The organism is Sinanaerobacter chloroacetimidivorans (genome assembly GCF_018128545.1).
GTDB classification, from domain to species: domain Bacteria; phylum Bacillota; class Clostridia; order Peptostreptococcales; family Anaerovoracaceae; genus Sinanaerobacter; species Sinanaerobacter chloroacetimidivorans.
On record NZ_JAGSND010000002.1, the window covers coordinates 115,344 to 173,014 of the forward strand.

The following is a 57,671-nucleotide window of genomic DNA, read 5'->3' on the forward strand; positions in this document are numbered from 1 at the left end:
TATTGATTGTACGGTTTTTTGACTGTACGGTTCGTCATACAACTGTACGGTTACAAGTATACAGTCCAGAAATTTCCAATCTGGTTTGGCGAAATAATAAATCACCCTATTGATCAAACAAAAAATCACCCTACTAACCGAATTGAACAGTCAACAGGGCGATCATTACAACGATATTATTCTACCACTTTTTACCAATAACGATTTCATGGTTTCTAACTAATGATTCAGCCGTTTTGAAATAATGATTTTGCAGTTTTTTCAATATTATTTGCGGCGCCAGATTTTCAGTTCTTTCGCCTCTGCGATAAGTGCTTCCTGGAAATCCGGATGAGCGATAGAAATCAAAGCTTCCGCTCTCTGCCAGGAGGACATGCCTTTCAGATTTACTTTTCCGTATTCAGTCACAACAAATTGAACACCTGCACGTGTATCTGTAATCACCGAACCTAATGTCATCATCGCCTTGATACGGGAATGTACCTTTCCTGCTTTATCCGTAAAAGTGGAGGGTAGACAGATAAAGCTCTTTCCTCCTTTGGAATTATAGGCTCCTTCTACAAAATCCAGCTGTCCGCCGGATCCGCTGATAATATTGGGCCCTGCCGACTCGGAGCAGACCTGCCCAGCCAAGTCGATTTCGACGGCACTGTTGATAGAAATTAACTGGTCAATCTTCGAAGAAATAAAAGGATGGTTTGTATAATCTACAGGGTAAGCAGCCACTGCAGGATTATCCTGCATAAAGTCATAGAGTTTCTGAGTTCCAGCCGCAAAAGAGTAGGCCATTCTGCCCCGGTCTAAATTCTTGCACATTCCGGTTACTCTCCCGGCTTCCACCATGTCAACAAATCCGTCGACCAACATCTCTGTATGGACTCCAAGATCTTTCAGATCCGATTCCGCAATCATCTTCCCCAAGGCATTGGGCATACCGCCGATCCCCAGTTGAATACAGGATCCATCCCGGATCTCTGACAGAACATGATCTGCAATTTTCTTATCAATTTCCGACGGGGCTGCGGAAGGAAGGACCGGAAGCCCCCGATGACCGCCTTCTACTATATAATCCACCTTTGAAATGTGAACGGTATGTTCATACCCGCCGTGGACCTTTGGCATATCTTCATTGACTTCAACGATCACAGTGTGTGCTTTTTCAATTGCCGCAGCATAGTGGGAGATGGTCACTCCAAAGTTGAAATAGCCATAAGCATCCATTGGTGCAACCTGAATCGCCACAACATCTGTCCTGCAATTTTCTCTCATATAGCGGGGAACTTCGGAGTATTTAATGGGAATATAATAAGCGAAACCTTTCTGGGCCAATTTACGTTCATAGCCGCCCATGTGCATGCTGTTCCAGGTAAAATGTTCACCTGCGGGATCATTCTCTATGAAGGGCAGCGGTTTTAAAATCACGCCTCCCCGCATATTCACATCATGAAGCTCTTCTTTGCGCCGGTCAATTGCTTCACCCAATAAGCCGGGGAAACTTGCCCCCCAGGCAAACTCCACCCAATCACCGCTTTTTATAGCTTTCACTGCTTCATCTGCTGAAACGCACTTTTTTCGGTATTCATCCATGATCTTCATACAATCACCTCGACTTTAAAATATTAATTTCACGTTTTACTTGTAGTTTGCCCGGATTGTTTTCTTACCGGCGTTAACTGAAATTAAAATATTACTGCGCAAAAACCATGCCAGTTAGTGACTGCATTCGTAATAATCGATTCTTACACTTACATTTGACTCTTAATCTTCATAGAAATGCTTCTTTAAGCCGTTAAGTCTGTCAGTGTACTGGTCCTGGGTCAAATAGCCCAGCACTTTCAATTCATTGAATACTTTTTCTCCATTTTGATACTGTTCGTATTTCGCATTTGCTGCATTTCTGCTTTCATATAGTTCAATAACTTCTTCCAATTCAATGTCACTCAATAGCTCCATATCCCGTAACTTAATGAGTTCTTCAATCTCTTTTTTGTCAATCATTACTTCATTTGCGCAATCATCCAATTTATTGTACAATACAGTTCCAACCCCTACAATTGTGCCGATGAGAATCGGCGGTAATCCGAGGTAAAGGAACATTTCACCCATTATGCTCACGCCTGCGAAAGAAACAATCAATGTGATAATTGCTGCGATGATAGCTTCGAACATTTTTAATCCCCCTTCTAACTTTTTTCTTTTACAAATCGGTTATATCTCTCAACTTTCCTGATTCCACCTCTGTCTGACGGTAACTTTTCTCCAATTTTATTTCTTTCATGCCAGTATCATGGTACCATAATCAATTCCCAATTAGTACCAAAAACTTAAAAATCTCCGAATCATGTTCCTGAAAACATGTCCTGAAAGCATGTTTCCACAAGATCCGGGGATTTTAGTGTTATGGACAAGACCGCTGGTTTTGGGCTGGTTAATTTGACCATCAGTTTTCACACATTTAATCTATTTTACTGCTTAAAAGGTTTATTTTTTTGGTATTTATTTGTAATATTGTTGTACTAGTTGAAATTTGTTTATAATCATATAATAATATTATTATCCCATCAATAAAATTAATTAAATACTTTATTATTAAATTAATCATGAAAGGAGATTTATTATGTTTATGAGCAAAGATAGCAATTCCACACATGTAAGTAAGACCAGTCTAAAACAGATAAAGGTTCCTCAAGATGGTCAATTGAGTAAGAAAGGTACCGTCACAAAAGATACAAGAACTGCAAATGAAATCGATTATTCAATTGCTGAAATTGTAGAAAAAATCAACCATGCAGGTTTTATCTCAAAGTTTTCCTGTTCCGGTTTAAAAAAGGATCATCCCTATAACGATGTCAAACATGACGGGGCATATATCAGTTTTTTACGTCAGGATAATGATACGGAAGCATTGGCTTTCATTAAAAAAGCAGCCATTAGCCTGCACATGACGGTAGAGCACTGCATCATAAGCCGGCGCCCGGCTTTAGTGGTGAGAATCGACAAGGACAAAGCCGGAAATTCGCTGTCCGACAGGATAAAAATGGCGAACGAGACGATGGATCATATTTACGGCTATCATTCCAAACGACCCTATGGAGCCTATACCAAGGACCTTGAAGCGATTATCAGCAGAAGCGGCGGTCTGATCTATGATTCTGATGAAAAAATAGAGACGGTTTGGAAAAAGTTCGGTGATTTGCTGCTGAAATCTAGATATCAGAATGCAAGTTAAGGTTAATAGATATGAGATTATGGGAAACAGCAGCCGATGGCTGCTGTTTTTGTTTAGAAAGTTTATAAGAAAAACTGGTATTCATTATGGATTACATCTACTGCAAGGGGTATACCCTACATTAACGGCATCCGATTTCGATATGGAAATTTTACTTTGTCTTAAGTATTGACACCCATCTCTGTGATATTTTTCTCCGGTCTTTGTTATATAAACAGTATAGTTGTTTTGGCTCTGCGCAGATTCCAACTCTGCTTTTGTTTGTGCTTCAGCAGCTGCCCGGGCTGCTGCTTCTTGGTCAGCAATGGCTTTAGCCTGGGCGGCAGCTTCTTGATCTGCAATGGCTTTAGCCTGGGCGGCAGCTTCCTTATCCGCTTCCTCTTGAAGAAACAGAAGCTTATCTTCTGCCTGAATTAAAATCTCAAGTTTTGTAACATAGCGTTTCTGTTCGGAATTTAAAGAATCAAAATTTGTTCTTACTACCTCCACATCATTCGATTTCTCTAATGTAATAGAATCGATATCTCCTAAAGACTCTATTTTGGAGTCAACCTCAATTGCTGCACGCTTGTCGGCATTTACCGTTTCTTCAATAGAAGTTTCCGATATATTGGGATTCTCTTTTTCCCGTTCTAAATCGGTATTTTCAGCGAATACCCCTGTCAGGACAAAAAATAATAGGATTCCTATACCGTAATATTTAAAAACGCTCGTTCTGTTTCTTCTTTCTTGTGCACCCCACCTGACTACCAATTTGGGATTAAAAAGTCCTATAACTAAAGCGACCAAGCAAATAAGAAAGAGTAAAAAGAATAATATATCCATCTATGATCCCTCCTATGACTTATCATCTATTATTGCGAAATCAGTAAGCTTTTTTACAATATCATAAAATGATGTCGCAATTTATCAAATTATGTAGCCTGCCATCTATTTTTATATCTCCATTTAACCGCTTTCTTTTTGAACAATAAAAAATTTCACTTAAAAAAATAATGAAAGCATTATTCAAAATATGTTGCAAATAATAAGGTCAGGAGGTGAAAATAAATGGACAATATCAGGAATAACTCAGAGAACACTAATAACCAGAAACTTGGAAGTGCCCAAAAAAATGATACAGAAGTTATACAGGGTAATTATATTAAATTAAAAGTTTATCCTGGAATTTATACAAATTAAAAAAGATCTGTAAACTTCAAACGCTTATTTCAAGAAATAAAAGAGCCTAGAACATTGAAATTCTAGGCTTTGATTTTGAGGCGGCAAATGGTGGGTTTTCCTTTGAAATTAATGTAATTATCTAATTAATAGATAAATACTCATTCAGTCCTTCCGCCATATAGTCTCCAATTTTAAGGGCCTGATCTTCTAGTCCTTCATATAAAGCGATGGCATCTTCATATCTTCCGGCAAGAACGGTTACCATTTCCAGTATTGTAATTCTGTAATAACTATAAAGCAAGTCTTTCCATTTTTCCTCATCCCAGAATGGATTGATTTCTGCTAAAAAATTTGCTAATTCATCTGCATTTTGATACATCCTTATAGTGGCATCGTCTATCGCAGCGATGTCCCCTGCTTTTTGTGCATCCATGATTTCAGCCCCGATTAATATTTGGTTAGAAAGAGAAGACTGGAACTGTTCAGCGATTTCTTCTCCGAAGAAAATTTCAAATAGGACTTTAAAGTCAGAGGGAATACGATATAGCCTTTGCCACACGATATCTAAATTGGCAAGATCCGTTGCCGCACTAATAAGAAACGCCCTTCTCCACATGGCAAGCTGCATCATAAGCCTTCTGATGCGATTAATTAAATTCATTTGAGCAGGGGTTATCATATTTGCAACTTGATTCTCCTTTACCATTTTCGATCTCCTTAATATTATTCTCAACATAATATATTCATAATAATTAGTCGCATGATGATTTTCGCTTTAAACCCTCTTCAAATATAAAGCCGAGCATGATGATAGCCTTCAACCATTACATGCATAGTAAAAATTATAACTACAAATACTTACATTGGGAGGTGATAAAAATGGACAAAAATAATTTTGACAATAAAGAAAATCTTGGACACGGCATTAAAGGCGATGTAAGCAATGCTAAGAATTTAAAAGATGAGAAGAATAACAAGAACAATAAAGTCAATAATTTACGCAGTGATAAGAATTTTGAGAATTAAAACAGTAGAAAAGGATGCCTCAACTTTGGGACATCCTTTTACTATACTTGAATCCAAATTGAATAACATCCCACAGTTTTCCTCTTTGAATCGAATTTTTCTAAAGAATATTTATAATCCCACGGCATTTCGGATAGTTAGAGCAACCCCAAAACTCGTTACCAATATTATCTCCTTTGGATGCTTTACGCTTTGTCATCAATGCCCCGCATCTAGGACATATAGGTACTGCATCGTTTTCTGTAGTATTTATAAAACTAGATTGAGTTTGTTCTTTTTCTTGCTCTTCCTTTATTAAAGTGCGATATTTTTCAGTGTAATCTATTTTACTATTGCAATGCTTGGATAGAAAATATTTTGCTAACTGCTCCATGGAGCTCTCACTGCTGTCAATGGCATCTCGTTCCTTATTAACTTTAATCAAATATTTGATCAATTGATCAGCGCGAATTACTTGATTCTTTATTTCTTTTGGGGCATACTTTTCATTTAATATTGTTTTAGGATTCGCCAGTACCACAACAGAACGGTAGTTATCATAAAAGTACTGTTCGAGAAGAGATCTAGTCAAAACATTCCCACGCTCTGCACTACGAATCTGCTTAATCAGTTCCAAATGCCGCTTGCTCTGGGTAACAGGAGAATAAATTCCTTCTTTTCTATTTCCTATTGTTCGAATAAAATCCCCTGCTTCGTTAATAGTGATGTTCCCGTATAGATTTTTACATTCAACTACAAAATGGCGCCTTCTTGTGATAATCAGGAAATCAATTTGAGCTGAGAGACCTTCATATTCTAGATATAAGTCGTGTAATATAAACATTGGAATGTGACTGTTCTTTAGTTCAAATAGGATTGTGTCCTCCCCCAAAATACCGGCCTTAACAGCTGCTATGTCATTTTCCAGCGCAGATTTAATTTTTAGATTTTTTGTTTCCATAAGTAATTTCTCGAGAGCATCTAATTGCTCCTTTGCACTGCTATCTTCTTTCAAAATTACAGGTTCTTTGATTCTATCAAAAATTCCCATTCTATTCCCCCATAGATAATTTCTGTTTGCCCTTCGTCACTTCCAGATCATACCATATATTAAGCAATATTTCACTATATATCTATCTGGATTAGCGTTTTCTCCTGCGCATTTTATTCTATAGAGATATCAGAACTTAGGTTTTCATTCAACCTTATAACCCGTTATACATGCAAAATAATCTCAAAACAAAAACTCCAAACCCATTAGATCCAATAAGTTGGAGTTTCAGCCTTCGTGGCGTTACCCAGATTTGAACTGGGATTTCCCTACAAAATCTCTTTATTAAAATGTCCTCTTGTGTCTGTTTCCTGGCGAAAGACAGCTTTATCCATTGAGCCGTTTAATTTACTTAAGGCCTTATGAATGGTTTTCACAACCTCCTCTTTTGATTCAACTGTGAAGTTTAATCTGAATGCCTCAATTCCTTTTATGCTTGGCAGCTCATCTAAAAGATTCAGTGTCTTCCCATTCAGGATCGTCGTTGTACAATCATCATGAGAAATGATAGGGAACGTTCCGTGCTCATCTTTTAACTCATAACTCTTCGTTCTGCAAGTAGCGCATTGATTCATTTTTTTCAGCGGACAATATTTTGTAAACATCAAAGGAGCCTTGCCATATACAATCATTTCCAGTGCAGGATAGCCGTCATTTTCTTCATAATAGGCATTGATTAAATCTTCAATTTGTCTCTTATTCAATTCATAAGATAACGTTACTCGTTTCGCACCTAATCGATATAATTCATAGCAACTGGCAGAATTAACTACATTTAGAGAATAGTCCGCAACAAAAGGATTCGTTTTTCTGTAGTGATAAATTCCGCCATATCCTCCGATCAGCAGCTGCCCTTCTTTTTCCTTGTAATCGTTCTGATTTCTCCTAACAACGTTTTCAAAATAGATTTCCTTAATTCCACAGCTCACGCAAGCCTCATACTGTTCCTGAGTCGTTACAGAGGCCGTAAGGTATGGTTTTTTAGAGGCAAAGCTTATTTTTTCTTTCGCTTCCAAAGCCTTGGTTCTTTTCTTTTGGCTGTTAAGCTTTAAGTCGTATAAACCCTGTACAATATCTCTTCTTGCTGCATTTAACAGTTTCGCTGGTATAAATGCATTGCATTCCTCAAAATCCACACGATTCAGTTCGAATATCGTATCATTTAATCTCGAAAATTGTTTTATTACCTGCTCTTTTGTTGTTGGATTATTAATTGCGACCCCTAGTATTTCCTCGCTTTCGTATACATAATGAAAGCCTAAGCCCGACCCATCTATGATAAGCTTTGAATCCGGATATGCATACACTCTAATATCCAGGTTAAAACGCTTAAATTCTTTCTCCAGTGATGATTCTAACTCTTTATAATAGAAATATTCCTTCGTTATATATACGAAATCACCCTTAGACAGTTTTTCTTTGATTTTGATATAGCAGACAGCATCTGCTTTGTTGATTAAATTGCCATCTTTATCGTACAGTTTTACAACAGTTAAATTAACATCTTCATTGTTATGACTTATTCTGATGATATCGTTTTGATTTAAAGTACGTGTCAGTGTTATTTCATACATGTCTTTCACAATCTTGCTAATTCTGCCGATTTCATAACCAAAGTTGTTAGGTCTTAAAATGTTTGTAATATCTTTCTTATCTTCGTGAAACAAATATCCTTTCGTAAATGTTCTATTGAATGTTTTGTTCAGATTTTCTTTATCTTCTTCGGTTATTTTATTGTCTATGGCCATGCGATATTTTGATACAGCATTCGCAACATACGCAGGCTCTTTCATTCGACCTTCTATTTTTAAAGAATCAATTTCTTTTAAATCATCGATATAATCGATTGTGTTTAAGTCCTTCGTAGATAGAATATAGTTTTTCCCTAAAGATGTATCCGTTGTCTTATCAATTAGTTCATACTCCTTACGACAGGAGCCAACACATCTTCCGCGATTTCCGCTTCGATAGCCGATTAATCCGGACATGAGACAGTTTCCGGAATAAGATACACATAAGGCACCGTGAACAAAAATTTCTAAAGGTATTTTCGCGATTCTTTTTATCTCTTTTACTTTTTCAATCTCAATCTCACGGGCCAGAACAACTCTGTTAGCACCAAGTTCTTTCAATAATAAAGTTCCGTCTAAATCGTCTATTCCCATTTGAGTTGAACAATGTACTTCCATATCAAGAAAGTTATTCACCATGTAATCGAAAGCAGCCAGGTCCTGGACGATAATTCCGTCAACACCGATTTCATTTAATTGGTGCATCTGCTCTTTCATCTCGAAAGCTTCGTTTTCGAAAACGATGGTATTCATTGTAACATAGATTTTAACATTCCTCAGGTGCGCATACGTAACAGCCTCTTTTAACGAGTCTAAATCAAAATTAGATGAATATGCACGCGCACCAAATTTTTGCATTCCTAAGTATATTGCATCACAACCATTAGAAATTGCAGCTTTTAAAGCTTCCATATTTCCAGCTGGAGCTAATAATTCAGTCATTTTTTTCCTCCATACTACTACTCGCTATTCAGCGCTAAGTGCTTCTAACTGGTTGCAAAGTTTTTCTACAGTTATCAGCTCATTCTTTTTAAAAGCTAATGTAATATTGGCTTCTAATTCTTGTTTTTTCTTGTCTATTTCTAAATACTTCTGATCGAAATATTTATCATATACCATTTTACGGAAAGAACGGGTACGCATACGTCTAATCGTATTGTCTTCTACAAGTAAAACGTAATCCGCACAATTCGCTACAAGGTAGAAATCGTGGCTTACCATGAGTACAGCACCTTTATATTCGGAAATGGCTTTTTCGAGAGCCATTTGTGCATAAAGATCCAAATGGCTAGTCGGTTCATCAAGAATAAGAAGTTCTGCATTTGTATTAGCGATCATCGCAATTTGGAGCAAATTCTTTTCTCCGCCGGATAACTGGCCTACCTTCTGCTTTAAGGTATCACCTTCCAAACAATAGTTCCCGAGATACTCACGGATACTTTCCCTTGTTTCAAAACCTAAGCTTTCCATAACTTCGTATACCGTTTTTGTTTCATCCATATTCTCGCCCTGAAGCTGAGATAAACATGCATAGCTTGTATTCTCATCGATATGGATGGAAGGATGGTTATTCTTTAAGATATCGCGCATTAGAGTAGTTTTTCCGGTACCATTTGCACCAACGATGGCTGCTTTTTCGCCGGCTAGTAATTCAAAATTAATATGTTCCAATAAACTTTCATCAAATGAAACATGATAATCTGTAATGCTTAAAACAGGTTGCTCTGTTTCAGCTTCTATCGCCGGAAGTTCAATCTTTGGCTCACGAATTTCAATAAAAGGTGCCTTGATTTGTCTTGCACGTAACCGGTCAAGCTGTGTTTGCTTTGCATTGACAGCACTTCCAATAACAGGATTGACAAGTATTGTAGCTCTTTTGCGAAGAATATCAACCATTTTCTCAGTACGCTCAATTTCTTCCTGTTCGGAAGTACTCTGCAGTTTAAGTTTTAATTTTTCCTTTAGCTGGGAACAACGATATTCTGTATAATTACCATCATACTCCTGGATATCACCATTCTCTAAATGTAAAATCTTGTTAAAACAATGATTCAATAAATATCTGTTATGTGTAATAACTAATAATGTGCCATTATAACTATTAATCAACTGACTAAGTCTATTTAAGTTGCCAAAATCAAGAAATACATCCGGTTCGTCCAAAACAAGAAGATTTGGAGATAATAACATTTCTCTCATAATCTGAAGTAATTTATACTCTCCGCCACTCAGTTGTGATAACTTTGCTTCTTCTAATTCACGCATACCAGCTACATATAGCTGCTTACGGATATTGTTTGCATAATGATCTCCGTCCATGGCCTCAAAGGCATCTAAAAGAGCCTGATATTTCTCAAATAACGGCTCCGCATCCTCAGCCACTGCCATTTCTTCGCACACAGCAGCTGTCACTTGCTGATTTTCCACGAATCTCTCACTTAGATATTCAAAAACAGTGCATTCCTGCTCTTTATCTCTCACAGCAAACTGGCTGGCATAACCAATACGGCAACTTTCATCTTTGATTATCTTTCCATCATACAAATACTTATCCGGATGAATAATCATATCAACAAGAGTTGATTTTCCAGCGCCATTGCTTCCGATAAAAGCGCAATGCTGCCCCATTTTCAATGTAAACGAAACCTCTTTATATAAATCTTTTGCAGGAAAACCAAAAGATAGTTTTTCTACTTGAATCATTTTTGTTATCCTCTATTCTAAAAAATTTTGTCTTAGGAACGCCGCCAAGCGAAAAATTAACCGATCAGATGTGCGCACGGAATTAATCAGCGCTTCCCTAAGTTTGTCACAGTAGAATTATAACAATTCACACTGGGCAACACAAGAAAAGCTGCCAAAACAATGACATCTGTAGTGCATATAGTTGCATAAACCAAAAACAAATTAAAAACTCTAAACCCATAAAATTCAATGTGTTTAGAGTTTTAACTTTGGAGGCGACACCCAGATTTGAACTGGGGAATAAAGGTTTTGCAGACCTCTGCCTTACCACTTGGCTATGTCGCCGCATACTTGCCAACTTATCATTGGCGTATGTTTCCATTGTATGCACAGAAATGACTTTCATGTGCATGTTAGAAAAAATTGGCTAGGGTAGAAGGATTCGAACCTTCGGATGATGGAGTCAGAGTCCATTGCCTTACCGCTTGGCGATACCCCAATGTCATTGGTTATTTAATTTTTAATAAGGGTTTTTGGGGTGGGCGATGGGATTCGAACCCACGAATGCAGGAGCCACAACCCTGTGTCTTAACCGCTTGACTACGCCCACCACAGATTTAATTTTCCATTTTTTGAAGCATATGCAATTTTTAAAATGGCGATCCGGATCGGGCTCGAACCGACGACCTCCAGCGTGACAGGCTGGCATTCTAACCAACTGAACTACCGGACCGCGAATTAAATTTGGAGTATCCTCCATGCATCTGCATCTTGAAAAAATGGTGGGCGCAATAGGGCTCGAACCTATGACCCCCTGCTTGTAAGGCAGGTGCTCTCCCAGCTGAGCTATGCGCCCATTTATACTGCAGTGTGATTACTTATTGTGAAAAATGGTAGCGGCGAGTGGAGTCGAACCACCGACCTTCCGGGTATGAACCGGACGCTCTAGCCAACTAAGCTACACCGCCATATCCACACAACGTTCAACACGTCGCAAAAAAGATATTACCATTTCAGAGCACCTATGTCAAGCCGTTTTTCTGTTTAATTTTTTTAATTTATTTTTTTTGTCATAATTTGCCGTTCAGGTCTCTTTTTTATTGAATTGAGAATAAACCACATAGGTATTTTTACCCATGTCCTTTGCCTTATACATTGCGTTGTCACTTCGTTTGATCAGCTTCTTTTTATCCATTCTGTCTTCGGACAAATATTCGACCCCGATGCTCACGCTGATATGGACACGAACGTCATCAATAAAACGAATGCCTTTAATATCTTTGATCAAGCGTTCCGCAATTTTTTCCGGGTATCGCTTTTCATCCCAGTCGGTAACAAAAACGAGAAACTTATCGCCGCCGATTCTTGAAGGATAACAAATATGCTGAGGAAGAGACCGTAAAACTTCTCCGACCTCCGCTAATACCCGATCTCCCATATCATGGCCCAGATTATCATTGATCTGTTTTAAGCCATCTATGTCAAGCATCAGGATTGCCTGATTCTTATGTTTGTAAAGAAGCGTATCCAGAACCTCGTAAATAGCATAGCGATTGGGAATACGAGCCAGGCTGTCGATTCTGGCGGACATCCGCAATTCCTTTTCACTTCGCTGCAAATTATCAGCAAGATGATTTACATTTTCAAACAGCTCCTTAAACTCATCCTTTCCTTCTACATTGCACCGGGTGGTTAGGTCCCCTGCAGCAATCCGCTTCAGGTGCAAATTCAAAGCAGTAAGTGGATGTATCATGACACGGCTCATCAAATAACCAACAATTGCACCTAAAAATCCGATCAGCACACAGACGTCAAAAATGATATCCCGAACCTTTTCCACTTCTGCATAAACTTCTTTCTGTTCCATAGCAGTTACCACCAGCCAGTCTGTATTTTCCGCTTTTTCATAGGCACCGATGGTCTGCACCCCATTGCTTCTGTATTTTATGATTCCCGACGTATCTTTTAATTGACCGGCACTAAAATCATTGATTAATTGATCCAGGTCGCTCATACTTTCAAATTCGCTGTAAATAGTAGACAAGCCTTGATCTTTTTTGCCGTTGTAAATAAGGGTCCCATTTTTTGACAATACGAAAACATACCCCGTTTTTCCGATCTTGGCATTTTGGATATATTCCCTCATATAATCAAGATGAATTCGCTGTTTCAGAATACCGACCAATTTCCCCTGCTGATTTTTCACAGGAACGGCAAGGTCGATTCTCTGGGAACCGTCACCGAATATAACCGGACCTTTGTAATATTCTGCTCCGGATAAAATGGTTTTATATAGCTCTGTCTTATTCAGCATAATCCCTACTTCCCTGGAATCGTAGGCCATGATGATTTTTCCGTCCAAATCAATCAGAGATGCTTCCCCGATTAATAAGCAGCTGTCGGCAATGAGCTTTTTTGCCTGTGCTTCCCATTGCATCACAGCTGTATTGTCCTTCGTGGCTGCTGATTCCAGGATTTTAATATAAGGCTCCTGCGCTGCAGCAGATTGTACCGCCATATACTGCTCGTTGTAAAAGCGGCTTACCGTCAAGGTAATCACACCGGCCGTATCGGAAAGGGCATTCTCCTGAAAAACTTCCAAAGATTTCAACATATAATTATTTGTAATAATTCCGATCAGAAAGGTTGGAACCAATGCCAAAAGCATCATAATGATCATCATCTTACGTTTCATTGAAATGTTTCCCTTCTTTGATTTTATTTAAAATTTCATCAATTCCCTGATCTTTTACAGCAACAGCTGAAAGTACAGAAACATAGGATTCGCTGTCATAGTCTTCTGAAAGCCTGACTGAATTCTCTAAATATCTCAGTGCATGATCCGCATCCTCTCGATCCGCCTTATTCAATACGATAAGATCAGCAATTTCCAGGACTCCTGCCTTTTCCGCCTGGATATCATCTCCCAAGCCAGGTACCGTAACAAAAATCACAAAATCGGCAAGATTTCTGATTTCCACCTCAGACTGTCCCACCCCAACCGTCTCAATTAAAATATAATCCATTTTGCAGTGTTTTAATACCTCTACGGCTCCGTAGACGGCTTCTGAAATCCCTCCAAGGGAGCCTCTGGATGCCATGCTTCTGATAAACACATTATTTTCTCCGCTTAACTCAGACATTCGGATTCGGTCCCCAAGCAACGCACCGCCTGAAAGAGGGCTGCTGGGATCTACCGCAATAATTCCAACGGTGCTGCCCTGGGAAATCATTTTTTTAGTAAGCTGGTAAATCAAAGTACTTTTCCCGGCACCAGGAGGTCCTGTAATACCTACCACTACCGACTTCTCCGGCAAATCACCCAATTGCTTCATGATCTGCAAACCTATCTCTGTTTTATTTTCCACTTCGGAAATAAGCCTGCCGATGGCACGTTTGCTGCCCTTTTTAAATTCATCCAGTAGATTCAATGATCAACACCTCAATTTTCTCTCAATGGTTGATACAATGATCAACACTAAGATCAACGCTAAAATTCATACTAAAGTAGATTCAATGAGCCTTGCCCCAATTATTACGATCTTTGTATACTGTTCTGAATAAAGGCGATAACGTCCTTTGTGCTGGTTCCAGGAGTGAAAATTTCTTTGACCCCCTGACGCTTCAGAAATACGATATCCTCCTCCGGAATGACTCCGCCGCCAAAGACCAGAATATCCTCTGCGTCCTTTGCCCGGAGCAGTTCCACAACCTTCGGAAACAAATGGTTATGTGCGCCCGACAAGCTGCTGATACCGATACAATCCGCATCCTCTTGAATGGCCATTTCCACAAGATGATCCGGTGTTAGCCTTAAACCCGTATAAATAACCTCCATACCGGCATCTCTTAACGCTCTGGCGATGACCTTAGCCCCTCTGTCATGGCCATCCAGACCCAATTTTGCTATGATTACTCTAATTGGTCGCATCTTGCTTTTCCTCCTACAAATTCACGGTCTGTACATATTCGCCAAAGGCCTGACGAAGTGTTCCGCAGATTTCTCCCAGGGTTGCTTCCTTTTCAACGGCCTTGATAATGTATTCCATTAAATTATGATCCTTGCCGCAAGCTTCCCGCAAAGCTTCCAGTGCAAGTTTTACATTTTCCTGATTCCTGTTTTTCTTATAAACAGCGAGTCTCTTCTTTTGATTTTCTTCAACCTCAGGGTTTACACGCAGCAGATTGCCGCTCTTTTTTTCTTCCGTTTCGAAGCTGTTAACGCCTACCACAATTCTCCGTTTTTCCTCAACCTCCCGCTGATATCGATAGGCACTATCCTGAATTTCCTTTTGCAGATATCCTTTTTCAATGGCTTTGGCTACCCCTCCCATTTTTTCTATTTTTTCCATGTAGTCCAAAGCTTTCACTTCGATTTCATCGGTCAGGCTCTCTACAAAGTAGGACCCGCCCAGAGGATCTGCCGTTTCAGCTGCTCCGCTTTCATAGGCGAGAATTTGCTGGGTTCTCAAAGCAATGGTTACGGAATCTTCGTTGGGCAATGCCAATGCCTCATCTCTGGAATTGGTGTGGAGCGACTGCGTACCGCCAAGAATGGCCGCCAGGGCCTGTATTGTGACACGTACCACATTATTTTCATGCTGCTGTGCGGTAAGGGCCGATCCAGCGGTCTGGGTGTGGAACCGGAGCATCATAGACTTTTCATTCTTTGCCCCGAAGCGTTCCTTCATAAGCTTAGCCCAAATCCGTCTTGCCGCCCGGAATTTTGCCACCTCTTCAAACAGATGATTGTGCGCATTAAAGAAAAAAGATAACCGGGGTGCAAAGTCATCTACTTGCAGCCCTGCATCCACTGCAGCCTGTACATAAGTAATACCGTTTGCCAGAGTAAATGCAATTTCCTGCACTGCATTGGCTCCGGCCTCCCGGATATGATAACCGCTTATAGAGATAGAATTCCATTTTGGGATATGCCCGGAGCAGTATTGAAAGATATCGGTAATCAGCCGCATGGACGGCTCTACCGGGAAAATATAAGTTCCCCGGGCTATATATTCTTTTAATATATCATTTTGTATGGTGCCTCTGAGTTTTTCCAGGGGAATCCCCTGTTTTTTCGCCATAACAATATACATGGCCAGCAGAATTGCCGCAGAAGAATTGATTGTCATAGAAATGCTGACCTGATCCAAAGGGATGTCTTTCAATAGCAGTTCCATGTCATCCAGAGTGTCAATAGCAACTCCTACCTTTCCAACTTCGCCTTGGGATATTTCGTGATCGGAATCATAACCGATCTGGGTTGGAAGATCAAAGGCAACGCTCAGGCCCGTCTGCCCCTGCTCCAGAAGGTAACGATATCTGGCATTGGACTCCTCCGGAGTGCCAAAACCTGCATACTGTCTCATGGTCCACAGCTTTGTCCGGTACATTTCCGACTGGATCCCTCTTGTATAAGGGAATTCTCCTGGCAGGGAGCCGTCCTCGCCGCAATGATTTGTTTCCTTGTTCGGTACATACACCCTTTTAATTTCAATGCCTGATGTAGTATAAAACTTTTTCTCTTTGTCCATATACAACCTGCCGATCTATAAATTAGTGATTTATGTTTACGATTTATACGAGTGATTTATAATTGCGAATACAATTTTATTTTATAAGTGATTGAATATCAGGAATAAACTTTTTCAAACTGGTTTGTACAGCTTACCATACATTATAGCACAATATTTCTTTCATGTTCATATATTACCATAGAGAAGTTTTCTTGTCCTAGATCTTTATAGGAATCGGAGATTGAACTATGAATGCAAACATATCATTGAACACCCTGCCCCTTGGTAAAAAGGCCGTGGTCTCGGATCTTACCGCTGTCGGTACCGAGAGACGAAGAATGCTGGACCTTGGTCTGGTGAGAGGCGCTTCCGTAGAAGCACTTCACAAGAGTCCCACAGGAGACCCAACGGCCTACTTTATTATGGGGGCAGTCATAGCACTGCGAGGCGAGGATGCCCAAAAAGTGCTCATACAAGATTTAAGCTGAAAGGTATAGCATTATGGAACTAAAAGTCATTGCCCTTGCAGGCAACCCAAATGTTGGCAAAAGCACTGTCTTTAACGGCCTGACAGGATTGAACCAGCATACCGGTAACTGGCCGGGCAAAACCGTAACAAATGCGCAGGGAAAGTTTACATACAAAGATAAATCCTTTGTATTGGTAGACATTCCCGGGACTTATTCACTTATGGCGACCTCTGTAGAGGAGGAAATTGCCAGAGACTATATTTGTTCCGGTGAAGCAGATGTAATAGTAGTGGTAACAGATGCCACTTGTCTCGAGCGCAATTTAAATTTGGTTCTCCAGATTCTTGAGATTACTACAAATGTAGTCGTTTGCGTAAATCTTTTAGATGAAGCGAAAAAGAAAAAAATTCATATTGACTTAGGTTCCCTTTCAAATCTATTGGGAGTTCCTGTGGTGGGTACTGTGGCAAGGTCGAAAAAAAGCCTGGAAAAGCTAAAGGAACAGATTTACTTTGCCACATTAATTGAAAATGCGGGATCCGGGAACTCCCGCCATCATTTTACAGAGGAAGAAGCCGAGAATATTATTCGAAAGGCTTCTTTCATTTATCGTCAATGTGTTTCTACAGAAAACAGGAATTACAATTATTTTGACAGAAAAATCGACCGGATCGTCACATCCAGAACCTTTGGAATTCCTTTGATGATATTACTATTGGGAATGATTTTTTGGATCACCATTGTTGGTGCCAATTATCCTTCCGGCATTCTGTCGGATTTTTTTCTGCACCTTGAAGGGAAACTCCTCACAATGTCCGAAGCTTTGGAGCTTCCAACCTGGCTGGAAGGCTCTCTTATTTTAGGGGTCTATAAAACCTTAACCTGGGTCATCTCCGTAATGCTCCCGCCTATGGCGATTTTCTTTCCGCTGTTTACGCTTCTGGAGGATTTTGGGTATCTTCCCAGGGTAGCATTCAATATGGATCAATTTTTCCGGAAAGCTTCCGCACATGGCAAACAGTCATTAACTATGTGTATGGGCTTTGGGTGCAACGCCTGCGGAGTCATCGGCTGCAGAATCATCGATTCTCCCAGAGAACGGCTCATTGCAATTCTGACGAATAATTTCGTTCCCTGCAACGGAAGATTTCCGACGCTCATTGCCATTATCACCATGTTTTTTATTACTTCCGATGCCGGTCCGACACAGACCGTATTATCAACCCTGCTCTTACTGGGAGTGATTCTTTTGGGAATCTTTCTGACGCTGATGATGTCAAAGATTTTGTCCGGAACGATCCTCAAGGGAATACCGTCATCCTTTGCTTTAGAGCTTCCTCCCTACCGGCGCCCTCAATTCGGCAAGGTGATACTGCGTTCCATTTTAGACAGAACGCTATTTGTATTAGGTCGGGCTGTAATCATTGCCGCACCGGCAGGTCTTATCATTTGGGCGCTGGCAAATACCTTTGTAGGCGAAGCAAGTTTGCTTGCTCACTGTACCGATTTTCTGGATCCCTTTGCACGGCTTCTGGGCATCGACGGTGTCATACTAATGGCCTTCATATTAGGGTTTCCTGCAAATGAGATCGTGGTTCCCATTATGATTATGTGTTATATGGCAACCGGAAATATTACAGAACTGGATAGTTTAGATCAGTTAAAGGCACTTTTTGTGGATAACGGCTGGACTTGGCTTACCGCTCTTTGCACCATGCTCCTTTGCCTCCTGCATTTCCCCTGCGGTACCACCTGCCTGACGATCAAAAAAGAAACCCAGAGCCTTAAGTGGACCCTGCTTGCCTTCCTGATTCCAACAGCTGCCGGATTTACTCTTTGCTTTATTGTGGCGTCCATTGGAAGGTTATTTATTTAAAAGATGATTTATTGAAATAAGAATAAGAGAAAGGGAATTACCGTTATATAAGAACGTCTGATTTAACAGCAATTCTCTTTCTTTTCTTTTACTCTACATGATCCTTTTCTATATAAGCTAAAAACTCTCCATGCTCGTCCGTCTTATCTATTTTTACAGTAAAATGTGCATTGGCTATCGTATCGGTTTCATAAATTCTTCCGGTCATTCCTTTGAATCTGCCTTTTACTATTTTTACCACGTCCCCGCATATCGGTTCATATTCAGACCTTGGGAAAGTTTTCTTTTTACTTTTTCTTTTAACATTGCTCATGATCTCACCCTCGTCTTTTTTATTTACCTGTTGCTGTGGTAAGATTTTGCGATAACCAGTAATGGCAGCAGGGTTTCATAAACGGTTTCATCCCAGAGCGTCGTTATTGCTTTATGTACTTTATATTCCGACAGCGGATTGCTTTGATACGTTTCATAGGAACACTTGTCACAGCTGACTCTTATTGGGCAGTAGTCACAGTTATTAAAGTCTTCATTTATAATACCGCATAGCAAACTGGCTACCATAATTGAAAATGCTTGTTTTGTATTCATTTGTATACTCCTTTTTATAATTTGGAAATAAGTTATAAGGCAATTTTTAACTTTTCTATTTTGGGTTCTCCTTTTCCTGTACTAACTTCGAAATTGAGAAAGCGTAAATTAATTTGGAAATAAGTTATAGTCAGAATTGAAAGGGCCTTTGCCCTTAGGTGATTCCTCATTCATAGCTCCATGCTTTTTTCCAGGCGGAATAATCATCTCTGAGGTTAATTAGTTGATTCTGATAGGAAATATCGTTTTTATATTTCGAACGGTCCATCGAAAAGGCCTCGTTCATCATAAGCTCCGTCAGCGCACCCTCTATCAGTTCTTTTTGCAAAAGCCGGTAATAAATACCTGACTCAAAGATCCTTCTTACCGATAATTTTATTGACTTACCCGTTTCTGCAGCATAGCTTCTATTCAATTTTGATAATACATTCCTAAAATTTGATATTCTGCCTTCCAGATTATAGACAGCACCGATCAGCTGATTTCCCCCTATCAATTTTTTATAGCATACCACACCCTTTCCTTTGATCCAAACGATTTCATCATAATCTAAAATCTTATCCAAATATTTTTTCAAAACAGGATGTAACGGAATTATTTTATTCCCATAATGCAAACTCCCATTCAGCCATTTTTCAGCCTCCTGTTTTGTCATCGACACAATTTCCTGTTCCGAAAATCCGAAAAATAATAATAATGAATAGGCTTTATAAATGGTGTTCATTGACAAATCCTCATTGATTTCCGGCAGGCCTTCCTCCAATATACGAATCAAATATTCGATATTGGGAACCGTTTCCTGTTTTAAAGCCATGCTGTTATCCACTTGGGAAATTCTGACCCTATCAAGTACATTTTCATTGAGAGGAGTTTTACTATTTAAAATACACCAGTTTATATAGTCTCTCAGCGCTGTGATGCTCCATGCGTTAGTTGCCTTTTTTCTGCTGCTGATGGAAGCCAGCGCTTTTTTTGCCTCCGCCTGTGTAAACTCGCAGAAATCCTTACCGGTACTTTCTTCAATTTCCTGGAGACTCTGAAATAGAGAACGCATATTGGAGATATATTTTTCACCGTTGTCAAGAATATGATTCAAATATTCATTTTTTTGATGTTCACGATACATGACATCTTCCCCTTTATATCTTCAGAAATAATTTGGTTATATTTTATTAATCTTACCATGTTTCTGGAAAATGTCAATATATTTAAGATCTATGATATTTGGAAATAAGTTATATTATACATATAATTTCAACTGGATCCGGGCAACCCGATATCTGAATAACCGCCTTGCTTCCCCCGCCGTCAGTTTGAAACCAGTCAGCTTTTATGATATCAGCATTTATAAACATATAATGATATGTATTTTTTTCATCTCCATCCCAAAATTTTATGTATGTTTTTCCCCATACCAGAGCAACATGGTCATAAATGGCTGTTTGAAACACGAATTTCTTTTCGTAATCCTCTGCGCAAACCAGATTCACCACCTTAAATTCTCTGAAATGCTTCAGTTGTACTAATAATTCATCTCGCAAATCCACAGTAACACCCCTCATCTAGCACCCTCCCCTGCAAGGTTTTTCTTTTCTTTTTTTTGTCAACAGCCTTGACAATCTTGGAATATTAACTTATACTGTACCTGTAAACCGGAAAACTTTCCGTCGTCACATTACCCATATTAACAGCATATTTTCAGATAGTCAATATATAATTTGAAAATTTTCCAAATTCTTGAGGTGTAATATGAAATACAATTCCGTCGATTTTACCAAAATAAAAAAACTATGTGAACAGAAATCCTTATCCATTGCGCAGCTTGAAAGAGAGCTGGATTTCGGTGAAGGCACTATATCCAAATGGAGAATCAGCAGCCCTTCTACCGACCGCCTTCTGGCCGTAGCAGAATTTTTCGACGTATCTCTTGATTATCTTACAGGACGCTCGGAAAGTACAAAAACTTCCGACGATATCCTGCAGGATTCAGATATCATCAGCATCCAGCGTGCAAGAGAGTCTATGGATGATCAAAATAAAAAAGAGATGATGACCTTCTTAAAAATTGCTTTTAAGGATCATTTCAAGGAGGACTGAGCATGCAGATTCCACAGAAGATAAGATATCGATATATCGAAAACCAAGTACTCAAGATATTTACCAAATTGCCGGCGGAAAAACGCAGACTGCCTGTAAACATGAACGACATTGTCGGTTTAAGAAACGATTGTGTAATCACTACCTATCAGGAGTTTTCCGTTCAATTTAAAATTCCCGTCAGTAAAGTCATCAAATTAAACGAAAGTGTCAGCGGCTGTTTGCATTATGATCCCGAATCCAGACATTATATCATCATGTATAATAAAAGGGCCTGTGAGGGGAGAAAGAACTGGACCCAAGCCCATGAACTGGGCCATGTGTTTCTTGGCCACTCTTTAATGATCGAAGGTTCTCATATTGCAGAAGATGATATCTATTTCAGCCGCTATCCTTTATTAGAGAAAGAAGCAGATTATTTTGCTTCCATCCTGCTGGCCCCTCCACCCGTATTAAAGGCTCTGCACATACATTCGGAAGACGAGATCCGATGCCTGTGCGGACTGTCCGGTGCAGCTGCCGGCTATCAATACGAGAGTCTGCTGAGGTCGGGTAATTGTATTACCTCCTGGGATCATGATATGATTCATATCTTCCAATCATTTATCAGTTCTTACAAATCCAAGCTTTAATCCAGTACATAAAATAACACAACCCGGTTAGCCGGCCGGGAGAACGTAAAATTAACTGATCGTGATCATTAGTTATTAAAAAATATCCATTTTTATTACTTATGACTTATTTCCAAATTATTATGATCCGCAGAATATAAATTATTTCCAAATTAATCACCATTGATAAGGAGGCCGCAAAATGAAAAAAGCCGAATACGAATTAATAAAGCTATCATTACGCCAAATCGAATCTCAGAATTTTAATGTAGTATTCACTCCGAAGCAGGAAGTTGAAAATAATTTGATCATAAAGCAGCAGAACTCCCTATTGTTTGATCAGATTAAAAGAATCCGGGGCTGCGATACCAAGAGAGTAAAGGAAATGATCCTGGTAGAGGCGAAAAGAAACAAAAAACAGGAAAATACCCTGGAGCAATTGATTCATGAAGGATTTTCCTATAATGGGCTCCGGTATCTTAGATTCGGCAAGAGCGCTTCTCAGAGCAAGGATGGAATCACCGCCTTCGTAGAAGAAACCATCTTTGAAGAGCTATTTCGAATGAGTCAGCTTGATCTTCGGGTAACGGACTGCGTGGTATCGAAATACGAAACCCAACGCTGCCTCATCTTCAGCACCTGTACCGTCATTGACAGGCCTCTCCCCTATATAGTGGTTGTTGGCGAGTATAAGAAAACCATCCCAAACCAAAGGATTAAATATGTGGTAGAGCAAAGAAAAGAGTATACGGATAAAGAAACAGGAGAGCTGAAAACTTACCTTCACAGGGGTATCGAAGAAGGATTCAGGGACATTCCCCTATCCCCCTTCGACGGCTGCGGATGTCATTCCCATGAGTTTAGCGAGAGCATCAGCCGTTATTTAGGACTGGACTATATTGCTATCGGCGCACAGATACGGCTTCCATTCTTTAAAGGATACTCAGTAGAAGTCCCTTTCAAGGAGTATTATCAGTCCATAGGAGTAGACCGGATTACAGATATCTTCGGCAAAGAACACCATATAAAAGACATCGACTGTATCTGGAATGTGAGCATGTTTAAAGGCTATGATCTGTTCAGAAGGGAATACGGCTGCGATGGTTGGACGAAATATCTGGAGGTGCTCGATAAATATGAGATCAAGCTGGGCATCAGCAAATACAGCAAACAAGTAAAGGATCTAAACCTGAAATCAAAAATGAATTTCCAATACCTCCAGTGCTTAAATTTATGGAATCCAAAGCTGCTTGAATGTTATCACGATAAGACCCTGCAATCCTTTGATCCCTTGGATCCAAGCCATCAGGGGCCCATCATCAAGCTGGCAGCCTACTCCACCGGGCTTTATGAAAAGATCATTAAAGGGGATAAATTCTATACCTATAAATTTCTGGGAATCGGATCCACAGATGATTTAAACGCCTGCGAATCCCCAGACAGCTATGAAAACGGCGAGTGTAACAGTCGGTATGTTGAGGCCATCTTAATCAACGACATCATGCTGCGGGATCCTGCCATCAAGCAATATCTCTACCGTAAACTGAAGAAAGCTATCTCTGAGATGAAACTCGGCAAATTATACAGTGACGGTTTCTATCATACGGTTGTTGGAGATATGATCGGTTATTTGGAATTTGCCGCCGGATTGGATCCGAAAGGGTGCCTGCATGCAAAGGAATTTTATTGCGAGACCATTCCGAAAGGCGCCGCATTGTCCTTTCGCAGTCCGCTGGTCTGCCCTTCTGAGGTTAACGATATTACCATCACGGAGAATGACTTAACAAAGAAATGGTTCCCTCATTTTAAGGATCAGGATATCGTTATGCTGAATCTCTATGATCTTTCTGCTCCCCAGCAGGGCGGCATGGATGAAGACGGCGATGCGGTGTTTTTATGCCATGATAAACTTCTGGTTTCTGCCAAGATCCATAAAACCATCATTATCGATATGGACGATAAGATTACCGTAAATCCGAAGCCTTACAATCAGAAATCCATTCTGGAATATGAGATCAACAGCCGGGATAACCGAATCGGCGAGATCACCAACACGGCAACAAGCATCTTAAACAGATATACGGAAAATGCCGAGGTAAAGAAATTATATGATGATTTTGTTTCACTTCTCCGCATTTATCAGGGAAAAGAAATCGATTATTTAAAAACCGGTGTACGGTGGCAGATGAGCAGCCAATTGAGAAACCATATGAAGCAGCTCCCCTATTTCCTTCTCTATAATTATCCGGAGAAATTGCAAGCCTATAAACAAATGCTGCAGAAAAACAAATCGGCTCCGGAATGTGAGGAGAAAGCTCAGCTCAACGGATACCGTTCCCCATCCCCGCTGAATGAGCTCTGTGATTACATCTGCCGCTGGGAGAAAGGAATCCTGTGGGATCGTTCCGTGACAGATACTCGATCTCTCATCCTGGATCAAGGTCTGGAACTAACCGATCAAAAAATCATCCGCAAGATCAAGCACGGGATTCACGATTTTTCGGCAGAATGGAAGCGATTGCTGAGTGAGAAAGCCCATCGTCATGAAAAGGAGCAATCCAGTGAAGAAATCATGGAATCCTTGCTTTGCAAGTATCAAGTATGGTTCTCTCAAATAGTACCGGACCCTTATTTACTTGCAAATTATGTAATCTCAGTCTCCTATTCCAACCTATCCATCAATAAATATCTGGCTTGGAAGCTATATGGAGACGTGATCCTGCAAAATCTAAAAAGCAATTCTCCCCCTCATTTCGGCTTCAAAATTCTGGAAACTCCGATTAGCAAGGAAAAGAGCCAGGAATACCTGGGGAGATTTTATGAATTACAGGAGGAGGCAAAAGAAAATGAGTTATGATTCAGGAGAAAATTCTGATGCAGAAAAAAAATATAATGCGAAAGAAAAATATCTTTATGAGATTCTCGAGGATTATCAATTCAGTGATCATAAAGAAGAAATTTTCGAGGCCTTTATAAATTCTCTTTGGGAATGCCCAAACAAACGCCTCACAATAACGAAATATATTAAATTCAGGGTATTGCCTGAGCTCTCTCCTTGTGATACCGGGAGGATTTTTCAAAACTATCAATCGATTCCCTACCGTTCCTATAGAAACAGTACAACGGAGAAAAATTATGTTGATCTTATCCGCCAGAAGATCAACAATCTATATTCCATCCGATGTGATCCGGATATTTGCACCGAAAAGGAATACATGAATCTTTTAAAAACCCCTAAGAGACTTTATTACCTTTGGCGAAAAGGAGAAGAAATCCCAAGTGCTAATGAATTGTCAGAGCATATATCCCATTGCATGGAAGAGGCCGAATGCATAAGAAAACTCAGTGCAAAATCCAAATTAAAACTCTCCTGGTCCGAGTATCAGGAATTGATATCGGAATTTCTTTGCAAGATTTTTGATAATTACATCCCCCTGGAAGCTTTTGAAAAGAAAGAGGAACTATACCTGGATGTGGATATCTGGCTGGAGGATCATTTTATCATTCGATATATCTGTAAAAGCCTGGATGGGTATATGAGCAATTACATAAAAAACTATTACGGAATCCGGCGCGGAAGAAATGTAAAAATCCAGCGCTGCTCCTGCGGAGGGCTGTTCCTTCAGAATAAAAAGAACAACCGGTTTAAATGCAACCTTTGCAACAAGTATCAGCCTATTGAAACCAAAGTCATTACCTGTATCTCCTGCGGGAAGCAGATTGAACTGAAGGGTATTGTAAAAAACAAAAAACGTTGTAATGATTGTCAGAAATCCTACAACCGGAAAATAAAAACAGAAAAGCAGCGCATTTATCGAACCAGACAGTAGCAGCATATTGAGCATCCATAAGATCAAAAGGAGGGGGATTGGGCTGTGGAAATTTTTAATCTGAAGTTACAATGGAAGCTTTCCTTGAAAAGCCTTTCCTCCTCCCCGGTTCTTGTTGTTATGTTACCAGTATAGGAGGTGCACTCACTGAAACCAGAAAAAAGGAGGCGTTAGCAATGAATGGAAATTTCACTGATGTGATCAGCTATAAAAAAACTTTAGTCAATCATCTGATTTCTGCCAATGAGATCACAGAACTACTGTTGACTCAACTGAATCCCAACCTTACCACAGAAGAACAGCTGCAGAATCAAGTGCTTGATTTCGATTTTACACCTGAAGCCGAAGACCCAGAAACAGTTTATCTCTGTGTTGATGCAGATATCACGAGAGTCCCTTCCCGCACCATAAAGGAAATGGAAATTACAATTCATATTTTCACGGTGAAATCCCTTATGGAGTATGTTTTACCAGAAGGACCGGCAAACCGTATCGATCTATTATCCGATCGCATCGACTCCTGCCTGGTCCGGGAGAATTTCGGAATCCGGATGAATCTCAAATCCAGCAATATTACAAAACCTTTTGCCGGATATTATGGAAGGAAAATTATTTACACAATCTCACAATTTAAGCGAGGTTATGAATGAAAAAGCTGGAATATTTCGATTTGCTTAGCCCCGAACCAATTCGGCTCGATGGAGTGGGCCTCATCAGATCCCCAACCCTGCGGGATATCTCCAAGCTGAGATATCGATATCGGCAATACTCAGAATATATGAGAATACTGCAGATCGATATGGATTTGTATCTCAGTACTTTGGAGCAGGAAACGAGAGAGCAGTGGGACCAACTGGGAAACCTCATTGGGATCTACGATATCCTGATACAAAATCAGGAATTAAGAGAACTGCTCCTTCAGGCATTCTCTTTTTTCATTTGCGGAGCAGTGGAATACCTCCCCGATGAAAAAATATTTCTCGTCTCGGAGGTGACGGCATCCTCGGATTCCCAAACCAAAGGTGTTATCCAAAGTTCAAATTATGACGAGCTGCGCAGCATGATCCTGCAGATGAATTATTTGATCTCAGATGATTCGGAACCCCCATCCTATGCATCGGAAAAGGCTCGTAAAATTGGAGAACGGATTCGAAAGTTAAAAAGGCAGACCAGTAAACACCGGTACGCCGACAGGAATATGAATTTAGGAAATCTTATTTCTTCTCTGGCAGCCCAGCATCACAGTCTAAATATCCATAACATTTGGGATATCACTGTTTTTCAATTTTATGACCAATTTTATAAACAAAATTATATCAACACCATTGATATTCGTGCGATGAACTATGCCTACTGGGGAGGCGAATTTTCCCCTTCCGACTGGTTCCGGGATTTGCACGATACAGATTAAAACCTTAGGAGGTACTAAATTATGAGCAACATTATGGCAAACAGAGAGGTATGCGACCTGACTCTTCTTGATTATGCTACGAAAAAACCTTTTATGTACATTGATTATGCCAATGTAACAACCAACGAAAATCAATCAACCAGCGTATTTGCCAAGGGTGGAAAGGGAGCTCCCAGAAGAATTCGTTTTGATGGAGAAAAAGTGTCCACCCTTACGCTGGAAACACAAATGATCACACCTGAGCTTATCGCCGTACTGGCTGGATCTCAGGTGATTACCGGACAGAATGTTTTTAAAAGAAAGGTCCTTGTAAGTGAGACGATTTCCGAATCCACAAGCCTGACCTTCCCTGCCGGAGAGACTCCTATTGAAGGAACCCTGGCGGTTTATCCGGCAGCTTCCGACTGCATGGAATCCGCAGCAGTTCAGGGAACACTGTCTGCAAATAAGTTTACTTTTACAACTGCAGCTGCGGCTGACGGAGAATATGTATGCTACTATCAAATCGCCGGTGATGATTCGGTGAAAACCATCCAGTATAAGTCCGACAGTTTTCCGAAGGAATTTGTCCTCTACGGAGATACCGTCATGAAGGGAGAGGACGGCAGTCTGAACGGCTACCAGCTGCACGCTTACAAAGCACAGCCGCAGGGCAGCTTCAAAATGGGCTTCCAGAGCACCGGAGATCCCGGCACTTTCAGCGTAACCTTTGATTTGCTGGCAGATGCAGACAAGAATATCCTGGATTACCATTTAATCGAGGCTTAGAAAGAGTCAGTTACGAAATCAAAGATTTCTAATTACTTATGCTACCTTAAGGCAGCATCTTTTTTTCGATAGAGCCGTGGATTCCCTTGTGGGATCCCGGCTCAGATTATAAACAAAAGATAATCATTATATATAAAGATAATTATTATCTATTCCGAAAGGATTGGATCGCTGCTAATTTAAAATGAAGAAAGGAAACAGGATATGGCTAAGTTAACAAGTATTCAGTTAGAGAAGCTTATGGGTCCCCGGCCTGAAAGTTTCATTAAGGTTCCCTTTCGCCTGGGAGAGGAAGAAGTCATCCTGAAAGTCAAGTCCTATCTTACCATTCAGGAGATATCCGACATTGTAGACGGCACCGTAGAAGGCTGTTTTTCAGAACAGGGCTATGCTCCGGAATATCGGAATTTAGTTTTTGCGTGGAAAGTAATAGACGTAATGACAGACTTGCCTCTGCCTGTTACGAAGGATAAACAGATTGATTTTTTGATACTATACGAATGGTCCGTAAGGATGGATTTGATTTCGGGTATCATGGGGGCAGATGAAACGTTATATTCCACAATCAAAAACCTCCAATCATATATTGATGAAAAGCTGGAATATCGAAAACAGCTTTCCCTTCGTTCCAGCAAAAGTGAGGAACTGTCAGAGCGTATATTCCTTCTATTTGGTAAAGCCGCAGAAACAATTGACCAGATCACAGCCAAGATACGGGAGCTTGATCCTCAGGAATTGGAGGCCCTTATCAGGCAGGCCGCTATTTCAATGAAATGAATGATTTAAGGATAAGGTGAAATATGTTAGTTTGTTTAGACCCGGGACACGGGAAATCAACAGCCGGAAAACGAAGCTTTGATTCCTCCTTTTTCGAATATGAATTCAATCGTGCGATAGCATCAAAAATTGCAGCTCATTTAATCAGACATGGAGTTAAGGTCCTGATCACCGCTTCCGGAGATGAGGATGTACCGTTAACTTCCAGATGCAGCATAGCCAACCAGGCAAAGGCCGATATTTTTGTCAGTATCCATGCCAATGCCTACGGAACAAACTGGAATAGCGCCAATGGATGGGAGAGCTACATTTATAAAGGCAGTACAAAGGGCCTGTCCCTTGCCAAATCCATTGAAATCGAGAGTATACCCTTTCTAGGGCTGAAAAACCGAGGTATCAAAACTGATGCCCTTACGGTAACATCAAAAACTACAATGCCTGCAGTTCTTATTGAGCATGGTTTCTATACAAACCTTGAGGAACTGAAGCTTCTCAAGTCTGATAATTTTCAGAAACGCTGTTCACAGGCTGATGCCAGAGGGATATTAAAATATTTTGGTATCCTGTGGCAGGAAGAAGCGTCTCCAGCGGCTGACTATAAGCTTCTATATCAAAATGCCCTTTCAAAATTGGAAGCTGCCGAGCTGCTATCTCTTCAATTACAGGATAAATTGAAACAAATCGAGAAAATTCTTCACACATAAAAGGGGAAAAAGAATGGATTTTATTAAAAACCTTTTTTCTTTCCTGACAACGAGTCAGGATTATATCAACGGACTTGCTTTAATAGGGTTCATCGGGATCAATATCTTTCTTGGATCCTTGGATGCCTGGATCAATAAGGAATTTCAATGGATGAAATTCCAAAAGGGGATTGTAAAGGGCATAGGGATCATCATGGCGACTTTTGCTGCCTATACCATCGGTAATCTCATTCCAAATGTTCTGGTGATGACGGTTAATGAGGTTGATGTCAATATCACCACTGCAATCCAGCTTACCATAACAGCAGGATTAATCTGGTATGGAAAAGAGATTGTGATAAAACTAAAGAATGCCATCATCGGCAGCGAAGCGGAGCTTTAGTCTGTGCGCTATCGCCCTTCCCTTGCGTTAGCGAAGCGAAGCCTTGGTCCGGGCGCTATTACCCTTGCCTTGGGTTAGTGAACGAAGCTTTGGTCCGTTCACTGTCCCCTGCCCTATTTCCCTTTTCCCCTCAAATTACAGGAAAGGAACATACCATGAGCGAATATGAGACTTTATTCAAGGGAATTTCCACCCAGGGTGTTCCTTTGATCATCTGTGCTGCCGTCATTCTTCTTGCAGTAAAATACATACCGAAATTTCTGGATGGCTATCTCGCTGCCGTGGAGACGAAAAACGAATCTGATGAAAAATCCAGACAGGAGCAGCGAGAGTATTACAACTGCCGGCAAAAACAATATGATGAGCAGAGCCAGGTTATGAACACCATGATGAAAACCATCACCGCAGTTGCAGAGAGAAGCAACATTATCATCGAAAACAACACCCAGGCCATTGAAAGAAACACCAAGGTAAACGAAAACCATCAAAGGTTCTATTCCAAAATTAGCGACTCCATGGAGGACTACAATACGAAGCTCCAGGACCTGAAAGAGGATAGTAAGGAGCATGACCGTCTCTGCCAGAAGGTATATACCGGAATCACAAGGGTGGAAATGAAACTGAACAAATAGGAGTTCCGGTTATAGAGGACAGTCTCAATGAAATCATTAAATTAAAAGAAAGGAGTTGAACAATAATTTGAGCGATGAGTTAAAACTGAATCTCCTTGCTGCTTTGGACAAGGCAGGATCCAAAAAAGAAATTCAAGCGCAGCTGAAGCAAATCCAAAATGGTCTGAAAATCAAAGTTGGCCTTGAGCTTGACCAAAGCAGCCTCAGTAAATTAAAAATAGATACCGAAAAATCACTTCAGCTCCCAATTGACACCAGTGTATTTCAAAGGCTTAACCAGAGTGTAAACGAGTTGAAACTGGCTTTTAATGAACTGAATACACAGATAAAGCTGGATGGGATTACGTCTCAAATCAATGCCTTAAAATCAGGGATGCAAAATGCTGACAACAGTGTTGCCGGTTACTTAGACAGAAATGTGAGAGATTTTGGCGAAGCGATAAAATCTTCCCTTATGAAGACTTTAGTCGACAATATAACAAAAGGAGTCTTCCCTTCTGGTACATCTGGCCAGGCAAAAGCCGCCGAAGCTGTTAAAGTATCAAAAACTGCAAGTGGTATAGAGACTGCAATTGTAAAAGCTGCGGAAACCGCCATCGTAAAATTGGCCGCCTCCACAGGTAGAGCCGGTGTTGCCGCAGGACTTGCCGGAACAGCCGGTTCAACAGTTGCCGGAGCAGGTACGTCCGCAGGTGTTGGAACCCTGGCAGGAGCGGCCAGCCTATTAGTTCCGGCTGCCTTGATTGTAGGAGGCGGTATACTGGCATACGACCTTATGACTACATCTCTGAAAGAACAAAAGGAAAAGGTCGCAGAAACTACTGCAGAGTATCAGCTGATGGAACTTGAGCTGGATTCTCTGAATACGCAGCTTGAAGGGAATCAAACCCGACTCCGGGAATATAATCAAGACAATTTATCTTTAAGTGAAGAAGAAAAGCAGCAACTAACAGAGCAAAATGAACAGTTGGAAAGGCAGATTCGTAGTCAAGAAACACTAGCAAAGATTAAGCTGAAAGAATCGTCTAAGGAAACCATTGCACTTCTCGAATATAAAACAGAAAAGATAAAAACCGGCACAAAAACATATCATACAGCAAAAGAAGGTACCATTACAGTCGATCAGTTTAAAAAGGTCACTCAGCTAGAAGCTGCCCAGCATACCATTGATGAATTAAAGTCTTTGAAAGAGGCTGGTAAAAATTTAGAATATCAGATTCAGAATCTTGATGAAAGCACAGATGGTTATGATGGTAAATTAAAAAACTTGAAAGGCCAACTTGAAAATAATAACAAAGCACAGGATAAATCCAAATCATATCTGATAGAAACGATACAGTATTTAGAGGAGCAATCGAATCAACTGGATGTGTCTACGGAATCTGGTAAAAAGTATAAGGAAGAAATTGAATCACTGGCAGTTGCTGCTGATAAAATGATAAATGGCCTGCCGATGGAGCAGGCGGAAGAGTACTACAACATTCATATTTTAAAAAACTCAGAAATGGTTGCAAGATTTCTTGAGAGTTATAATATTGACTTAACAGGCTTTAGTACATTATTACAACTCAAAATGGCTCTGGAAAATGGATATTACTCTAATATCAGTAACATTCAAGATGATATAATCGATAATTTGGCAGAAAAATATGGAGTTGATCTTACAAACTTCAAGACAAAAGAAGAGCAAAAACTGGCCATAGCTCATGCAGCATCAAACGCGATAACCAAGATGACCGGTGTTGCTTCAGGATATAACCGGGAACAAATATCCCACATCATCTCAAATATGGCGATGGCCGGTAAAAGCAATACCGCTTCATACAAAGAATTAACAGATTGGTATTACGGAAAAGATAATGCTGATTATGATAACGCGCTTTCTGAAATCAATAAGTTGTTTGAGGGATTTATCTCCTCTGTACATAGTCCAAAATCAAATAGTGTCTTTACGGGTAATAATATCTTTGACAAAAAATCAAAAGAGGGACAAAATCAAGAAGACCAAATAAAGATTCTCGATTCTCAGTATGATTCCCGACTTTCCTTATCAAAACAATATATTGAAGATCGTAACTTTTACAACGACTGGGGTGCCGACAGCGAAATTGCAGCTTGGGAACGTATAAAAGCCTACACAGAGGATTATTATCGAGAAGGCACTATTTCACACGAAAAATATGCAGAATCCATACGAGAAATTGATAAGAATTTGTATACTGCCCGAAAAGAATCCATTAATCAGGCCTATAAAGGTATGCAGAATGCTGCCTTGAAACAGCTTGATTCAGAAAAGAAAGCTCTGGAATCCCGCTTGGATGAAAATAGTGAAAACTATGTAAATCGTAAATTAGACGATAATATAAAAGCAGCCCAAGAAGAACTTGATTTACTTAACGAACAGGCTGAAACCGAAGATCGGCTTCTCAGAATTGAAAAAGCAAAGATTGCTCTTGCCAAATCCCAAGATCAGAAAACTTCAAGAATATACAGAGAGGGTCAGGGATATGTTTGGGAGGCGGATCAAACAGCTGTTTCAGATGCACAGTCTGAGCTTGACGAAATGCTGTCCGATTGGAATAAATATCAAAAGAAGCTAGACCTTGAAAGTCAGATCAAAGATTGGGAAGCTGCCAAGGAAGAAAACGAGCAAAATATCAGAGCACAGATCAAAGATATTGAACAGTTGTCATCTGTTTGGAACGAGAGTCTTGATTTAGAGGAAGAGATCACTGAATATCAGGGAGATTTAAAAGCACTTGTCGGATCTGAAAGCGCCAGTTATGAAGAGCGGCTTGCCTTGGCACAACGATTTGCACAACAATATGCTGCAATAATGGCAAATCTAGGTGGCAGTAGTTATACTGGAAGTTCTAGGGATAGTAATGATAACAAAGGTTATGATGTAAAGGCAGGAAAAGACGGGAAAGCGCCTTCAGGATTAACTGTTGGAACAAAAGTTGGAACTGCTGGAGGAACATATCAAATAACGGGTGTTAAGTCTGACGGAAGTTATACAAGTATAAAAATTGATAATAAAAAAACTTATGCTCAAGGGGGCGTTGCGGATTTTACCGGCCTGGCCCAACTTGACGGATCACCAACAAAAGCTGAAACAATTTTTAATTCGACTGACAGCAGCAAGCTTTATGACCTTATACATAACAACAATACTTCTGATTTAGCCGGTATGGTACTCAGCAATCTTATCAGACCTATGCCAGGCATTGGATTAAATTCCGAACTACCAGGCAGTATTCACCTATCCATCGGCGACATTCACGTGTCAGGCGTACAGGATGCAAATGGATTTGCCGATGCGGTTATTCAACAATTTCCCAACACATTTATTCAAAAATTATATAAAAGGTAGGTTCTGAAAGTGGATAAAAATAAACGAAGTATTGACGTAATGATCGATACTATTATAAATGCATTGAAATTGTACTCCCCTACCCTACCTTTTGACAAGACAGTTCAAGGTAGGATTACTGAGGTTTTAACAGATAATTTTTACAACGTTCAGATTAATGACGGGGTTTTTACAATCCCGTCTTTGTCTGATATGACATATATGGTTAATGAAAATGTATGGGTAACGATAATTCAGAATGATAATAAAAATAAAGTGATTAGCGGAAGGAGGAAGAAATAATGCCAAGTCCTGTTCTATACGGAAAGTCAGCATTTGATTCTACAACGGAGTCCATTTTTACGTTTAACTGGAATGGTGCACAGTCTGTAAAAAATAGACTTGTTGTAAAGAATAATATTACAAATGAGACTGTTTACGATCAAGTACAGACAACTTTTCAGTTAAAACATACGCTTCCTGCCAATGCACTAATTAATGGTGTAACCTATAATGCGGTTATTTATTCGATTGATATTAACAATATTCAGTCATCAATTTCTAATACTATTGTATTTAAATGTTTATCAACTCCTTCTTGGGAGTTTTCTAATTTAGTTGAGAATCAGATTATACATAATTCATCATATGAATTACAATTGACATATTCTCAGACTGAAGAAGAATTATTAAACTTCTACCAATTATTTCTATATGATTCTACTCATTCGTTAATATTTCAAAGTGGTTTAATATATGATACAACCTCTTTATCCTATACATTGTCCGGTTTGAATGATAATGCTCAATATTATATTAGAGCAACAAGCAAAACCCTAAATGGGATGGATTTAGACACAGGATATATTAAAGTTTCTGTTGAATATATCTCCCCTTCTATATTCTCGTTGGTCATTCCAGAGAATATGAAATTTGATGGTTGTATAAAAATATCATCTAATATTATTGATATAGAAGGAGTTTCAAATCCAGCAACGTTAAATTACATAAACGATACAATGGTAGATTTAAGTGTTGCGGGTTCTTATGTTCAATTTGATAATCAATTTGAAATAACAGATGATTTTGTAATTCAAATAAACGGTATGGGGTTTAAAGATTATTCTACTATATTAGAGTTGTCTAATGGAACTTATAAAATCGAATTATCATACGCCAAAGGAATTTTTACAGGCCAATCTGGTGAAAAAGTTTATTGTGTTTTGAAGGTGTATAATTCTTTGACCAATTATTATTTAACCAGCAATCTTATTGATGTACCTCTTGATACTGATAGAATACATATCTGGTTGAGACGAGTTTCCAGTTTATATGATTTGATTATTGTAAATAAGAGTGTATAGAAAGGAGTGTAATTATGATTTTTTCTGGAATTTCATTTTGTAGTGGGAAGTATTCTTTAGATTACACTCCTACATATATTCCAAATGTTACATTCATGAAAATTAAAAATGGGATATTTGATGATTTATATGTGTCTAAAAATGGCAACATGAATGATTCAAGTGAAATACCTACAGATTGGGATTTTAATACAATATTATACGCTATGTTTAAAAATAATTTATTAGCAGGCAATATTGAGTACACATCTTCTCAAGTATCTTCTATTCGCTTAAAAAGACGAATTAAAAATACATATGATTGGATTACATTATTTGAAATTCCTGTATCTGATAGTTCTGATTTCATATTTGAAAGATATGACTTTTATAACCAATCTAATATAGAATATGAGTATGCTTTAGTACCTGTTATCAATAATATTGAAGGTACTATGAGTATTAATGAAGTTTTAAGTGAGTTTGAGGGTATTTTTATTTTAGAAAAAGATCGTGTTTTCAAGACGATTCTAGATATAGAATTACAATCACAGAAAAATAGACCCAATACGATAGTAAATACCATTGATAGAAAATATCCATTTGTAGTATCTAATGGCCAAAATAATTATTACAGTGGCTCTGTAAGTGCTACATTTATTGAACAGGATAATAATTCTGATTTTAAAATAAATGATGGTTGGAAATTCAGAGAAAGCCTTATGGAATTTTTGCAGAATGGAAAACCAAAAATTTTAAAATATGATGATGGTCGTATGTGGTTGGTTTCAATTGTTGATAATCCATCCGAACAACCTGATGGGCATCCGCAGAAGATTACAACAACATTTAATTGGGTTGAAACTGGTGATGCGAAATCAAGTAATGATCTTTATGATTACAACTTTATTAATGTTGATTTATAGGGTGGTGATAATGAATGAGTTACCAACCAACACAAAATGATTTAAGGGTTTTTAGACAATCAGATCATATAATATATATCAAACTGGAATTACTTGATAAAAACTATAAAGTAATTGATAATCTTCAAGGTGAAATGATTGACGGAAGTCATACGGAAGATTCTGAGTCAGACATAAGAAATACTGCCTCCATATCATTTATACTAAAGGATGCTAGTTATTTAACAGGTAATCACCGAAAAATTTGGTTGGATCAATATGTAAAATTATTTATAGGTGTATTATATCAACGTTCCCAAGACATACTCTGGTATTCTATGGGAACTTTTCTATTTAATGAAAACAGCTATACTTACGATGCTACAACGAAAACATTAAGTGTGAATTTACTTGATTTAATGAGTAAACTAACCGGTATTAGAAATGGGCAAACAAAAGGTTTATCACATAAAATCCTAGTTGATAGCGATATCAGGTCATCAATTATTTCTACTCTGTCTGAAGGTGGATGTACATTTGATTATATTATTGAGGATTCTCAAAAGAAAGTACCATATGATTTAGAATTCGGAACAGGAGCAACTGTTTACGAAATGATTTCTGAGTTGCGTGACTTGTATCCTGCCTGGGAAACTTATTTTGATGATTTGGTTTTTATGTGTCAGAAAATCCCTACTTGTGAGAATGAGGATATCATTCTTGATGCAGATACATTATCCCCTTTAGTCATCAGTGAAAATTTATCTAACTCCTTTGAAAATGTAAAGAATGTCACTGATATATGGGGTAAGTGTATAGATGCAGATAGGTTTGCTGAAACATCTACGAATACAGGGACCCAGTACAATATTACTTTAGCTGATTTTACGCTGGAATCCAATATGTATATAGGATTTAAAACAAATATCGCAACTGTATCATCTACATTAAAAATAAATGCTTTGACTGCATACCCTATTGTGGATGCAAACGAAGCCAATGTTGCTTTGGAAGCTAATAAAGCTTACGTTGTTAAATATTATGATGGAAAATTTTATTATCAGGGGCAATTTCAAATTCATGCAGTTGTAAAAGAATTTTCAGTTGAACCTTCTGCTGAATTTAAAGCACAGGATATTATTGATGAAGGAACAACAAACATCAAATATATCATCAACCCTGATAGTCCATATTGTGTAGATAAGATTGGAGAAATCAGACAGGTTTTGAGTGGTGAAGAGTTTGACAATATTTATTCAGAATTACGCTGTATGGAACGCGCTGAATATGAGAACTGGAAAGCCACAAGATTACAAGACAGAATTGCTGTAGATACAATTATGATTCCTTGGTTAAGGGTAAATAAGAAGGTTTCGTATCTATCTAAAAATACAGGAGAAATACAACAATATATAGTAAAACGAATTAATAGAAATTTATTGTCTTGGACAATGACAATTGAAATGATAAGGTTTTATCCTTTATATCCATATATTGTTGATTAAAAAGGGCTGGATTTTCTAGTCCTTTATTATTGAAAGGAGGATTTCATTTGAGTAATCTTTATCCGGATTTAGTTCATACAAATTACCCAGAGATGATTGATCATTACGAGGATATGATTGACGTAAATGCTGCGATCAAACCCCTTATTGATCAATATTATTCCTTATACAACATGGGTGATTTTGATGGTATGAATGCTTTATTAACAGCAAATCCCACTTTAAGAAAAGCGTTGCATAATGCGCAAAAATGGAATTATTTAAAAGACACAGTAGAAGCGCAGGGACGTTTTTATAAGGATGATGTTCGTGATTATTTAATGAATATTATAAAACTTAAAGGTGATTTTGCAGAAACCACGAAATACAACAAATATGACGTGGTTGGATATTTGATGGCTGGTGCAAAACAATATTTTATGGGAATTTCTACAAATATTCCTATTGGTACATTACCTACAAACTCAGCTTACTTCGTTCCGTTAACACTGCGTGGTGAGCCGGGTGCAAGCGGAACTGGACTTTCATTCAGAAAGAATTGGTCCAATATAACTCAATATTATACTAGTGATTTGGTTGTACATAACAATACATTATGGGTAGCGAATAATAACAACTTGAATTCAGTACCTCAAGATGTGTCTACAGATTGGTCAAAACTGTTCATGGTTGTAGACTCCATAGAATTTACAGAGGAGATACCCACTGAGCCATTGCCAAGGGAAGCTGATTTGTTGGGTGGACATGATGCAAGTTATTTTGCAACTGCTGAACTAGTCAGCACACTTTCAGGAGACATCACAGGCTTAAAGACCAATGATATTGGTTTACCAACAGACACAGCTACGCTCTACGAACTTAGTGGAAGTGCAACCGCTGACGAGGCCCTTAAGAAGGCCAAACAATCACTTTTTATGCTAAATAAAAAAGTTTACGTTTCAGATACAGTTACTAAAACGTTCGTCGTTCCCCCAGGAGTAACTAAAATTTATGCGTTCGGCTGTGCTGCTGGCGGGGCGATACTAGCGGGTCAATACGCATTAGGTACCCCTATAACCGTAACCCCCGGAGAGACTCTTGGCATAACAGTAGGCACAGGTAACACGATCATAAAAAGGGGGGCTACGGCAATTCTTACGTTAGTCGCGGCGAGTATCTCCGAGTCATTGAATATTAATTTATTCGGGTTTACCATGGGCGTTAAAGGTGACAACGGGGTAGCAAACGGTACGTCGTCAGGTTCCCCGCTTGGAAATAACGCGGCGTCCGGCGGCGGGGCCGCAGGATTCGGCGCGGGAGGCGGCGCGGGAGGTTCAACCGACGTATCAGGAGGAAACGGCGGCGCGTTCGGGTTCGGCGGCGGCGGCGGTGGAAAATGGGCGTCAGGTAGCGGCGGCGCAGGGGCGAAAACCATTGTAGGTAATACTGCCAGAATCCCAGTATACTTCTGCGAGTTCTTAAGCAGCCTAATAGACGGGTTAGACTTTGGAACGGCTGGGAACGGTGGAACCCCAACAACAAGTAATGGACTGACTGCGACAAACGGGTATGGTAAATATGCTGGTCTAGCAAATAATACCGTAATATCTAATGGCGGCGGTTCACAGGGACTGTTGATTCTTTGCTATTGATTTTTGGGGGTAATAATATGTATGCACAAGTATTAAAAACTGATATGAGAGTAAACCTAATAGGAGATTCAGACAAAGGTTTGCCAATAGAGCACCCTGCTGTAATTTGTGTGGATATTGGAGATCGGACAGACGTTAAACTGGGCATGAAATACGATAAAGAAAAAGGACTTTTTTATGAGGAAGTACCAGAGGTAATAACGCCACCTGAAGCTGAGCCGGCAACAGAAGATTACTTAATTGATCTAGATTTTCGTATTTCTAAAATTGAATTAGGACTATAGGGAGGAAAAAGAAATGACATATACATATTGTAAAAAGGTAATTTCAAATACTATTTACAAGAGCCAGGAAGAGAAAGACGATATGCAACAAAAGCTTGATGTTTTCCTGCTAAATGACCGGATTATCCAGGAACAGTATACAGAATTAACAACTTTGCTAGCAGCGAAAGAAATTGTTGCTTAGTGTTGATTAAGTTGGCAATCATAATTTACAGTTTATAAGAGAGTTGGTTGACAACTCTCTTTTTTATTACATAAAAGAAGGGTGATGAAATGGCAACCGTAATACAAACGATCAAAGACAAGTTTACAGGTAATATTATTTACCCTAGAACAACTACGAAAGCTATCACTACAACTGATGGCGAATTAATAGAAGATAAATTAATTAGTACAGATACAAAAATTGAAAATATAGAAAAGACTCCAACCATTCTAGTAACTGCCAATAAAACATTAGATTTGTCGGATTTAAACACTGTGCAGAAATGCTTAAGTGCTTCAGTTATTACTATAACAATTCCGTTAAACATATTTCCCATAAATACAGAGATTGTAATCGTAAGAGATGGAACAGGTGCAGTTACTATCAATGGAATTACAAATGTCACTTTACATAGTGCTAGGGAGAAACGAGATATAAAAGATCAATATGGTGCAGTAACACTTAAACAAATTGCTTTAAATGATTGGCGAATTTATGGTTCATTGGAATAAGGGATGGTGATTGAATGTTATTAACAAAATTCGGTTCAATATCATCTCAAAGTAGGCTAATGCTAGATGGTTGGAAGTATGGCAAGAAAATTACAATTCCAGCTAATAGTATAGATGAAGACATGGTTAATTTTCCATGTACGGTTTATTTAAATGGTAACGATATTTATGATTATACTGAAGATTTATGTATAGGTGGTACTGCTATATCTGGTGGTACATACAGTGGTTCATCTCCAATTAATGCTTTTGATAATTTATCAGGAACTTATTGGCAGTCATCTCAAGTAGATGTTGGAAATGTAATAAATAAAGCATATATTGGGTATGATTTTGTAATTCCAAAACACATTAGAAAAATAAAATTTCAATACGCAGTATCTACTTCTGCTGGAAATCCAGACTCCATAAAACTTCAAAGTTCCGATGATGGTGCAATATGGGTAGATATTCAATTATTAACACCATCAAAAACATCTACCGCAGTACAGACTTTTGAAATAATATCATCTTCTCCAAAGAGATATTGGAGATGTCTTGCATCTGGAAATATTGATAATGGTTATTATTTTAAAGTAGCAGAAATTGAAATGATGGAGTATCAACTTATTATTCCAGCTAATTTTAATTTTTCACAATGTAAACCAGACGGAAGTGATATACGTTTCACTGATAAGAACCTTAACTTTTTGAAGTTTGAGAGAAAGGAGCATATCCCGTCAGAATATTCTGTAGATTTATGTACTAATGGTACACCTATCTCATCCGCAAGTGGGGCTAGCGACCCCCCGAGTAAGGCATATGATAATGTTGAAACAACTACATTTTGGAGGTCGGCTACTTCTTATAGTTTACTTAGTGGAAATGCCTATATAGGATATCAATTTAGTGAACCGAGAGAGATAAGAAGAATTAGGCTTGTCCCATATGGTAGCACCAACTCATTATCTAGTCATATCATACAGTATTCTGATAATGGAACCAATTGGACTTCCGTATATACATGGGTGACATCAACCACCGTAGCATCTATAGTAAACCTCGATTCCTTTGGTACGCATTCGTATTGGAGATTGCTTGCAAATGCCAATCTGACTAGTGGTTATGATTGGAGAGTTCTAGAGATAGAAATGATGGAGCCGATAGCATACCAAGCAACCTACAACATCCTTATCCCAAAAGTCTCATCTTTAACTGATACTGAATTTTATATGTGGTTTGGTAACGAAAACACCTATAATACCAGTATAGAAGCATGGCAGGATCAGACAGGAAAACCAATTACCTATAATGGTAATGTAAAGCTAGTCCCGAATGTTGCTAAGTTTGGGAAAGCTGGATATTTTGATGGTAGTGGAGATTATATAAGTATACCTGTACATACAGACTTTAATGTAGGTAATAGCGATTTTTGTATAGACATAACACTTAGACGTGCCACAATAGGAACTCTACAATCATTTATTGGACAATGCAATTCGGGTCTTACGGTATCAACTATTTCATATATTATAGAATTTAATGCAAACAATACAATAACTGCACAGGTTAGACAAGGTAGCACGGCGTATTTAATAACTACAAGTGCCACATATACGGATATAAATAAAAACTATGATATAGCGCTAGAAAGATATAATAATATTCTGACTTTATTTGTTGATGGTGATAGTGTTGGATCTGTTAATGTAGCTGGTGTAACTATAAATAGTAGTTCATATGCATTAAGTATAGGTAGATCTGGAGAATATAATGGTAATTATTTTAATGGTTATATTGATGAATTACGATTGAGTAACATAGCTAGACATATGGGTAATTATATCACAGAGACCAAACCTTACACAGTAGATAAATATACCAAACTGCTGATACACTTTGATGGTGGTGATACTAGCTATATGTACAAGCGTGGGGATGAATTTGTAGATTTTACTGGTGGAATAAAAGTCATGCCTGCATTTACAGAAGGTAGCTGGGGCTTGGGTACCGTAACGAAGAATGGGAATAATTATACCATTACCTCGAGCACAAATAATACACAAGCAGGTATAACCACTAATAATAAGATAAACCTGACGCCTTACGCAAAACTAAAAATCAAATACGATTCTACAACGACAGGACTAAGGCGAGTTATATTTAATGATATAAATACTGATAACACCACAGCCACATTAGTAGCCCTGCCACAGATATCTGGTACAGATATTATACATGAGGTTGATATCAGCAGTTATTCTGGTGAGTACTACATCATATTCTCAAACTGTAACGCAGGTACTACAATAACCTCAACGGTAAAGGAGATGTGGCTTGAGACTCTTTTTAAAGACGAAGCAGGAAAATCCCTTACAACATACGGTAATGTAAAACCTGTTAAAACTGCCCATGCCGATGGTGCTAGAAGTGCCCACTTTGACGGGAATGGGGATTATTTCACACTAACTGACAGTGATGATTGGAATTTTGGTAGTGGAGATTTTAAAATTTCTGCAAAGGTTACAAACCAAGCAACGTACGGCACTATTTTGGCACAATATACTGGGACAAATTCAACTAGTACGTTTGCATTTGAAATTAATAGTAGTAAATTAGCAAAATTATACGTATACGCAGGAGGTACAGCATATACTGTTGGCGGTGTATCTGGTTGTGAGGTTGATTCTAATTTACATGATATCGAGGTTGGGCGAAGTGGTTCGTACCTATATCTATCCATTGATGGCGTTGTAAAACATAGTACAAGTATTGGTTCTATTGTTTTAAATAATTCATCAGCCAGTATAATGATAGGTCAAAATGGTAATAATTCGTCACTATTTACCGGTTACATACTCGGTGTAAGAGTAGAAAAAGGTAGTGCCCCGCACACAACAAATTTCACCCCACCTAACAAATTTGAAATAGACGGCCCCGACGTAGTCTTCTGTACAAACTTCGACACCATCTATGACCAAAACTATGCCATGATTCAACATATGGGAGATACTTTAGTAGATGCTACCGGAAACGGCAATAACGGAACAGCGACGGGAACGACTATAATTAACACAGAGTTTGGTAAAGCTAGAAGCTTTAATGGTACAAATTCTACGGTTAATTTCGGCACTGGTATAGCTAATTTCGAGAGGACAGATACGTTTACGTTGCTGACCGTACTCAAACTCAATGAACTAAATAAGTTCGTGACGCCATTTAGTAAGATGATAAACGTCTCTCCATATAATGGATGGGCAATTGATATACGAGACACTAATACATTTGAATTCTTACTGCGTAATAATTATACTGCAAACTTGTTGCGTGTAAATACGGTAGCAACTCTCACACAGAACGTAACGTACGTATCTGCGGTATCTTATGATGGAAGCTCCAATGCGAATAATGCTAAATTATTTCTAGACTCGGCCTTACAGGGAAAAATTGTCGTTGCAAATACGCTCACTTCATCACCTACTTCAACGGCATCGATACATGTAGGGAGCCAAAATAACTCAGGAAATTATTTTAGTGGTGTTGTGGGAGAAACTAGAATAAGCACCGCTCAGCGTTCCGACGCATGGATCAAAGCAGAATCATTATCACTTAAAAACAATCTTTTAACCATGTCCAATGTATAAAAGGATGGTGATCGTTTGGAACAGGTTCAAATAACAAAAGTAATCCCGATTCAAAATGGGCTTCATATATATTTTATAAGCAATGAAATCCCCATTGATTGGGAAATAAAAAACACAGATAACCTACCCCCTCAAGAAATAGTAGAAAAATGCTATGGGGAAATTAGAAATGCTATAGATACTGATTGCAGAAGGCGTGGTATAACCCCTAACCACGCCCTTCCAATTGTTAAGGATGAGATTATAAGTATAGAATTGCTAGGTATTAGTGATTATCAGTTTACAGAAGGACAACAGCCGATTGAACAGCAGTTAAGATGTGTTGGCAGAACCTTATTCAATAAGTTTATAGACGTAAAATCTGAAACAGTTTTTATCCCAGAGGTTGGCATTGAAGGTTTAAGCATTGAAGGTCATGTAATGACTTTGAATCCTACCTGTAGTTGCGGAATTACGCTAATTGCTCTGTATAAGGATTTGAGGAGTATTAAGTCATTTTCTATTACATATACATCACAAGCTGAAATTGATGAACAGAATAAGATGGTTTCAAATACAGGCTCAAGTACAGAGAATTAGTGGGCAGAGCTACCTATTATTAGGGAGCATAGATCTACATGCTCCCTTACTTATAGGATCGTTCTCTTCCCTACTTCCCCAAAAACTCCAATATATCATAGGCATTGGTATCCGGCTTGGCCTTCTCGAATACTTTGATGATGGTTCCGGTCTCATCGATGATAAAGGTGGACCGGACCACGCCGAAGGAGGTCTTGCCATACATTTTTTTCTCCTTCCAGACATCAAAAGCCTTGATGACGTCCAATTCAGGATCCGATAACAGAATGAAAGGGAGCTCGTACTTGTCCGCAAATTTCTGGTGGGATTGGGTGCTGTCTTTACTGATGCCTATGACTGCAATATCCTCTGCCTTGAAGCCGTCATAAGCCTCTTTGAAGGCACAGGCTTGTCTTGTGCAGCCAGGCGTATTATCCTTGGGATAAAAATACACCACGACCTTCTTGCCTAAAAAATCTGATAAACTTACCGGCTTTCCATCCTTATCATTTAATGTGAAATCAGGTGCTTTCGTTCCTTCTTTTAACATCTTACTTTCCTCCAATCTTTTAATCGCATTGTCGCTTTCCCATACTTAATGGCTCGCTGCGGCCAGTAATTTCATGGAATTTGGATACCCTCATTTCCATTCTGCTAAACACTAGGTATATCACTTTGAGTAGAAAACCCTCCGGCAAACCCCCGAGCAAATTAGTAAAACGTTTTTCTATTCTTAAAACATAATCTCAGGAAGCTTTTCAAGCACGCCTTCCCTTTTCTCTGATTGGAAGCAAAAGTTATGATCAAATAAAAAGGCCGGCGTTCTCGTCTGTTCCTCAAACCCCAGCACTCTTCCCTATAATATATAATACCAAATTAAATAAATGACAGATAAATTAAAGAGAAGCCCAATGGGCAGAAAGATCCTGAATTTCCACTTTGATGTTTTATGATGAAAGATCAAGGCGCCGAGAAGGCACCCGAGGCCTCCCATGGCAAAGGAACAGTTTAGAAGGGTCTGTTCGCTGATCCTCCACTTTCCATGACTGGATTTATATTTGTCTAAACCCATAATAAGAAAAGTAATAAGGTTCCATCCTGCTAATATGTAAATTGCGTACTTCATACCCAAGCACCTACCCGATTCAGTTTATCATCAAACTCCTGCCGTATATTGCGATACATTTCAAAGGTCTTTTTACTGTTGTCATTGGCCCGCTTCATAATGGAATCATAAAACACAATGGCGGCCTGCACAACATCGCCGCAGAGTTTTCCTTTCTCTCCCTGACGTCTTAAAATGTCAATTACGGTCTCTTTGTCAAAACTATCCTTATAGCTTCGTTTTCCAGTTAAGGCACTCATAATATCAGCTACCGCAACAATTCTTTCACTTAAGGTCAGTTCCTCACCCATAAGGCACTCAGGATAGCCGCTGCCATCCATTTTCTCATGGTGACGGTAAGCAATCTCCAATATTTCGCTGCTGATCCTTCCCTCCAGAATTTTCTTGGTATCGACGATATGATTTCGCATGATGATCAGCTCATCATTAGTAAGGCTGCCCGGTTTCTCCAAAATTTCTAACGGAGTTGCAATTTTACCGATATCATGAATATATGCTCCCAGACGAATTTTTTTTAGTTCTTCTTCATCCAGCCCAAATATGATTCCTAAAGCGACACTGATACTTACTGTCGTGATTACATGGCTGACTGTAGTTTCACTACGAAAGTCGATGGAATATGCAATCATTTTGATATAGTCCAGCAAGGTGTTCTCATCGTAATCCATCTCAGATACAAATGATTGCAATTCCTTCATATAGGAGCCATCCCGGATATGCTTTTCAATTTCATATTTCCTGTTTGCTTCCAAAAACAAGCTGATTACATCTTTGCTGAACTTATTGCTTTGATAAATGCTAAAGAAATCAGCGTTGATTAAAATTTCTCTGCTGTATAAAACGATATCCATTCTGTCTGACAGGTGAATCATATCAGCCAGCTTCAGGATTTCACTCTCGATACTGGGGTATTTTTCAAAATCCAAATGATGATACAGTACAAGCTCAGCCCACTTTCTAAGCGGCGTCATATTTTTTATGAACAAATATCCATAGATAGAATGCTCCCAAACATCCATCGATTCAAAGACAGCCATATTGTCAATCTCTTCGGTTTTAAAGGCTCCGATGTCATGCAATGCCGTTGTGATGCAAATTTCTCTCATATCTTCGTCGCTATAACTTCCATCAGCCTGCATCATTTTATAAACCATATAAGCTACCCTATTTCCGTGGTCAATGAGTCTTTCGTCAATGCAATCCAAAGCTCTGGACAAAATAGAAAGTACGCTGCTGATATTAAAATCCTTCATTCTTGCTATCTCCTGCCAATTTTCAGTAAAACTAGCAACAGTATATCATAAAAACGACAAAAAATAACAAAAACCGCAATGTATTTATTAAATTATCAGTTCTCTTTATGAACAAACCCCGTTTTCACATAAAAAGCTTTCCGTATAATACTCCATCATAAAAGCCATTAAAGCAAAGCTGTGCCCTGCGGGGTAACCTGCGACATGTTTCATCAGAAAGCCTAGCTGTTTGTTTGCGAGCTCCTTTGGCTCCTGCATTCCGGTTAGCTTGCTTAATTTTATCAAAACATAACATGCGGCGGAGTTTCCCGATGGAACGGCACCGTCATAAGTTTCTTTCGGCCGGTAAATCAACCCTTCTGCATCCTTGTCGGTTAAAAAGAAACCTCCTGACTTTTCATCCCAAAACTGTTTTTGCATGATTTTACTAAGTTTTATTGCCTGATCCAGATAATTGCTATTATAATTTGCTTCATAGATTTCCAACAAGGCCCAGATAAAAAATGCATAGTCGTCCAGGGTCCCGTCTCCTGCGGCTTCCCCTTCTCTGTATCGAACAAAAAGCTTTCCATTTTCCTTGGAAAGTGAATTAGATATAAATGCCGCCGCCTTTTCAGCTGCCTGCAGATATTTATCATCATTTAAAGCTTTGTAAGCCTTGGCAAAGGCAACGATCATCAGAGAATTCCAGGATGTCAGCTGTTTGTCATCCTTGTGCAGCATGGTTCTTGTCAGCCGGTATTCATAAACTTTTTTTATCAGATCATCAATTTTGGAATCATTCTGCTCGTATAATTCGTTTTTTATCAAATTGGGGATACTGCCTTCTTCGAAATTCGGCCGTTCTGAAATATCAAAGTATTCATTGAAGTAGGCTCCGTCTTCTTCCCCCAGAAGTCTGATGGTTTCCGCAGGGTCAAAAACATAATATTTCCCTTCGATCCCCTCACTGTCGGCATCCTGTGCCGAATAAAAGCCTCCCTCACTGTCAGTCATTTCTCTCAGAATATAATCCAGAGTTTTGGCTGCAATCATTCTATAAATTTCTTTTTCTGTTATTTGAAAGGTTTCCAAATAGATTATCGCCAGTAAAGCGTTGTCGTACAGCATCTTCTCAAAATGGGGCACCAGCCATTTATTGTCGGTGGAATAGCGTGAAAATCCGAAACCGATATGATCGAAAATACCTCCTCGATACATATAACGCAGTGTCTTTTCTACCATATACAGAGCCGATTCATCTTTTTCCAGCTTATAGCACCGTAATAGAAACATCAGATTGTGGGGAGACGGGAACTTGGGACTTTCTCCAAATCCGCCGTACTTCTCATCAAAACTGCTTTGAAACAGTTCTTTTGCTTCGGTGACCATTCTTCTTGCAGCAAAGCCTGCTTCGGTATCCCAGTGAATTCCTTTCTCCTCTCCTTCGGCCTTGTTTAATGCCTGAATAATTTTGTCGCCGGTTTCCTCCAAATCCCTTCGGTTCTTTTTCCATTCCTCAGTCACAGCCGATAAAATATCCAAAAGCCCCGGTATTTGATAATGTTTGGTTTTAGGGAAATAGGTACCGGCAAAGAACGGCTTCTGGTTCGGAGACATGATGATGGTAAGGGGCCATCCTCCGCGACCGGTTACCGCTTGGCAAACTGTCATATAGACCGCATCAATATCCGGCCTTTCCTCCTTATCCACTTTTATGGAAACAAAGTCCTTATTTAAAGCTTGTGCCACATCATTATCCTCAAAGGATTCATGAGCCATTACATGGCACCAATGGCATGTGCTATAGCCAATGGATAAAAACACGGGCTTATCCTCTTTTTGGGCCTTTTGGAAAGCCTCCTCCCCCCAGGGAAACCAGTCTACAGGATTATGGGCGTGCTGTAATAAATATGGTGATTTCTCATGGATTAATCGATTAGTTTCTCTATTCTTTGTCATAGGACATCACTTCCTTATTTTATTCAAATTATTAATAACAGATTACTTATCTATTTTCTCCAAACGAAATCTTTGTATTCTTTTTGATGTGTTTTGATATTTCCTATGTAAATAGGAATATGATGATTCATAATTTAGATGTATCAATTAATCTTGAATTATTTATTTCACCATACCCATTGACAAAGCGACAGTTATGTCGCATAATAATAAGAGACACCGATGTCGCTTATTGTGAAATAAGGAGAAACAAATGATAAAAAAGGGAGATATGACAAGAACAGCATTATTAAATACAGCGAAAGAACTTTTTTCAGAAAAAGGTTATTCAGCTGTGACTATGAAAGACTTCTGCGAAAGAAGTGGACTTAGCCGAGGAGGGCTCTATCGTCATTTTGCTTCAACGAAGGAAATTTTCATTGAAATGTTGAATTTTGATAGGGAAAATTCTTCAGCAGAGCTGGATAAAGCTATTTCAAACAGGATACCTGCAAAGCAAGTGTTCATCTACTTTATAAAGAAACAAAAACAGGAAATAAAAAATGGTATAGGACGGCTGTCAATTGCTGTTTATGAGTTTTGCACCACTGAGGCAGAGCAAAAAGATTATATGGATAAGCGATTTTCTTCAGCAGTTGATACTCTTGCAAAATTAATAAAGTATGGCCAATCACAACATGAGCTTAGAAATTGTGATTCAGAAGAAACAGCAAGACATATCGTTATTTTCCTGGAAGGACTCAGACTCTCCTCTGCAGTAGTGTCTTTCACTGAGACTATGCTAGAAGAACAATTACAAATTATATATGAAATGGTGGTTTGCAATGACAAATAATTTCACATTTGAACAAATTGATATGCAGAAGTGGGAACGAACTCAACACTTTTATTATTTCGGCAAATAACTGGATAGATTGAGGAGATGGAATAAATGAAAAAAGCGCTTGTTATTATTGATATGCAGATTATGCCCTTTATTTGGAAGGACTACGGCGGTAAAACTCTATATACGGAAGAGGTTTTGATAGCTAATACAAAACAACTCATTGAAAAAGCACGAAACGCTGATGCTCCGATTTACTATGTGATGTATACTGAAAAGGGAGAATCACCAAGAGCAGAAGGCCAACCCCTTTGGCAGGTACATCCAGAAATTGCACCTCAGGAGAGGGATAAACTGGTTGTAAAATACTATGCGGATTCTTTTTTACAAACAAAATTGGAAACATTATTGAACCAACAGGGAATAAAGAATATTGTACTTTGTGGTATACAAACAGAATTTTGTGTTGATACAACCTGTAAAAGTGCTTTTTCACACGGATTTAATATTGAATTAGCGGCCGATTGCCACAGTACTTTTGACTCGGATTTGCTTTTAGCTAAGCAGATTATTGCTCATCATAACAGCATTTTATCCCAGTTTGCTCAAGTCAAACCCGTTTCCGAAATTGAGATGGAATAGTTCTCCGAAATTGAGGTGGAATAGTTCTCTTTCATAATATGAGTTTTTTATAGGTTTTAGTACAAGCTATTCCCGGATGCTTTCTACTCAATAATAGCAAATTATAGGTGTTCCGACAGAGATATTATTGTATATTTTCTCAGCTAACCAAAAAGGAACATTAATACAGCCATGGGAACCCCTTGTTAAATAGATATCTCTTCCAAACTCAGTTCTCCATGTTGCATCATGAATGCCGATATTATTATTAAACGGCATCCAGTATGATACAATCGCGCTATAGTTCTCTCCTTTTAAAACTGTATTTGTTACTTTATACTTGAGACTATAGATTCCTTCAGGGGTTTTGTAACCATCATATATATCCCCTGTAACCACATTCCCATTTGCGATAAGGATTCCAGAATTGTAAAACCACAAATGCTGCTTTGACAGGTCAATTTCAACATAAGTATAGCCTATATCATTTCCATTATGAAATGCTCCTTTTTGACTGTACTTAGGTTCTTTTATGATTGTCCTTCTACTCATTATGTCCTCAATTAGCTCTGCAGTTTCCTGATTGACATCAACCTTCCATCCATAATCACCGCCGCCAATTTTGATTCTAGTCCCTGTTGATGTGACAAAATCACGCACTTTACCACAAGTATCGTAGTGAACTGCAAGTGTTTTTAAAAATTCCTTAATTTTAACTTTATTGATAATTACATTCAAATCTGTGTCAAACTCAATCCAATTACTGATTACATTCTCATCGACAACTTCACTGCCGCCAGCATAAGTATAGATGATTTCTGAAGTTATGTAATGTTCCACAACAGCTTTCGTATTTTTAACCATCTCTGAATCCGATTTGATCGTTGGGTTCTCGTAACATTTTAATTTATCTAGGTCCAGTTCTGATTCTCCATTTATTACAGCGTTTTTAATACAAGAATATAACAATGCATCATTCACTTTATTTCCATATACTTCTTTTACGATATAGTAGCTGCCATTTGAGTATTTAAGTGTAGCGTTCTTTGGTTCAACTACATTAGAATTGTCAACACAGTTGAGTTTACTATATCGTTCCTGTAATAAGTTTTCATCATATGTAAATACATTACCGATATTGAGGACATCTCTGTTAAAAAATGAAATAAACCATAATGTTCTATTCTGCTCCTTTTTAAGTGAATAGCTTCCATATACCCTATCGAATTTCAGTCCGATTTCAGTTCCTTTAATCTGTTCCTCAATATTGCCCCTTTCATGCAGGGCCAATGTATAAGAGGCCGCCCAGTTATTCAACTTTTCATCTGCAGCCTTTGTAGTCAGCCAGGATACATTTACGACTCCATTTATTACTGTACCAGGATAGAAGTGAGTTTTAAAGAATACAGTAACTAAAAATAGAATCATAATTAATGTAATTATTATTGATTTAAAAATATATTTCCTTATGAACTCCTTATTCACAAACATATTATTGCACTTTTCCTTTTTTTAAAACTATATACAAATTAATTGCATTCAATACGTATAATTTTATAATTAAAAATGAAAGTTTATTACTCCGAATAATGATATTTATTTCAATTTTTATCCATCCTATTATTTATAACAAATATTAAATATTTTATAATGAATAGATAAGTGCATTTTAATTTTAAAATATATTATTTGTACGATAAACAATTTACATTAAAGGAGATTAACCTATGAAGGCAACAATACCAGTTTGTGTTCCTGATTTATCATTACGACCATTTAGTCTTTCTGTAGAGCGGACGATGTCATTTCCAACCAATGTATTGTACCGTGCTTGGACTGAACAGTTTGACCTCTGGTTTGCAGAACCAGGTTCAGTCCTGATGAAAGGGGAAGTCAATACTGTTTTTTACTTTGAAACAGCCTATGAAGGGAATCGTCATCCTCACTATGGACGTTTTCTTCGACTTGTGCCTGACCAACTGGTTGAACTTACATGGCTAACGGGTGCTGACGGAACCAAAGGTGCTGAAACGGTTGTGACTGTGGAATTAAAAAAGGTTGAGAGTGGAACAGTATTACGATTAAATCATGCAGGGTTTCCAGATGAAGAATCGAAGGACAGGCATGAACAGGCATGGCCTCTGGTTCTTGCTCAACTGGAGGATAGGTTGATGAAGTTTTCTCATCGTTAATGTGCAATATAATAATTTAGTATACTCTGAAAAATAAAGGATACTACTAAAATCAAAAGTAGCATCCTTTATTTTACTTGAATGTTATATGAATTCTAATTTCATTATAAACTATGATTTGTCACTGCTCATCTTCTTTCTGAATACAATAACCGCAATCACCATTATGACAACCGCATATCCAATTACCCACCAAAGATGTGGTAAAATTGATAAATAGTCTCCGGAAATGGCAGCTCTGCCCGCATCCACAGCGTGAGCAAATGGAAGCGCATAGGCAATTCCTTTGAACCAACCGCCAATCAGATTTAAATCAAACCATGTACCACTCAACCATGCGCTGAGATTAATCAAGAGTGCTCCACAGATACTGCTCACCTGCTTTTCATTAAATATACTTCCTGCTAACAATCCAATTCCAATAAATAGTACAGCTGTTGGCATAAGTACAATAAAAGACAGCAAAACATTGGCATTTACTGTTAATCCAAAGAAGAATGCGGCAATAAAACTTATGACAAGTTGAAGAATCGCCATGGGTAGTAGCGGAAGTGTGTATCCCATGATGTAATCAGAGGCAGAAAGTGGAGCTGTGAACAACCGCATCAAAAATGAGGTGTCTCTGTCTTTCGCTATTAACATTCCAGAGAATATCGAGATAAAGGAAAGACCGAAAACTGTTATTCCCGGAATAAGTTTATCAATGACAAACATTTCAACTTCTATATTGGCTTGAATGGCAGATAGCAGTAATAATATAACCAATGGAAAACCTATACCAAATGCCAAATTCAAAGGATCTCTAAGAATCTCTTTGCTGTTACGTGTAGCAAATGCTAACAATCTCATCAATTTACCTCCCCTTTGGTACCTAGTGAAACAAAGGCATCCTCGAGTGTTTTGGTTTCCGTCTTCGCCATCAATTCTGATACCGTTCCAACCGCCTTTAATTTGCCTTTCGACATAATACCGATTCTATCCGAAAGTGCTTCTGCTTCCTCCATATAGTGAGTAGTGAGAATGATGGTAATACTTCCTTTTAATTTCTCAATAGCAGCCCACAGCTCCCGCCTTGCAATAACATCAAGTCCCAGAGTAGGTTCATCAAGAAAAAGTATCTGTGGGTTCGAAATAAGTGCCATGGCAATACTGAGTCGCCTCTGCATTCCTCCGGATAAAGTTTTTGCTTTATCTTTGGACACTTCTGTAAGACTAAAAGTTGTAAGCATCTCCTCCACTTTTATATCTACAGCTTTCTTGCCGAGGCCGTATATTTGGGCAATTAATTCAAGATTCTCTTTAACAGATAAATTGCGAGCCACAGCAGTTTCCTGCGGTGAAACATTAATCTTTTCTTTTACTGCATGAGGATTGGAGACAATACTGTTGCCAAGGAGAATTGCATCGCCGTTTGTAGGTTTGCTAAGGCAAGTCAACATCTTTATTGTTGTAGTTTTACCTGCTCCATTCACTCCGAGCAAAGCAAAAAGTTCACCTTGATCAATAGAAATATCGAGAGAATTCACAGCGGTCTTATCTTGGAATTTCTTTGTTAAATTCGTTGTTTGTATAGCAATCATTCATCTTCCTCCTTGTATTCCTGTGCATTAAAAATTTCCTGTGCAAACTGCAGGAAATTCTCGTTTTTCATGATTGCAATTCCCTGCGCCTCATCGCCGAGAACCAATAAGCTGTCTCCGGGACAAATGTTAAATATCTCTCTGGCTTTTTTAGGAATCACAATTTGTCCTCGTTCTCCAACCTTTACTAGTCCAAATATGTGTTTCCCCTTTGGCGGAATACCTATTTCTCCCTTGTCATTCGAATAATTTACCAGATCATCCAATGCCACTCCATATAATTCTGCCAAAGCCATACAATTATTGATATCCGGTACTGTTTCTCCGTTTTCCCATTTCATAACAGCTTGTCTTGAAACACCGACTTTTTCAGCAACTTCTTCTTGTGTATATCTACGCGTTTTTCTTAATTTTTTTAAATTTATACTTATCATACTTTTCACATCCCTTATAACCATTGTACAATAATTTACCGAATAATCTACCAACCAAAGATAACACACAATGTTACTTTGGGTTTTCATTTATTTTAATTTAATACAAAAAGAATGTATCTATTTTATTAATTGATACATTCTTTTTTTTGTTAGTTGATTTTTCTAGTATTATACCCAAAATAGAAAATACTACTTTAGCCCTATTTATCAAGTTTTATTTTATGAGACTCCGAACAACCCGATCACCATAAGAATGACGGATACAAACTGAAGTGCATTCATCAAATTCCTTGCTTATAGCATCCATACCTTCAAAAGTAATTTTGCTGCTAAAATCATCACTTTTACTATTTGCAAGAATAGCCTCTAAAATCATCTTTTACTTCATCATCTTTTTCACTATTCCATTAGATATTCAATAGACTACATTATTCCAAGATAAGCACAGTTCCCTGTCCGCCATCAACCAGAACTCTATCTCCTGTTTTAAGTCGTAATGTTGCATTCCCGCATCCCACAACGGCAGGAATCCCAAGTTCTCTGGCAACTATGGCCGCATGGGATAAGGGTGCGCCTACGTCGGTTATCACCGCTGCCGCTTTCGGGAAAAGAGGGGTCCATCCGACATTGGTGGTTGTTGCAACTAAAATTTCCCCTGGTCGAAGTGTTTCGCCTTCTTCGGGGGCTGCCAGAATACGCACCGTACCTTCTACTCTGCCCGCTGCTCCGGCAAAACCTTTGAGCATCTCAGATTCAGATCCATTGACAATCGGCATGGTTGAATCATAGAAGTCCATTCTTCGGTTGGGATCCTTTATCCATTCCAAAGGATTGAAGCGTCCCCGAATCACGGATGGGAATGGCGGCAGCGCCTTGTACTTTTCATAGTTTTCTTTTCTTACCGGAATATGCATTAATTTCACGTCTCTGTCAGCCAGGAGATCCTCTACTTCATTCATGTAGAGAAAAAATACATCATTTCCGATTCCTGTAAGCTCTCCCGTCTTCATTGCAAAGGTACGAATCACTCTAAATACCCTTACGAACTCTGAACGGGCTGCTTCTCGGACACGAGCACCGGCCGATGCTTTTGACATTTGCTTCTCAAGCCATTTTACTTTATTCGGAAAACGCACCTGGAATCTCTTCCAAGCCGCCTCATATTGAATATGCTGCTTCTTTAGAAGTTCTTCCGCATCAGTATTCAACTCTTGAAATTCCTCAATCTGCTTTTCCAGCCAGTTCCTATCTTCAGAGGGATCCGGTATCGATAGCTCAAACTCATGAGGCCCCCTATGCCCGTACTTTATCAAGTATTTCTCACGGCTCATTTCTTCTTTGATCACCTTCGAGATGCCGATAACCGGCCCGAGGCTTTCCAGCTCAGAATCCCCCCTGAGGTTGGACAAAAGAGTGTTGGCATCTTCGGTACCCACCAGCTTTGTAAGCTTCTTGCTCAAGGTCAGAGCAAGAACGGCTTTGGTACCGCTGGCTATCAGCCCCCACCAGGCCTTCGTATTATAAGGCTCTAGTTCATGCTTCCATAGAGTCAGCAGTTCTTCCTTCGTATTTATTTTTCTAATTTTTTCAGTTGTTTCACTGCACCAATCCGGTGTTCTTTCAATATACCGTGACATATCTTTGGAGATTTTTTTAAAATTCCCTAGATAATATTGAATCCTCGGTATTATTACTTTTAGTAACTCCATCTTTGAAAAAGGATAGACAGGAATCGTTAATCCTTCCGGCACCTGACCAAATATTTCACCAAGAATTTTAAAACCTATTTTTGCATTCCCATACAATGCGGTAATGGCAGATAATCTTTGACTGATATTTGAGTATATTCTTCCGCAAATATTGCCTGACCATAGATAATATCCGGGAACAAAACTAATTTCATTGTCCAGGCTTCTTACGATACTCCATGTAAGCGGCGAAACAACATCAGGGATTGCCTCTCCTACATTTGTATTTACCCAAAGAGCATCTCCTGCTAAGCTTTCGTTTATTTCATAGGTATCTAAATTACCCGTTGTCAAAGTGGTTATCGGTCTTGCCTGCAAAAGGTACAGTTTTCCCCCGGCTACAGCCCACTCGATATCCTGAGAACTTCCCAATTCCTTCTCAAGCTTTGCTGCATATTGATACAGATTATCGGCATATTTCTTAAACTCATCAGGACCGTCATATTTTCCCTTCGGTCTGTTTAATCTGAAGTCCTGCGCATTTGCTTCTCCGGAAACAAGCTGTTCTCCCAGTCCATGTACATAATTGCCTATCATGCTTGTATAACTGCCCGTTATCGGATCGGCAGTGAACAATACCCCTGAGATTTCTGAGGGTACCATCAACTGAACAACGACAGCAATTTGATGAGATTGGTCAATACCTTGAACGGTGCTGTATACTTTTACCCTCTCCGATTGTCTTGATTGGAGAACCGTATAGATGGCCTCCAGAACCTTGTCATCCGTTTTCACATTGAGAACAGTCTCAAATTCACCCGCAAAGGAGGCCTGGACCGAATCTTCGCTTAAAGCAGAGGACCGTACTGCAAAGAGCGCTCCTTCATTGTTCCTTCTGATTTTGTTCAAAAAGTGAAGGATCTCATCCCATGCTTCGTTATTCAGCGTTTCTCCTTGAAAAGCCGATGGCAAAACGACAAAGCCTTCCGGTACCGGATATCCGCCCTGATACATTCTGGCCAACATACCGCCTTTTCCTCCTGCAATAGCTTGAAGCTCAGGAGTCAACTCTTTAAAGCTTTTTACCATATCTATCATAAAAGCACACCCTCTTTACTTTTCAATTCCAAATCGAATCATAGAAAGAAAACTGTTCCTATCTTCGAGAAACTCCCGAAGATACGTTTCTTCCAAGTCATCGTTATGATCTAATTCCAATAAAAATTTGTTATCGAAATAATCCAGCGTTAGCATGACTAATCGGAAAGCCTGCTCACGAACCACGCCCTCTCTGAGGGGAACCTTTTCAAATAACAGTTCCCACTCTTTTTCATTATCGGCAAGCAGCATTCCATACTTTTCTTGAATCTCTATTTTAAGTTCAATCGGTGTTGTGTAAAAAGCTTCTCTCATAATTTTCATTAAGCCAGGATTTTTTTTGTAATAATGAAATTTAATGATGCTGAATTTTTCTTTTGTTTCGAAAAAGTCCTGGTGTTCCAACAGTGTGTCAAAACCCATTTCGATCCTTCCTTTTTCTATGCATCGATCCAAAACGCTGAGATACAACTCTTTTTTGCTTTTAAAATGGTGAAAGACCAGTGCTTTGGATATGCCGGCCGCCTCCGCGAGCATTGTAGTTGAAGTATTCGCGTATCCATATCGGGCAAACACATGAAAACAAGCGTCCAAAATTTTTTCTTTATCATAAAGTTGTAACGGCAT

56 protein-coding genes, 6 tRNA genes and 1 pseudogene are annotated in these 57,671 nt (G+C 38.9%); 30 read left to right on the forward strand and 33 right to left on the reverse strand.

Annotation, left to right across the window (positions count from 1 at the left end):
• Positions 1–267 precede the first annotated feature (267 nt).
• Together KCX82_RS03525 and KCX82_RS03530 are read right to left on the reverse strand one after the other, a co-directional pair.
• Complete coding sequence (locus KCX82_RS03525; protein WP_227017067.1) at positions 268–1,596, reverse strand: acetyl-CoA hydrolase/transferase C-terminal domain-containing protein; 1,329 nt, start codon at positions 1,594–1,596, stop codon at positions 268–270.
• Positions 1,597–1,758: 162 nt separating this feature from the next.
• Positions 1,759–2,169 carry a hypothetical protein gene (locus KCX82_RS03530; RefSeq protein WP_227017068.1) on the reverse strand — a complete coding sequence of 137 codons (411 nt, stop codon included), beginning with the start codon at positions 2,167–2,169 and terminating at the stop codon, positions 1,759–1,761.
• Positions 2,170–2,617: 448 nt separating this feature from the next.
• Here KCX82_RS03530 and KCX82_RS03535 point away from each other — a divergent pair, with 448 nt between their 5' ends.
• Positions 2,618–3,229, forward strand: coding sequence for a hypothetical protein (locus KCX82_RS03535; RefSeq protein WP_227017069.1), 612 nt, complete (start codon positions 2,618–2,620; stop codon positions 3,227–3,229).
• Between the two features lie 84 nt (positions 3,230–3,313).
• On the opposite strand, the gene KCX82_RS03540 is transcribed toward KCX82_RS03535, so the two are convergent.
• Positions 3,314–4,054 carry a hypothetical protein gene (locus KCX82_RS03540; RefSeq protein ID WP_227017070.1) on the reverse strand — a complete coding sequence of 247 codons (741 nt, stop codon included), beginning with the start codon at positions 4,052–4,054 and terminating at the stop codon, positions 3,314–3,316.
• A gap of 225 nt (positions 4,055–4,279) precedes the next feature.
• Here KCX82_RS03540 and KCX82_RS22905 point away from each other — a divergent pair, with 225 nt between their 5' ends.
• Positions 4,280–4,411, forward strand: a complete 132-nt coding sequence (locus tag KCX82_RS22905) for a hypothetical protein (RefSeq protein WP_264373184.1) — start codon at positions 4,280–4,282, stop codon at positions 4,409–4,411.
• Between the two features lie 121 nt (positions 4,412–4,532).
• On the opposite strand, the gene KCX82_RS03545 is transcribed toward KCX82_RS22905, so the two are convergent.
• Positions 4,533–5,054, reverse strand: coding sequence for an acetylglutamate kinase (locus KCX82_RS03545; RefSeq protein ID WP_227017071.1), 522 nt, complete (start codon positions 5,052–5,054; stop codon positions 4,533–4,535).
• 218 nt (positions 5,055–5,272) lie between these two features.
• Here KCX82_RS03545 and KCX82_RS03550 point away from each other — a divergent pair, with 218 nt between their 5' ends.
• A complete protein-coding gene (locus tag KCX82_RS03550) occupies positions 5,273–5,419 on the forward strand; it encodes a hypothetical protein (protein WP_227017072.1) in 147 nt (48 codons plus the stop codon).
• A gap of 100 nt (positions 5,420–5,519) precedes the next feature.
• On the opposite strand, the gene KCX82_RS03555 is transcribed toward KCX82_RS03550, so the two are convergent.
• From KCX82_RS03555 to KCX82_RS03615, 13 genes are all read right to left on the reverse strand, one after another.
• Positions 5,520–6,449, reverse strand: coding sequence for an NERD domain-containing protein (locus KCX82_RS03555; protein WP_227017073.1), 930 nt, complete (start codon positions 6,447–6,449; stop codon positions 5,520–5,522).
• Positions 6,450–6,718: 269 nt separating this feature from the next.
• Entirely contained in the window at positions 6,719–8,962 is a 2,244-nt protein-coding gene (locus KCX82_RS03560; protein WP_227017074.1) for a U32 family peptidase, read from the reverse strand.
• Positions 8,963–8,986: 24 nt separating this feature from the next.
• The gene (locus KCX82_RS03565; protein ID WP_227017075.1) at positions 8,987–10,723 is read right to left on the reverse strand and encodes an ABC-F family ATP-binding cassette domain-containing protein; all 1,737 of its coding nucleotides are present in this window, start codon (positions 10,721–10,723) and stop codon (positions 8,987–8,989) included.
• Positions 10,724–10,975: 252 nt separating this feature from the next.
• Positions 10,976–11,050, reverse strand: a tRNA-Cys gene (locus KCX82_RS03570).
• Positions 11,051–11,129: 79 nt separating this feature from the next.
• Positions 11,130–11,204, reverse strand: a tRNA-Gln gene (locus KCX82_RS03575).
• 35 nt (positions 11,205–11,239) lie between these two features.
• Positions 11,240–11,315: transfer RNA gene (locus KCX82_RS03580), tRNA-His, on the reverse strand.
• 46 nt (positions 11,316–11,361) lie between these two features.
• Positions 11,362–11,438 (reverse strand) — tRNA-Asp (locus tag KCX82_RS03585).
• Between the two features lie 47 nt (positions 11,439–11,485).
• Positions 11,486–11,561 (reverse strand) — tRNA-Val (locus KCX82_RS03590).
• 35 nt (positions 11,562–11,596) lie between these two features.
• Positions 11,597–11,673 (reverse strand) — tRNA-Met (locus tag KCX82_RS03595).
• Between the two features lie 116 nt (positions 11,674–11,789).
• Complete coding sequence (locus KCX82_RS03600) at positions 11,790–13,400, reverse strand: diguanylate cyclase domain-containing protein (RefSeq protein ID WP_227017076.1); 1,611 nt, start codon at positions 13,398–13,400, stop codon at positions 11,790–11,792.
• A complete protein-coding gene (gene meaB, locus KCX82_RS03605) occupies positions 13,390–14,136 on the reverse strand; it encodes a methylmalonyl Co-A mutase-associated GTPase MeaB (RefSeq protein WP_227017077.1) in 747 nt (248 codons plus the stop codon). The genes KCX82_RS03600 and meaB overlap by 11 nt, the downstream gene beginning before the upstream one ends.
• A gap of 104 nt (positions 14,137–14,240) precedes the next feature.
• On the reverse strand, positions 14,241–14,636 hold the full coding sequence (locus tag KCX82_RS03610; protein ID WP_227017078.1) for a cobalamin B12-binding domain-containing protein: 396 nt from the start codon (positions 14,634–14,636) through the stop codon (positions 14,241–14,243).
• Positions 14,637–14,649: 13 nt separating this feature from the next.
• Positions 14,650–16,239, reverse strand: coding sequence for an acyl-CoA mutase large subunit family protein (locus KCX82_RS03615; protein ID WP_227017079.1), 1,590 nt, complete (start codon positions 16,237–16,239; stop codon positions 14,650–14,652).
• 230 nt (positions 16,240–16,469) lie between these two features.
• Between KCX82_RS03615 and KCX82_RS03620 the strand changes: the two genes are divergently transcribed.
• Both KCX82_RS03620 and feoB read left to right on the forward strand, forming a co-directional pair.
• A complete protein-coding gene (locus KCX82_RS03620) occupies positions 16,470–16,709 on the forward strand; it encodes a FeoA family protein (RefSeq protein WP_227017080.1) in 240 nt (79 codons plus the stop codon).
• Positions 16,710–16,722: 13 nt separating this feature from the next.
• Positions 16,723–18,567: a ferrous iron transporter B gene (feoB, locus tag KCX82_RS03625; RefSeq protein WP_227017081.1), complete on the forward strand. Its 1,845-nt coding sequence runs from the start codon at positions 16,723–16,725 to the stop codon at positions 18,565–18,567.
• Between the two features lie 88 nt (positions 18,568–18,655).
• Here the strand turns inward: feoB and KCX82_RS03630 are convergent, their stop codons facing one another.
• The 4 genes from KCX82_RS03630 to KCX82_RS03645 all read right to left on the reverse strand — a co-directional run bounded on the left by KCX82_RS03630 (position 18,656) and on the right by KCX82_RS03645 (position 20,717).
• Positions 18,656–18,880: a KOW motif-containing protein gene (locus tag KCX82_RS03630; protein WP_227017082.1), complete on the reverse strand. Its 225-nt coding sequence runs from the start codon at positions 18,878–18,880 to the stop codon at positions 18,656–18,658.
• A gap of 23 nt (positions 18,881–18,903) precedes the next feature.
• Positions 18,904–19,155, reverse strand: coding sequence for a hypothetical protein (locus tag KCX82_RS03635; protein ID WP_227017083.1), 252 nt, complete (start codon positions 19,153–19,155; stop codon positions 18,904–18,906).
• A gap of 166 nt (positions 19,156–19,321) precedes the next feature.
• The gene (locus KCX82_RS03640) at positions 19,322–20,281 is read right to left on the reverse strand and encodes a phage lytic cycle repressor MrpR family protein (RefSeq protein WP_227017084.1); all 960 of its coding nucleotides are present in this window, start codon (positions 20,279–20,281) and stop codon (positions 19,322–19,324) included.
• 109 nt (positions 20,282–20,390) lie between these two features.
• Entirely contained in the window at positions 20,391–20,717 is a 327-nt protein-coding gene (locus KCX82_RS03645; RefSeq protein ID WP_227017085.1) for a hypothetical protein, read from the reverse strand.
• 187 nt (positions 20,718–20,904) lie between these two features.
• Between KCX82_RS03645 and KCX82_RS03650 the strand changes: the two genes are divergently transcribed.
• The 22 genes from KCX82_RS03650 to KCX82_RS03755 all read left to right on the forward strand — a co-directional run bounded on the left by KCX82_RS03650 (position 20,905) and on the right by KCX82_RS03755 (position 44,306).
• Entirely contained in the window at positions 20,905–21,252 is a 348-nt protein-coding gene (locus tag KCX82_RS03650) for a helix-turn-helix domain-containing protein (RefSeq protein WP_227017086.1), read from the forward strand.
• A 2-nt stretch (positions 21,253–21,254) separates the two neighbouring features.
• Complete coding sequence (locus KCX82_RS03655) at positions 21,255–21,884, forward strand: ImmA/IrrE family metallo-endopeptidase (RefSeq protein ID WP_227017087.1); 630 nt, start codon at positions 21,255–21,257, stop codon at positions 21,882–21,884.
• A 181-nt stretch (positions 21,885–22,065) separates the two neighbouring features.
• Positions 22,066–24,720 carry an RNA dependent RNA polymerase gene (locus tag KCX82_RS03660; protein WP_227017088.1) on the forward strand — a complete coding sequence of 885 codons (2,655 nt, stop codon included), beginning with the start codon at positions 22,066–22,068 and terminating at the stop codon, positions 24,718–24,720.
• A complete protein-coding gene (locus KCX82_RS03665; RefSeq protein WP_227017089.1) occupies positions 24,710–25,693 on the forward strand; it encodes a hypothetical protein in 984 nt (327 codons plus the stop codon). Before KCX82_RS03660 ends, KCX82_RS03665 begins: the two co-directional genes overlap by 11 nt.
• 176 nt (positions 25,694–25,869) lie before the next feature.
• Positions 25,870–26,343 carry a hypothetical protein gene (locus KCX82_RS03670; RefSeq protein ID WP_227017090.1) on the forward strand — a complete coding sequence of 158 codons (474 nt, stop codon included), beginning with the start codon at positions 25,870–25,872 and terminating at the stop codon, positions 26,341–26,343.
• Complete coding sequence (locus tag KCX82_RS03675; protein WP_227017091.1) at positions 26,340–27,104, forward strand: hypothetical protein; 765 nt, start codon at positions 26,340–26,342, stop codon at positions 27,102–27,104. The genes KCX82_RS03670 and KCX82_RS03675 overlap by 4 nt, the downstream gene beginning before the upstream one ends.
• A 21-nt stretch (positions 27,105–27,125) precedes the next feature.
• Positions 27,126–27,872 carry a hypothetical protein gene (locus KCX82_RS03680; protein WP_227017092.1) on the forward strand — a complete coding sequence of 249 codons (747 nt, stop codon included), beginning with the start codon at positions 27,126–27,128 and terminating at the stop codon, positions 27,870–27,872.
• Positions 27,873–28,076: 204 nt separating this feature from the next.
• The gene (locus KCX82_RS03685; RefSeq protein WP_227017093.1) at positions 28,077–28,649 is read left to right on the forward strand and encodes a hypothetical protein; all 573 of its coding nucleotides are present in this window, start codon (positions 28,077–28,079) and stop codon (positions 28,647–28,649) included.
• A gap of 23 nt (positions 28,650–28,672) precedes the next feature.
• Positions 28,673–29,353, forward strand: a complete 681-nt coding sequence (locus KCX82_RS03690) for an N-acetylmuramoyl-L-alanine amidase (RefSeq protein WP_227017094.1) — start codon at positions 28,673–28,675, stop codon at positions 29,351–29,353.
• 13 nt (positions 29,354–29,366) lie between these two features.
• Entirely contained in the window at positions 29,367–29,735 is a 369-nt protein-coding gene (locus tag KCX82_RS03695) for a phage holin family protein (protein ID WP_227017095.1), read from the forward strand.
• Positions 29,736–29,890: 155 nt separating this feature from the next.
• Positions 29,891–30,367: a hypothetical protein gene (locus KCX82_RS03700; protein ID WP_227017096.1), complete on the forward strand. Its 477-nt coding sequence runs from the start codon at positions 29,891–29,893 to the stop codon at positions 30,365–30,367.
• A 55-nt stretch (positions 30,368–30,422) separates the two neighbouring features.
• Entirely contained in the window at positions 30,423–33,740 is a 3,318-nt protein-coding gene (locus KCX82_RS03705; RefSeq protein ID WP_227017097.1) for a coiled-coil domain-containing protein, read from the forward strand.
• A 9-nt stretch (positions 33,741–33,749) separates the two neighbouring features.
• On the forward strand, positions 33,750–34,022 hold the full coding sequence (locus tag KCX82_RS03710; RefSeq protein ID WP_227017098.1) for a hypothetical protein: 273 nt from the start codon (positions 33,750–33,752) through the stop codon (positions 34,020–34,022).
• Positions 34,022–35,083: a hypothetical protein gene (locus KCX82_RS03715; RefSeq protein ID WP_227017099.1), complete on the forward strand. Its 1,062-nt coding sequence runs from the start codon at positions 34,022–34,024 to the stop codon at positions 35,081–35,083. The genes KCX82_RS03710 and KCX82_RS03715 overlap by 1 nt, the downstream gene beginning before the upstream one ends.
• Positions 35,084–35,097: 14 nt before the next feature.
• The gene (locus tag KCX82_RS03720; RefSeq protein WP_227017100.1) at positions 35,098–35,988 is read left to right on the forward strand and encodes a hypothetical protein; all 891 of its coding nucleotides are present in this window, start codon (positions 35,098–35,100) and stop codon (positions 35,986–35,988) included.
• Between the two features lie 14 nt (positions 35,989–36,002).
• Entirely contained in the window at positions 36,003–37,472 is a 1,470-nt protein-coding gene (locus tag KCX82_RS03725) for a DUF5048 domain-containing protein (protein WP_227017101.1), read from the forward strand.
• Between the two features lie 47 nt (positions 37,473–37,519).
• Complete coding sequence (locus KCX82_RS03730; RefSeq protein ID WP_227017102.1) at positions 37,520–39,103, forward strand: hypothetical protein; 1,584 nt, start codon at positions 37,520–37,522, stop codon at positions 39,101–39,103.
• Between the two features lie 17 nt (positions 39,104–39,120).
• Positions 39,121–39,387: a hypothetical protein gene (locus KCX82_RS03735; protein WP_227017103.1), complete on the forward strand. Its 267-nt coding sequence runs from the start codon at positions 39,121–39,123 to the stop codon at positions 39,385–39,387.
• Positions 39,388–39,400: 13 nt separating this feature from the next.
• The gene (locus KCX82_RS03740) at positions 39,401–39,571 is read left to right on the forward strand and encodes a hypothetical protein (protein WP_227017104.1); all 171 of its coding nucleotides are present in this window, start codon (positions 39,401–39,403) and stop codon (positions 39,569–39,571) included.
• Between the two features lie 89 nt (positions 39,572–39,660).
• The gene (locus KCX82_RS03745; protein ID WP_227017105.1) at positions 39,661–40,104 is read left to right on the forward strand and encodes a hypothetical protein; all 444 of its coding nucleotides are present in this window, start codon (positions 39,661–39,663) and stop codon (positions 40,102–40,104) included.
• Between the two features lie 14 nt (positions 40,105–40,118).
• Positions 40,119–43,727, forward strand: a complete 3,609-nt coding sequence (locus KCX82_RS03750; protein ID WP_227017106.1) for a LamG-like jellyroll fold domain-containing protein — start codon at positions 40,119–40,121, stop codon at positions 43,725–43,727.
• A 15-nt stretch (positions 43,728–43,742) separates the two neighbouring features.
• A complete protein-coding gene (locus KCX82_RS03755) occupies positions 43,743–44,306 on the forward strand; it encodes a hypothetical protein (protein WP_227017107.1) in 564 nt (187 codons plus the stop codon).
• 70 nt (positions 44,307–44,376) lie between these two features.
• Here KCX82_RS03755 and bcp read toward each other — a convergent pair whose 3' ends face one another.
• The 4 genes from bcp to KCX82_RS03775 all read right to left on the reverse strand — a co-directional run bounded on the left by bcp (position 44,377) and on the right by KCX82_RS03775 (position 48,605).
• Positions 44,377–44,835, reverse strand: a complete 459-nt coding sequence (gene bcp / locus KCX82_RS03760; RefSeq protein WP_227017108.1) for a thioredoxin-dependent thiol peroxidase — start codon at positions 44,833–44,835, stop codon at positions 44,377–44,379.
• Positions 44,836–45,141: 306 nt separating this feature from the next.
• Positions 45,142–45,411 carry a DUF1294 domain-containing protein gene (locus KCX82_RS03765; protein ID WP_227017109.1) on the reverse strand — a complete coding sequence of 90 codons (270 nt, stop codon included), beginning with the start codon at positions 45,409–45,411 and terminating at the stop codon, positions 45,142–45,144.
• Complete coding sequence (locus KCX82_RS03770) at positions 45,408–46,664, reverse strand: HD-GYP domain-containing protein (protein WP_227017110.1); 1,257 nt, start codon at positions 46,662–46,664, stop codon at positions 45,408–45,410. Before KCX82_RS03770 ends, KCX82_RS03765 begins: the two co-directional genes overlap by 4 nt.
• A gap of 105 nt (positions 46,665–46,769) precedes the next feature.
• Positions 46,770–48,605, reverse strand: coding sequence for a thioredoxin domain-containing protein (locus KCX82_RS03775; RefSeq protein ID WP_227017111.1), 1,836 nt, complete (start codon positions 48,603–48,605; stop codon positions 46,770–46,772).
• A 253-nt stretch (positions 48,606–48,858) separates the two neighbouring features.
• On the opposite strand from KCX82_RS03775, the gene KCX82_RS03780 reads away from it, so the two are divergent.
• Entirely contained in the window at positions 48,859–49,440 is a 582-nt protein-coding gene (locus tag KCX82_RS03780; protein ID WP_227017112.1) for a TetR/AcrR family transcriptional regulator, read from the forward strand.
• 96 nt (positions 49,441–49,536) lie between these two features.
• Positions 49,537–50,070, forward strand: a complete 534-nt coding sequence (locus KCX82_RS03785; RefSeq protein WP_227017113.1) for a cysteine hydrolase family protein — start codon at positions 49,537–49,539, stop codon at positions 50,068–50,070.
• 87 nt (positions 50,071–50,157) lie between these two features.
• On the opposite strand, the gene KCX82_RS03790 is transcribed toward KCX82_RS03785, so the two are convergent.
• On the reverse strand, positions 50,158–51,534 hold the full coding sequence (locus KCX82_RS03790; protein ID WP_227017114.1) for a L,D-transpeptidase family protein: 1,377 nt from the start codon (positions 51,532–51,534) through the stop codon (positions 50,158–50,160).
• A gap of 242 nt (positions 51,535–51,776) precedes the next feature.
• Between KCX82_RS03790 and KCX82_RS03795 the strand changes: the two genes are divergently transcribed.
• The gene (locus KCX82_RS03795) at positions 51,777–52,241 is read left to right on the forward strand and encodes an SRPBCC family protein (protein WP_227017115.1); all 465 of its coding nucleotides are present in this window, start codon (positions 51,777–51,779) and stop codon (positions 52,239–52,241) included.
• A gap of 111 nt (positions 52,242–52,352) precedes the next feature.
• Here KCX82_RS03795 and KCX82_RS03800 read toward each other — a convergent pair whose 3' ends face one another.
• From KCX82_RS03800 to KCX82_RS03825, 7 genes and pseudogenes are all read right to left on the reverse strand, one after another.
• Entirely contained in the window at positions 52,353–53,090 is a 738-nt protein-coding gene (locus tag KCX82_RS03800; protein WP_227017116.1) for an ABC transporter permease, read from the reverse strand.
• Positions 53,090–53,821, reverse strand: coding sequence for an ABC transporter ATP-binding protein (locus KCX82_RS03805; RefSeq protein WP_227017117.1), 732 nt, complete (start codon positions 53,819–53,821; stop codon positions 53,090–53,092). The genes KCX82_RS03800 and KCX82_RS03805 overlap by 1 nt, the downstream gene beginning before the upstream one ends.
• Positions 53,818–54,042: an AbrB/MazE/SpoVT family DNA-binding domain-containing protein gene (locus KCX82_RS23325; protein WP_465250621.1), complete on the reverse strand. Its 225-nt coding sequence runs from the start codon at positions 54,040–54,042 to the stop codon at positions 53,818–53,820. The genes KCX82_RS03805 and KCX82_RS23325 overlap by 4 nt, the downstream gene beginning before the upstream one ends.
• Before the next feature lie 30 nt (positions 54,043–54,072).
• Positions 54,073–54,345, reverse strand: a pseudogene (locus KCX82_RS23330) (helix-turn-helix transcriptional regulator); the annotation flags it as partial.
• Positions 54,346–54,472: 127 nt separating this feature from the next.
• Entirely contained in the window at positions 54,473–54,634 is a 162-nt protein-coding gene (locus KCX82_RS03815; RefSeq protein WP_227017119.1) for a hypothetical protein, read from the reverse strand.
• A 52-nt stretch (positions 54,635–54,686) separates the two neighbouring features.
• Complete coding sequence (locus tag KCX82_RS03820) at positions 54,687–57,044, reverse strand: PEP/pyruvate-binding domain-containing protein (RefSeq protein WP_227017120.1); 2,358 nt, start codon at positions 57,042–57,044, stop codon at positions 54,687–54,689.
• A gap of 15 nt (positions 57,045–57,059) precedes the next feature.
• Positions 57,060–57,671, reverse strand: a complete 612-nt coding sequence (locus tag KCX82_RS03825) for a TetR/AcrR family transcriptional regulator (protein WP_227017121.1) — start codon at positions 57,669–57,671, stop codon at positions 57,060–57,062.

Bases quoted from the DNA above. Each gene is read 5' to 3' on its own strand.
- KCX82_RS03565 (WP_227017075.1), bottom strand. From the start codon at position 10,723: ATGATTCAAGTAGAAAAACTATCTTTTGGTTTTCCTGCAAAAGATTTA.
- KCX82_RS03535 (WP_227017069.1), top strand. From the start codon at position 2,618: ATGTTTATGAGCAAAGATAGCAATTCCACACATGTAAGTAAGACCAGT.
- KCX82_RS03685 (WP_227017093.1), top strand. From the start codon at position 28,077: ATGGCTAAGTTAACAAGTATTCAGTTAGAGAAGCTTATGGGTCCCCGG.
- KCX82_RS22905 (WP_264373184.1), top strand. From the start codon at position 4,280: ATGGACAATATCAGGAATAACTCAGAGAACACTAATAACCAGAAACTT.
- KCX82_RS03610 (WP_227017078.1), bottom strand. From the start codon at position 14,636: ATGCGACCAATTAGAGTAATCATAGCAAAATTGGGTCTGGATGGCCAT.
- KCX82_RS03615 (WP_227017079.1), bottom strand. From the start codon at position 16,239: ATGGACAAAGAGAAAAAGTTTTATACTACATCAGGCATTGAAATTAAA.
- KCX82_RS03655 (WP_227017087.1), top strand. From the start codon at position 21,255: ATGCAGATTCCACAGAAGATAAGATATCGATATATCGAAAACCAAGTA.
- KCX82_RS03780 (WP_227017112.1), top strand. From the start codon at position 48,859: ATGATAAAAAAGGGAGATATGACAAGAACAGCATTATTAAATACAGCG.
- KCX82_RS03795 (WP_227017115.1), top strand. From the start codon at position 51,777: ATGAAGGCAACAATACCAGTTTGTGTTCCTGATTTATCATTACGACCA.
- KCX82_RS03800 (WP_227017116.1), bottom strand. From the start codon at position 53,090: ATGAGATTGTTAGCATTTGCTACACGTAACAGCAAAGAGATTCTTAGA.
- KCX82_RS03765 (WP_227017109.1), bottom strand. From the start codon at position 45,411: ATGAAGTACGCAATTTACATATTAGCAGGATGGAACCTTATTACTTTT.
- KCX82_RS03560 (WP_227017074.1), bottom strand. From the start codon at position 8,962: ATGACTGAATTATTAGCTCCAGCTGGAAATATGGAAGCTTTAAAAGCT.
- KCX82_RS03690 (WP_227017094.1), top strand. From the start codon at position 28,673: ATGTTAGTTTGTTTAGACCCGGGACACGGGAAATCAACAGCCGGAAAA.
- KCX82_RS03745 (WP_227017105.1), top strand. From the start codon at position 39,661: ATGGCAACCGTAATACAAACGATCAAAGACAAGTTTACAGGTAATATT.
- KCX82_RS03725 (WP_227017101.1), top strand. From the start codon at position 36,003: ATGAGTTACCAACCAACACAAAATGATTTAAGGGTTTTTAGACAATCA.
- KCX82_RS03775 (WP_227017111.1), bottom strand. From the start codon at position 48,605: ATGACAAAGAATAGAGAAACTAATCGATTAATCCATGAGAAATCACCA.
- KCX82_RS03785 (WP_227017113.1), top strand. From the start codon at position 49,537: ATGAAAAAAGCGCTTGTTATTATTGATATGCAGATTATGCCCTTTATT.
- KCX82_RS03825 (WP_227017121.1), bottom strand. From the start codon at position 57,671: ATGCCGTTACAACTTTATGATAAAGAAAAAATTTTGGACGCTTGTTTT.
- KCX82_RS03715 (WP_227017099.1), top strand. From the start codon at position 34,022: ATGCCAAGTCCTGTTCTATACGGAAAGTCAGCATTTGATTCTACAACG.
- KCX82_RS03630 (WP_227017082.1), bottom strand. From the start codon at position 18,880: ATGAGCAATGTTAAAAGAAAAAGTAAAAAGAAAACTTTCCCAAGGTCT.
- KCX82_RS03545 (WP_227017071.1), bottom strand. From the start codon at position 5,054: ATGAATTTAATTAATCGCATCAGAAGGCTTATGATGCAGCTTGCCATG.
- KCX82_RS03740 (WP_227017104.1), top strand. From the start codon at position 39,401: ATGACATATACATATTGTAAAAAGGTAATTTCAAATACTATTTACAAG.
- KCX82_RS03640 (WP_227017084.1), bottom strand. From the start codon at position 20,281: ATGTATCGTGAACATCAAAAAAATGAATATTTGAATCATATTCTTGAC.
- KCX82_RS03700 (WP_227017096.1), top strand. From the start codon at position 29,891: ATGAGCGAATATGAGACTTTATTCAAGGGAATTTCCACCCAGGGTGTT.
- feoB (WP_227017081.1), top strand. From the start codon at position 16,723: ATGGAACTAAAAGTCATTGCCCTTGCAGGCAACCCAAATGTTGGCAAA.
- KCX82_RS03650 (WP_227017086.1), top strand. From the start codon at position 20,905: ATGAAATACAATTCCGTCGATTTTACCAAAATAAAAAAACTATGTGAA.
- KCX82_RS03820 (WP_227017120.1), bottom strand. From the start codon at position 57,044: ATGATAGATATGGTAAAAAGCTTTAAAGAGTTGACTCCTGAGCTTCAA.
- KCX82_RS03555 (WP_227017073.1), bottom strand. From the start codon at position 6,449: ATGGGAATTTTTGATAGAATCAAAGAACCTGTAATTTTGAAAGAAGAT.
- KCX82_RS03525 (WP_227017067.1), bottom strand. From the start codon at position 1,596: ATGAAGATCATGGATGAATACCGAAAAAAGTGCGTTTCAGCAGATGAA.
- KCX82_RS03530 (WP_227017068.1), bottom strand. From the start codon at position 2,169: ATGTTCGAAGCTATCATCGCAGCAATTATCACATTGATTGTTTCTTTC.
- KCX82_RS03720 (WP_227017100.1), top strand. From the start codon at position 35,098: ATGATTTTTTCTGGAATTTCATTTTGTAGTGGGAAGTATTCTTTAGAT.
- KCX82_RS03540 (WP_227017070.1), bottom strand. From the start codon at position 4,054: ATGGATATATTATTCTTTTTACTCTTTCTTATTTGCTTGGTCGCTTTA.
- KCX82_RS03675 (WP_227017091.1), top strand. From the start codon at position 26,340: ATGAAAAAGCTGGAATATTTCGATTTGCTTAGCCCCGAACCAATTCGG.
- KCX82_RS03670 (WP_227017090.1), top strand. From the start codon at position 25,870: ATGAATGGAAATTTCACTGATGTGATCAGCTATAAAAAAACTTTAGTC.
- KCX82_RS03620 (WP_227017080.1), top strand. From the start codon at position 16,470: ATGAATGCAAACATATCATTGAACACCCTGCCCCTTGGTAAAAAGGCC.
- KCX82_RS03695 (WP_227017095.1), top strand. From the start codon at position 29,367: ATGGATTTTATTAAAAACCTTTTTTCTTTCCTGACAACGAGTCAGGAT.
- bcp (WP_227017108.1), bottom strand. From the start codon at position 44,835: ATGTTAAAAGAAGGAACGAAAGCACCTGATTTCACATTAAATGATAAG.
- KCX82_RS03815 (WP_227017119.1), bottom strand. From the start codon at position 54,634: ATGATTTTAGAGGCTATTCTTGCAAATAGTAAAAGTGATGATTTTAGC.
- KCX82_RS03645 (WP_227017085.1), bottom strand. From the start codon at position 20,717: ATGAGGGGTGTTACTGTGGATTTGCGAGATGAATTATTAGTACAACTG.
- KCX82_RS03735 (WP_227017103.1), top strand. From the start codon at position 39,121: ATGTATGCACAAGTATTAAAAACTGATATGAGAGTAAACCTAATAGGA.
- KCX82_RS03660 (WP_227017088.1), top strand. From the start codon at position 22,066: ATGAAAAAAGCCGAATACGAATTAATAAAGCTATCATTACGCCAAATC.
- KCX82_RS03770 (WP_227017110.1), bottom strand. From the start codon at position 46,664: ATGAAGGATTTTAATATCAGCAGCGTACTTTCTATTTTGTCCAGAGCT.
- KCX82_RS03665 (WP_227017089.1), top strand. From the start codon at position 24,710: ATGAGTTATGATTCAGGAGAAAATTCTGATGCAGAAAAAAAATATAAT.
- KCX82_RS03750 (WP_227017106.1), top strand. From the start codon at position 40,119: ATGTTATTAACAAAATTCGGTTCAATATCATCTCAAAGTAGGCTAATG.
- KCX82_RS03680 (WP_227017092.1), top strand. From the start codon at position 27,126: ATGAGCAACATTATGGCAAACAGAGAGGTATGCGACCTGACTCTTCTT.
- KCX82_RS03805 (WP_227017117.1), bottom strand. From the start codon at position 53,821: ATGATTGCTATACAAACAACGAATTTAACAAAGAAATTCCAAGATAAG.
- KCX82_RS03600 (WP_227017076.1), bottom strand. From the start codon at position 13,400: ATGAAACGTAAGATGATGATCATTATGATGCTTTTGGCATTGGTTCCA.
- KCX82_RS03635 (WP_227017083.1), bottom strand. From the start codon at position 19,155: ATGAATACAAAACAAGCATTTTCAATTATGGTAGCCAGTTTGCTATGC.
- KCX82_RS03550 (WP_227017072.1), top strand. From the start codon at position 5,273: ATGGACAAAAATAATTTTGACAATAAAGAAAATCTTGGACACGGCATT.